Annotated in this window: 58 protein-coding genes (1 of these 58 only partly in view); 48 read left to right on the top strand and 10 right to left on the bottom strand. The window is 64.8% G+C overall.

Annotation, left to right across the window (positions count from 1 at the left end; genetic code table 11):
* The 36 genes from rplJ to NJD74_RS05125 all read left to right on the top strand — a co-directional run.
* A protein-coding gene (rplJ, locus tag NJD74_RS05300) for a 50S ribosomal protein L10 (protein ID WP_019186118.1) crosses the window boundary here: on the top strand, window positions 1-70 show its end. 464 nt of this gene lie to the left of the window's left edge; 70 of the gene's 534 nt are visible here — the last part of the coding sequence; its start codon lies off the left edge, out of view; the stop codon is at window positions 68-70.
* A 62-nt stretch (window positions 71-132) separates the two neighbouring features.
* The gene (gene rplL, locus NJD74_RS05295) at window positions 133-501 is read left to right on the top strand and encodes a 50S ribosomal protein L7/L12 (protein ID WP_019186119.1); all 369 of its coding nucleotides are present in this window, start codon (window positions 133-135) and stop codon (window positions 499-501) included.
* 296 nt (window positions 502-797) lie between these two features.
* On the top strand, window positions 798-4952 hold the full coding sequence (gene rpoB / locus NJD74_RS05290) for a DNA-directed RNA polymerase subunit beta (RefSeq protein ID WP_019186120.1): 4155 nt from the start codon (window positions 798-800) through the stop codon (window positions 4950-4952).
* Window positions 4953-5041: 89 nt separating this feature from the next.
* Window positions 5042-9289, top strand: a complete 4248-nt coding sequence (gene rpoC, locus NJD74_RS05285) for a DNA-directed RNA polymerase subunit beta' (RefSeq protein ID WP_088434181.1) — start codon at window positions 5042-5044, stop codon at window positions 9287-9289.
* 346 nt (window positions 9290-9635) lie between these two features.
* Entirely contained in the window at window positions 9636-10010 is a 375-nt protein-coding gene (gene rpsL, locus NJD74_RS05280) for a 30S ribosomal protein S12 (RefSeq protein WP_017356008.1), read from the top strand.
* Window positions 10011-10022: 12 nt separating this feature from the next.
* Window positions 10023-10490 carry a 30S ribosomal protein S7 gene (rpsG, locus tag NJD74_RS05275; RefSeq protein WP_019186122.1) on the top strand — a complete coding sequence of 156 codons (468 nt, stop codon included), beginning with the start codon at window positions 10023-10025 and terminating at the stop codon, window positions 10488-10490.
* Between the two features lie 136 nt (window positions 10491-10626).
* On the top strand, window positions 10627-12768 hold the full coding sequence (gene fusA / locus NJD74_RS05270; protein ID WP_019186123.1) for an elongation factor G: 2142 nt from the start codon (window positions 10627-10629) through the stop codon (window positions 12766-12768).
* Window positions 12769-12821: 53 nt separating this feature from the next.
* Window positions 12822-14012 (top strand): elongation factor Tu, encoded by a 1191-nt coding sequence (gene tuf, locus NJD74_RS05265; RefSeq protein WP_019186113.1) that lies wholly within the window; start codon window positions 12822-12824, stop codon window positions 14010-14012.
* A 333-nt stretch (window positions 14013-14345) separates the two neighbouring features.
* A complete protein-coding gene (rpsJ, locus tag NJD74_RS05260) occupies window positions 14346-14657 on the top strand; it encodes a 30S ribosomal protein S10 (RefSeq protein ID WP_010341589.1) in 312 nt (103 codons plus the stop codon).
* 11 nt (window positions 14658-14668) lie between these two features.
* A complete protein-coding gene (rplC, locus tag NJD74_RS05255) occupies window positions 14669-15319 on the top strand; it encodes a 50S ribosomal protein L3 (RefSeq protein WP_019186145.1) in 651 nt (216 codons plus the stop codon).
* Between the two features lie 12 nt (window positions 15320-15331).
* On the top strand, window positions 15332-15937 hold the full coding sequence (rplD, locus tag NJD74_RS05250; protein ID WP_019186146.1) for a 50S ribosomal protein L4: 606 nt from the start codon (window positions 15332-15334) through the stop codon (window positions 15935-15937).
* Window positions 15934-16233: a 50S ribosomal protein L23 gene (rplW, locus tag NJD74_RS05245; protein ID WP_019186147.1), complete on the top strand. Its 300-nt coding sequence runs from the start codon at window positions 15934-15936 to the stop codon at window positions 16231-16233. The genes rplD and rplW overlap by 4 nt, the downstream gene beginning before the upstream one ends.
* Before the next feature lie 10 nt (window positions 16234-16243).
* Window positions 16244-17071 carry a 50S ribosomal protein L2 gene (rplB, locus tag NJD74_RS05240; protein WP_017355408.1) on the top strand — a complete coding sequence of 276 codons (828 nt, stop codon included), beginning with the start codon at window positions 16244-16246 and terminating at the stop codon, window positions 17069-17071.
* 6 nt (window positions 17072-17077) lie between these two features.
* A complete protein-coding gene (rpsS, locus tag NJD74_RS05235) occupies window positions 17078-17347 on the top strand; it encodes a 30S ribosomal protein S19 (RefSeq protein ID WP_019186148.1) in 270 nt (89 codons plus the stop codon).
* Between the two features lie 12 nt (window positions 17348-17359).
* Window positions 17360-17695 (top strand): 50S ribosomal protein L22, encoded by a 336-nt coding sequence (gene rplV / locus NJD74_RS05230; protein WP_017355410.1) that lies wholly within the window; start codon window positions 17360-17362, stop codon window positions 17693-17695.
* A 17-nt stretch (window positions 17696-17712) separates the two neighbouring features.
* The gene (rpsC, locus tag NJD74_RS05225; RefSeq protein ID WP_019186149.1) at window positions 17713-18447 is read left to right on the top strand and encodes a 30S ribosomal protein S3; all 735 of its coding nucleotides are present in this window, start codon (window positions 17713-17715) and stop codon (window positions 18445-18447) included.
* A gap of 5 nt (window positions 18448-18452) precedes the next feature.
* A complete protein-coding gene (gene rplP, locus NJD74_RS05220; RefSeq protein ID WP_319623799.1) occupies window positions 18453-18866 on the top strand; it encodes a 50S ribosomal protein L16 in 414 nt (137 codons plus the stop codon).
* Window positions 18866-19051 (top strand): 50S ribosomal protein L29, encoded by a 186-nt coding sequence (gene rpmC, locus NJD74_RS05215; protein WP_019186151.1) that lies wholly within the window; start codon window positions 18866-18868, stop codon window positions 19049-19051. The genes rplP and rpmC overlap by 1 nt, the downstream gene beginning before the upstream one ends.
* 11 nt (window positions 19052-19062) lie before the next feature.
* A complete protein-coding gene (gene rpsQ / locus NJD74_RS05210) occupies window positions 19063-19332 on the top strand; it encodes a 30S ribosomal protein S17 (RefSeq protein WP_019186152.1) in 270 nt (89 codons plus the stop codon).
* Window positions 19333-19345: 13 nt separating this feature from the next.
* Window positions 19346-19714, top strand: coding sequence for a 50S ribosomal protein L14 (gene rplN / locus NJD74_RS05205; RefSeq protein ID WP_019186153.1), 369 nt, complete (start codon window positions 19346-19348; stop codon window positions 19712-19714).
* A 16-nt stretch (window positions 19715-19730) separates the two neighbouring features.
* Entirely contained in the window at window positions 19731-20048 is a 318-nt protein-coding gene (rplX, locus tag NJD74_RS05200) for a 50S ribosomal protein L24 (protein WP_017355416.1), read from the top strand.
* Window positions 20049-20059: 11 nt separating this feature from the next.
* The gene (gene rplE / locus NJD74_RS05195; RefSeq protein WP_019186154.1) at window positions 20060-20602 is read left to right on the top strand and encodes a 50S ribosomal protein L5; all 543 of its coding nucleotides are present in this window, start codon (window positions 20060-20062) and stop codon (window positions 20600-20602) included.
* Window positions 20603-20620: 18 nt separating this feature from the next.
* Window positions 20621-20926 carry a 30S ribosomal protein S14 gene (gene rpsN, locus NJD74_RS05190; protein ID WP_019186155.1) on the top strand — a complete coding sequence of 102 codons (306 nt, stop codon included), beginning with the start codon at window positions 20621-20623 and terminating at the stop codon, window positions 20924-20926.
* Between the two features lie 263 nt (window positions 20927-21189).
* The gene (rpsH, locus tag NJD74_RS05185) at window positions 21190-21588 is read left to right on the top strand and encodes a 30S ribosomal protein S8 (RefSeq protein ID WP_019186156.1); all 399 of its coding nucleotides are present in this window, start codon (window positions 21190-21192) and stop codon (window positions 21586-21588) included.
* A gap of 18 nt (window positions 21589-21606) precedes the next feature.
* The gene (gene rplF, locus NJD74_RS05180) at window positions 21607-22134 is read left to right on the top strand and encodes a 50S ribosomal protein L6 (protein ID WP_019186157.1); all 528 of its coding nucleotides are present in this window, start codon (window positions 21607-21609) and stop codon (window positions 22132-22134) included.
* A gap of 31 nt (window positions 22135-22165) precedes the next feature.
* Window positions 22166-22519 carry a 50S ribosomal protein L18 gene (gene rplR, locus NJD74_RS05175; protein WP_019186158.1) on the top strand — a complete coding sequence of 118 codons (354 nt, stop codon included), beginning with the start codon at window positions 22166-22168 and terminating at the stop codon, window positions 22517-22519.
* 158 nt (window positions 22520-22677) lie between these two features.
* Window positions 22678-23217, top strand: a complete 540-nt coding sequence (gene rpsE, locus NJD74_RS05170; RefSeq protein ID WP_019186159.1) for a 30S ribosomal protein S5 — start codon at window positions 22678-22680, stop codon at window positions 23215-23217.
* Window positions 23210-23401: a 50S ribosomal protein L30 gene (rpmD, locus tag NJD74_RS05165; protein WP_019186160.1), complete on the top strand. Its 192-nt coding sequence runs from the start codon at window positions 23210-23212 to the stop codon at window positions 23399-23401. Before rpsE ends, rpmD begins: the two co-directional genes overlap by 8 nt.
* A gap of 4 nt (window positions 23402-23405) precedes the next feature.
* A complete protein-coding gene (rplO, locus tag NJD74_RS05160; protein ID WP_019186161.1) occupies window positions 23406-23849 on the top strand; it encodes a 50S ribosomal protein L15 in 444 nt (147 codons plus the stop codon).
* Between the two features lie 3 nt (window positions 23850-23852).
* Complete coding sequence (gene secY, locus NJD74_RS05155) at window positions 23853-25208, top strand: preprotein translocase subunit SecY (RefSeq protein ID WP_019186162.1); 1356 nt, start codon at window positions 23853-23855, stop codon at window positions 25206-25208.
* Window positions 25209-25553: 345 nt separating this feature from the next.
* Complete coding sequence (gene rpsM / locus NJD74_RS05150) at window positions 25554-25910, top strand: 30S ribosomal protein S13 (protein WP_019186163.1); 357 nt, start codon at window positions 25554-25556, stop codon at window positions 25908-25910.
* 12 nt (window positions 25911-25922) lie between these two features.
* Window positions 25923-26312 (top strand): 30S ribosomal protein S11, encoded by a 390-nt coding sequence (rpsK, locus tag NJD74_RS05145; protein ID WP_017355427.1) that lies wholly within the window; start codon window positions 25923-25925, stop codon window positions 26310-26312.
* 14 nt (window positions 26313-26326) lie between these two features.
* Entirely contained in the window at window positions 26327-26956 is a 630-nt protein-coding gene (gene rpsD, locus NJD74_RS05140) for a 30S ribosomal protein S4 (RefSeq protein ID WP_019186164.1), read from the top strand.
* Window positions 26957-27010: 54 nt separating this feature from the next.
* Window positions 27011-28009 carry a DNA-directed RNA polymerase subunit alpha gene (rpoA, locus tag NJD74_RS05135; RefSeq protein ID WP_019186165.1) on the top strand — a complete coding sequence of 333 codons (999 nt, stop codon included), beginning with the start codon at window positions 27011-27013 and terminating at the stop codon, window positions 28007-28009.
* A gap of 201 nt (window positions 28010-28210) precedes the next feature.
* A complete protein-coding gene (rplQ, locus tag NJD74_RS05130; RefSeq protein WP_019186166.1) occupies window positions 28211-28597 on the top strand; it encodes a 50S ribosomal protein L17 in 387 nt (128 codons plus the stop codon).
* A gap of 381 nt (window positions 28598-28978) precedes the next feature.
* Window positions 28979-29488 carry a disulfide bond formation protein B gene (locus NJD74_RS05125; protein WP_102789530.1) on the top strand — a complete coding sequence of 170 codons (510 nt, stop codon included), beginning with the start codon at window positions 28979-28981 and terminating at the stop codon, window positions 29486-29488.
* Window positions 29489-29599: 111 nt separating this feature from the next.
* Here NJD74_RS05125 and NJD74_RS05120 read toward each other — a convergent pair whose 3' ends face one another.
* Window positions 29600-31726 (bottom strand): TonB-dependent receptor, encoded by a 2127-nt coding sequence (locus tag NJD74_RS05120; RefSeq protein ID WP_319623798.1) that lies wholly within the window; start codon window positions 31724-31726, stop codon window positions 29600-29602.
* Window positions 31727-31938: 212 nt separating this feature from the next.
* On the opposite strand from NJD74_RS05120, the gene NJD74_RS05115 reads away from it, so the two are divergent.
* Together NJD74_RS05115 and NJD74_RS05110 are read left to right on the top strand one after the other, a co-directional pair.
* On the top strand, window positions 31939-33330 hold the full coding sequence (locus tag NJD74_RS05115) for a 3-deoxy-7-phosphoheptulonate synthase class II (RefSeq protein ID WP_019186169.1): 1392 nt from the start codon (window positions 31939-31941) through the stop codon (window positions 33328-33330).
* A gap of 110 nt (window positions 33331-33440) precedes the next feature.
* The gene (locus NJD74_RS05110; RefSeq protein ID WP_102789543.1) at window positions 33441-34580 is read left to right on the top strand and encodes a mechanosensitive ion channel domain-containing protein; all 1140 of its coding nucleotides are present in this window, start codon (window positions 33441-33443) and stop codon (window positions 34578-34580) included.
* A 129-nt stretch (window positions 34581-34709) separates the two neighbouring features.
* Here NJD74_RS05110 and NJD74_RS05105 read toward each other — a convergent pair whose 3' ends face one another.
* The 3 genes from NJD74_RS05105 to typA are packed head-to-tail and all read right to left on the bottom strand — an operon-like array spanning window position 34710 to window position 38733.
* A complete protein-coding gene (locus NJD74_RS05105; RefSeq protein WP_026070243.1) occupies window positions 34710-36332 on the bottom strand; it encodes an amidase in 1623 nt (540 codons plus the stop codon).
* A 55-nt stretch (window positions 36333-36387) separates the two neighbouring features.
* On the bottom strand, window positions 36388-36873 hold the full coding sequence (locus NJD74_RS05100; RefSeq protein WP_019186172.1) for a DUF2127 domain-containing protein: 486 nt from the start codon (window positions 36871-36873) through the stop codon (window positions 36388-36390).
* A gap of 12 nt (window positions 36874-36885) precedes the next feature.
* Window positions 36886-38733 (bottom strand): translational GTPase TypA, encoded by a 1848-nt coding sequence (typA, locus tag NJD74_RS05095; protein WP_102789532.1) that lies wholly within the window; start codon window positions 38731-38733, stop codon window positions 36886-36888.
* 362 nt (window positions 38734-39095) lie between these two features.
* On the opposite strand from typA, the gene NJD74_RS05090 reads away from it, so the two are divergent.
* The 5 genes from NJD74_RS05090 to NJD74_RS05070 all read left to right on the top strand — a co-directional run bounded on the left by NJD74_RS05090 (window position 39096) and on the right by NJD74_RS05070 (window position 44800).
* Window positions 39096-39590 carry a peptidylprolyl isomerase gene (locus tag NJD74_RS05090; RefSeq protein WP_319623797.1) on the top strand — a complete coding sequence of 165 codons (495 nt, stop codon included), beginning with the start codon at window positions 39096-39098 and terminating at the stop codon, window positions 39588-39590.
* Window positions 39591-39653: 63 nt separating this feature from the next.
* Window positions 39654-40640 (top strand): malate dehydrogenase, encoded by a 987-nt coding sequence (locus NJD74_RS05085; protein WP_019186175.1) that lies wholly within the window; start codon window positions 39654-39656, stop codon window positions 40638-40640.
* Between the two features lie 348 nt (window positions 40641-40988).
* Entirely contained in the window at window positions 40989-42866 is a 1878-nt protein-coding gene (prpE, locus tag NJD74_RS05080; RefSeq protein ID WP_319623796.1) for a propionate--CoA ligase, read from the top strand.
* Between the two features lie 305 nt (window positions 42867-43171).
* Window positions 43172-43666, top strand: a complete 495-nt coding sequence (locus NJD74_RS05075) for a hypothetical protein (protein WP_319623795.1) — start codon at window positions 43172-43174, stop codon at window positions 43664-43666.
* A 72-nt stretch (window positions 43667-43738) separates the two neighbouring features.
* Window positions 43739-44800, top strand: coding sequence for a suppressor of fused domain protein (locus NJD74_RS05070; RefSeq protein WP_319623794.1), 1062 nt, complete (start codon window positions 43739-43741; stop codon window positions 44798-44800).
* A gap of 80 nt (window positions 44801-44880) precedes the next feature.
* Here the strand turns inward: NJD74_RS05070 and NJD74_RS05065 are convergent, their stop codons facing one another.
* The 5 genes from NJD74_RS05065 to NJD74_RS05045 form a co-directional block, all read right to left on the bottom strand.
* On the bottom strand, window positions 44881-45492 hold the full coding sequence (locus tag NJD74_RS05065) for a glutathione S-transferase N-terminal domain-containing protein (protein ID WP_319623793.1): 612 nt from the start codon (window positions 45490-45492) through the stop codon (window positions 44881-44883).
* 89 nt (window positions 45493-45581) lie between these two features.
* Complete coding sequence (locus NJD74_RS05060) at window positions 45582-46040, bottom strand: cell wall hydrolase (RefSeq protein WP_019185842.1); 459 nt, start codon at window positions 46038-46040, stop codon at window positions 45582-45584.
* Window positions 46041-46354: 314 nt separating this feature from the next.
* Entirely contained in the window at window positions 46355-48388 is a 2034-nt protein-coding gene (locus NJD74_RS05055) for an NADPH-dependent 2,4-dienoyl-CoA reductase (RefSeq protein WP_319623792.1), read from the bottom strand.
* A gap of 105 nt (window positions 48389-48493) precedes the next feature.
* Complete coding sequence (locus tag NJD74_RS05050) at window positions 48494-49105, bottom strand: membrane protein (RefSeq protein WP_019185840.1); 612 nt, start codon at window positions 49103-49105, stop codon at window positions 48494-48496.
* Between the two features lie 98 nt (window positions 49106-49203).
* Entirely contained in the window at window positions 49204-50229 is a 1026-nt protein-coding gene (locus NJD74_RS05045) for a zinc-binding alcohol dehydrogenase family protein (RefSeq protein ID WP_019185839.1), read from the bottom strand.
* Window positions 50230-50601: 372 nt separating this feature from the next.
* Here NJD74_RS05045 and NJD74_RS05040 point away from each other — a divergent pair, with 372 nt between their 5' ends.
* The 4 genes from NJD74_RS05040 to NJD74_RS05025 all read left to right on the top strand — a co-directional run bounded on the left by NJD74_RS05040 (window position 50602) and on the right by NJD74_RS05025 (window position 53700).
* Entirely contained in the window at window positions 50602-51693 is a 1092-nt protein-coding gene (locus NJD74_RS05040; RefSeq protein WP_019185837.1) for an OmpA family protein, read from the top strand.
* A gap of 190 nt (window positions 51694-51883) precedes the next feature.
* The gene (locus NJD74_RS05035; protein WP_019185836.1) at window positions 51884-52393 is read left to right on the top strand and encodes a hypothetical protein; all 510 of its coding nucleotides are present in this window, start codon (window positions 51884-51886) and stop codon (window positions 52391-52393) included.
* Window positions 52394-52412: 19 nt separating this feature from the next.
* Window positions 52413-53264, top strand: a complete 852-nt coding sequence (locus NJD74_RS05030; protein ID WP_070473739.1) for a pseudouridine synthase — start codon at window positions 52413-52415, stop codon at window positions 53262-53264.
* Window positions 53265-53355: 91 nt separating this feature from the next.
* Complete coding sequence (locus NJD74_RS05025; protein ID WP_123728467.1) at window positions 53356-53700, top strand: hypothetical protein; 345 nt, start codon at window positions 53356-53358, stop codon at window positions 53698-53700.
* Between the two features lie 244 nt (window positions 53701-53944).
* On the opposite strand, the gene kbl is transcribed toward NJD74_RS05025, so the two are convergent.
* The gene (gene kbl / locus NJD74_RS05020) at window positions 53945-55156 is read right to left on the bottom strand and encodes a glycine C-acetyltransferase (RefSeq protein ID WP_070473741.1); all 1212 of its coding nucleotides are present in this window, start codon (window positions 55154-55156) and stop codon (window positions 53945-53947) included.
* Window positions 55157-55349: 193 nt separating this feature from the next.
* On the opposite strand from kbl, the gene NJD74_RS05015 reads away from it, so the two are divergent.
* Window positions 55350-56051, top strand: coding sequence for a TorF family putative porin (locus NJD74_RS05015; RefSeq protein WP_319623791.1), 702 nt, complete (start codon window positions 55350-55352; stop codon window positions 56049-56051).
* The last annotated feature ends 96 nt before the right edge of the window (window positions 56052-56147 follow it).

Raw genomic sequence — 56147 nt, 5'->3', positions numbered from 1 at the left:
GGCCGTGGCCGACAAGCAGGATGGCGGTGAAACCGCTGACGCTGCCGAGCCGGTCGCCGAAACCGCCTGAGTCGACGTTTCCGTGGTTCCGAACGGAACCTCAACCCAGAAAATTATCCAAAGGTAATCAAAATGTCCCTTACCAACGAACAGATCGTCGACGCCATCGCCGAGAAGTCCCTGATGGAAGTGATGGAGCTGGTCAAGGCCATCGAAGAGAAGTTCGGCGTCTCCGCCGCTGCTCCGGTCGCCGCAGCTGCTGCTGCTGGCCCGGCTGCCGCTGTTGAAGAGCAGACCGAATTCGACGTCATCCTGAAGTCGGCCGGCGACAAGAAGGTCGAAGTCATCAAGGCTGTCCGCGCCATCACCGGCCTGGGCCTGAAGGAAGCGAAGGATCTGGCAGAAGCCGGCGGCATGATCAAGGAAGCCGCTTCGAAGGACGACGCTGCCAAGTTCAAGAAGGACCTGGAAGCTGCTGGCGCGACTGTCGAAGTCAAGTAAGCAGTTCCTTGCCTCGCCATCGAAACACGGCGATGCAGCCAAGGCTGGGGGCGTAAGCCCCCGGCCTTTGGTCGTTTCACGCAATACCCGAAGTACGAGCCCAACACGGGCTGCGGTCATCCCCCGTCACAGCGGCGCACAAGCGCGCGGGCAGGGGAGTGGATGCAGACGAGTTGGCAGTTGGAAGTAGCGGGAGAAGGCGTGCTGGTGCCGGCAATACCAGCGACTTCCAACTGACAATTTCAGTTTCCCCTCGGGTCGTGGACGCACGATCCGCACAGCCAAGGTGATACCTCATGACGTCTTATTCGTTCACCGAAAAGAAGCGTATCCGCAAGGATTTCGGCAAGCAGCGCTCGATCCTCGAAGTGCCGTTCCTGCTTGCCATCCAGGTCGATTCCTACCGTGAATTCCTGCAGGAAAACGTCGATCCGGCCAAGCGCACGGACCACGGCCTGCATGCGGCCCTGAAGTCGGTGTTCCCGATTTCCAGCTACAGCGGCAATGCCGCCCTGGAATACGTCGGCTACAAGCTCGGCGACCCGGTGTTCGACGAGCGCGAGTGCCGCCAGCGTGGCATGAGCTACGGCGCGCCGCTGCGCGTGACCGTGCGCCTGGTGATCTACGACCGCGAGTCGTCGACCAAGGCCATCAAGTACGTGAAGGAGCAGGAAGTCTATCTCGGCGAAATCCCGCTGATGACCGACAACGGCACCTTCATCGTGAACGGTACCGAGCGCGTGATCGTCTCGCAGCTGCACCGTTCGCCGGGCGTGTTCTTCGACCACGACCGTGGCAAGACCCACAGCTCGGGCAAGCTGCTGTACAGCGCCCGCATCATCCCGTACCGCGGCTCCTGGCTGGACTTCGAGTTCGACCCGAAGGACGCCCTGTTCACCCGTATCGATCGTCGCCGCAAGCTGCCGGTGTCGATCCTGCTGCGTGCGCTGGGTTACAGCAACGAAGAGATGCTGGCCGAGTTCTTCGAGATCAACACGTTCCACATCAACCCCGATGAAGGCGTGCAGCTGGAGCTGGTCTCCGAGCGCCTGCGTGGCGAGACCCTGAACTTCGACCTGGCCGACGGTGACAAGGTCATCGTGGAAGCGGGCAAGCGCATCACCGCGCGCCACGTCAAGCAGCTGGAAGCCTCGGGCATCGCTGCCCTGGCCGTGCCGGACGAGTACATGGTCGGCCGCATCCTGTCGCACGACGTGGTCGATGCGAACACCGGCGAACTGCTGGCCCAGGCCAACGACGAAATCACCGACGAGCAGCTGCAGGCCTTCCGCAAGGCCGGCGTGGATGCCGTGGGCACCCTGTGGGTGAACGATCTGGATCGTGGCCCGTACCTGTCCAACACCCTGCGCATCGATCCGACCAAGACCCAGCTCGAAGCCCTGGTCGAGATCTACCGCATGATGCGTCCGGGCGAGCCGCCGACCAAGGACGCCGCGCAGAACCTGTTCCACAACCTGTTCTTCACCTTCGAGCGCTACGACCTGTCCACGGTCGGCCGCATGAAGTTCAACCGTCGTGTCGGCCGCAAGGAAGTCACCGGCGAAGCCGTGCTGTACGACCGCAAGTACTTCGGTGAGCGCAACGACGAAGAGTCCAAGCGCCTGGTCGCCGAGCACGCCGACACCTCCGACATCCTGGACGTGATCAAGGTCCTGACCGAGATCCGCAACGGTCGCGGCGTGGTCGATGACATCGATCACCTGGGCAACCGTCGCGTGCGTTCGGTCGGTGAAATGGCCGAGAACGTGTTCCGCGTGGGCCTGGTCCGCGTCGAGCGCGCGGTCAAGGAGCGCCTGTCGATGGCCGAATCCGAAGGCCTGACCCCGCAGGAACTGATCAATGCCAAGCCGGTCGCTGCGGCCATCAAGGAGTTCTTCGGCTCCTCGCAGCTGTCCCAGTTCATGGATCAGAACAACCCGCTGTCGGAAGTGACGCACAAGCGTCGCGTCTCGGCCCTGGGCCCGGGCGGCCTGACCCGCGAACGCGCCGGCTTCGAAGTGCGCGACGTGCACCCGACCCATTACGGCCGCGTCTGCACCATCGAAACGCCGGAAGGCCCGAACATCGGCCTGATCAACTCGCTGGCCGTGTACGCCCGCACCAACCAGTACGGCTTCCTGGAAACCCCGTACCGCAAGGTTGCCGACGGCAAGGTCTCCGACGAGATCGAATTCCTGTCGGCCATCGAAGAAAACGAGTACGTCATCGCCCAGGCCAACGCCCTGACCGATGCCAAGAGCATGCTCACCGAGCAGTTCGTACCGTGCCGTTTCCAGGGTGAGTCGCTGCTCAAGCCGCCGGCGGAAGTCCACTTCATGGACGTCTCGCCGATGCAGACCGTGTCGATCGCTGCCGCGCTGGTTCCGTTCCTGGAGCACGATGACGCCAACCGTGCACTGATGGGCGCCAACATGCAGCGCCAGGCCGTGCCGACCCTGCGTGCGCAGAAGCCGCTGGTGGGTACCGGTATCGAACGCGCCGTGGCCCGTGACTCGGGTGTGACCGTGAACGCCCGTCGTGGCGGCGAGATCGTGCAGATCGACGCCGGCCGCATCGTGGTCAAGGTCAACGAAGTGGAGATCACCGACGCGACCGACGCCGGCGTGGATATCTACAACCTGATCAAGTACACCCGCTCCAACCAGAACACCTGCATCAACCAGCGTCCGCTGGTGGAAGTGGGCAACGTGGTGGCGCGTGGCGACGTGCTGGCTGACGGTCCGTCCACCGACATCGGTGAACTGGCCCTGGGCCAGAACATGCTGATCGCCTTCATGCCGTGGAACGGCTACAACTTCGAAGACTCCATCCTGCTCTCCGAGCGCGTGGTGGAAGAGGATCGCTACACCACGATCCACATCGAAGAGCTGACCTGCGTTGCGCGTGACACCAAGCTGGGGCCGGAGGAAATCTCCGCCGACATCCCGAACGTCTCCGAGCAGGCCCTGAACCGCCTGGACGAGAGCGGCGTGGTGTATATCGGTGCCGAAGTCCGCGCCGGCGACATCATGGTCGGCAAGGTCACCCCGAAGGGCGAAAGCCAGCTGACCCCGGAAGAGAAGCTGCTGCGCGCGATCTTCGGCGAGAAGGCCTCGGACGTGAAGGACAGCTCGCTGCGCGTGCCGCCGGGCATGGACGGCACCGTCATCGACGTGCAGGTCTTCACCCGCGACGGCATCGAGAAGGACAAGCGCGCCCGCCAGATCGAAGAGTCTGAAATCAAGCGCGTCAAGAAGGACTTCGACGACCAGTTCCGCATCCTGGAAGGCGCCATCTACGCCCGTCTGCGTTCGCAGATCGTGGGCAAGGTGGTCAACGGCGGTGCCAACCTGAAGAAGGGCGACACCGTTACCGACGCCTACCTGGACGGCCTGAAGAAGGCTGACTGGTTCGTGCTGCGCATGAAGGACGAGGACGCCTCCGAAGCCATCGAACGCGCCCAGAAGCAGATCCAGGCGCACGAGAAGGAATTCGAGCGTCGCTTCGCCGACAAGCGCGGCAAGATCACCGCGGGCGACGATCTGGCCCCGGGCGTGCTGAAGATGGTCAAGGTGTTCCTGGCCGTGAAGCGTCGCATCCAGCCGGGTGACAAGATGGCAGGCCGCCACGGCAACAAGGGTGTGGTCTCCAACGTGGTGCCGGTCGAAGACATGCCGTACATGGCCTCGGGCGAAACCGTGGACATCGTGCTGAACCCGCTGGGCGTGCCGTCGCGTATGAACATCGGCCAGATTCTGGAAGTGCATCTGGGCTGGGCCGCCAAGGGCCTGGGTCGCAAGATCCAGGGCATGCTGGAAGCCCAGGCCGCGATCAACGACCTGCGCAAGTTCCTGGACGACGTCTACAACCACGACAAGACCCAGCACGCCAACCACGTCGACCTGACCCAGTTCAGCGACGAGGAGCTGCTGCGCCTGGCCACCAACCTGACCGACGGCGTGCCGATGGCAACGCCGGTGTTCGACGGTGCGACGGAAGCCGAGATCAAGCACATGCTTGCCCTGGCCGACCTGCCGCTGAGCGGCCAGACCCAGCTGTATGACGGCCGCACCGGTGAGGCATTCGATCGCCACACCACCGTGGGCTACATGCACTACCTGAAGCTGAACCACCTGGTCGACGACAAGATGCACGCCCGTTCGACCGGCCCGTACTCGCTCGTCACCCAGCAGCCGCTGGGCGGCAAGGCGCAGTTCGGTGGCCAGCGCTTCGGTGAAATGGAAGTCTGGGCGCTGGAAGCCTACGGCGCGGCCTACACCCTGCAGGAAATGCTGACGGTGAAGTCCGATGACGTGCAGGGCCGCAACCAGATGTACAAGAACATCGTCGACGGTGAGCACGAGATGGTCGCGGGCATGCCGGAATCCTTCAACGTGCTCGTGAAGGAAATCCGCTCGCTGGCCATCAACATGGAACTGGACGGCAACTGATCGCGCAGGCGCGGCTGCCCCAGCAGCCGCGCCGCCACATCTGAACCGACAGCCCCATCGACAAGATTTCCTCCTTTCGGAGAAACACCATGAAAGACTTGCTCAACCTCTTCAACCAGCAGCGTCAGACGCTGGACTTCGACGCGATCAAGATCGCGCTGGCCTCGCCGGACCTGATCCGTTCGTGGTCCTTCGGCGAAGTGAAGAAGCCGGAAACCATCAACTACCGTACGTTCAAGCCGGAACGTGACGGCCTGTTCTGCGCCGCCATCTTCGGACCGGTCAAGGACTACGAGTGCCTGTGCGGCAAGTACAAGCGCATGAAGCACCGCGGCGTGGTCTGCGAAAAGTGCGGCACCGAAGTCACCCTGGCCAAGGTGCGCCGCGAGCGCATGGGTCACATCGACCTGGCCTCGCCGGTCGCGCACATCTGGTTCCTCAAGTCGCTGCCGTCGCGCATCGGCCTGATGCTGGACATGACCCTGCGTGACATCGAGCGCGTGCTGTACTTCGAAGCCTACGTGGTGACCGAGCCGGGCCTGACCGCCCTGGAGCGCCGCCAGCTGCTGACCGAAGAACAGTACCTGCAGGCCCGCCAGGAACACGGCGACGACTTCGATGCCGCCATGGGCGCCGAGGCCGTGTACGAACTGCTGCGCACCATCGACCTGCAGTCGGAAATGACCCGCCTGCGCGAAGAAATCGCCAGCACCGGTTCGGAAACCAAGCTCAAGCGACTGACCAAGCGCATCAAGCTGGTCGAGGCCTTCCTCGAGTCGGGCAACCGTCCGGAGTGGATGGTCATGACCGTGCTGCCGGTGCTGCCGCCGGACCTGCGTCCGCTGGTGCCGCTGGACGGTGGCCGCTTCGCGACCTCCGATCTGAACGATCTGTACCGCCGCGTCATCAACCGCAACAACCGCCTGCGCCGCCTGCTTGAGCTGAACGCGCCGGACATCATCGTGCGCAATGAAAAGCGCATGCTGCAGGAATCGGTCGATGCGCTGCTGGACAACGGCCGTCGCGGCCGTGCCATCACCGGCACCAACAAGCGCCCGCTCAAGTCGCTGGCCGACATGATCAAGGGCAAGCAGGGCCGCTTCCGCCAGAACCTGCTGGGCAAGCGCGTGGACTACTCGGGCCGTTCGGTCATCGTGGTCGGTCCGTACCTGCGCCTGCACCAGTGCGGCCTGCCGAAGAAGATGGCGCTTGAGCTGTTCAAGCCGTTCGTGTTCGCCAAGCTGCAGCGTCGTGGTCTGGCCACCACCATCAAGGCCGCCAAGAAGCTGGTCGAGCGCGAAGAAGCCGAAGTCTGGGACATCCTGGAAGAGGTCATCCGCGAGCATCCGGTGATGCTGAACCGTGCGCCGACCCTGCACCGTCTGGGTATCCAGGCCTTCGAGCCGGTCCTGATCGAAGGCAAGGCCATCCAGCTGCACCCGCTGGTCTGCACCGCGTTCAACGCCGACTTCGACGGTGACCAGATGGCCGTCCACGTGCCGCTCTCGCTGGAAGCCCAGCTGGAAGCGCGTGCGCTGATGATGTCCACCAACAACATCCTGTCGCCGGCCAACGGCGAGCCGATCATCGTGCCGTCGCAGGACGTCGTGCTGGGTCTGTACTACATGACCCGCTCGCTGGTGAACAAGAAGGGCGAGGGCATGGCCTTCGCCAACATCGCCGAAGTCAAGCGCGCCTACGACAACCGCGTGGTGGAACTGCACGCACGCGTCAAGGTCCGCATCACCGAAGTGGTGACCGACGAGGAAGGCAACAAGCAGAACAAGACCTCGATCGTGGACACCACGATCGGTCGCGCCCTGCTGGCTGAAATCCTGCCGGAAGGCCTGCCGTTCGCGCTGGCCAACACCGAGCTGACCAAGAAGAACATCAGCCGCCTGATCAACTCCAGCTACCGTCAGCTGGGCTTGAAGGACACGGTCGTGTTCGCCGATAAGCTGATGTACACCGGCTTCGCCTACGCAACCCGCGCGGGCGTGTCGATCGGCATCGACGACATGCTGATCCCGGACGAGAAGCGCGGCATCCTCACCGAGGCCGAAGCCGAAGTGCTGGAAATCCAGGAGCAGTACCAGTCGGGCCTGGTCACCGCCGGCGAGCGCTACAACAAGGTGGTCGACATCTGGTCGCGCACCAACGAACGCATCGCCAAGGCGATGATGGACACCATCGGTACCGAGAAGGTGGTCAATGCCGAAGGCGAGACCATCGACCAGAAGTCGATGAACTCGCTGTACATCATGGCCGACTCCGGTGCCCGTGGTTCGCAGGCGCAGATCCGTCAGCTGGCCGGTATGCGCGGCCTGATGGCGCGTCCGGATGGCTCGATCATCGAAACGCCCATCAAGGCGAACTTCCGTGAAGGCCTGAACGTGCAGGAGTACTTCAACTCCACCCACGGTGCCCGTAAGGGTCTGGCCGATACCGCGCTGAAGACGGCGAACTCGGGTTACCTGACCCGTCGTCTGGTCGACGTGGCGCAGGACGTGGTCATCACCGAGGTGGATTGCGGTACCACCGAAGGCCTGACCATGACCCCGATCGTGGAAGGCGGCGACGTCGTGGAGCCGTTGAAGGACCGCGTGCTGGGTCGTGTCGTGGCCGAGGACGTGTTCCTGCCGGGCAACGACGAAGATCCGATCGTGACCCGCAACACGCTGCTCGACGAGCAGTGGGTGGCCAAGCTGGAAGATGCGTCGGTGCAGTCGGTCAAGGTCCGTTCGACCATCAGCTGCGCCTCGCCATTCGGCGTCTGCGCACACTGCTACGGTCGCGATCTGGCCCGTGGCCACATCGTCAACATCGGTGAAGCGGTCGGCGTCATCGCCGCACAGTCGATCGGTGAGCCGGGTACCCAGCTGACCATGCGTACGTTCCACATCGGTGGTGCGGCATCGCGAGCTGCTGCGGTCGACAACATCACCGTCAAGACCACCGGTTCGGTGAAGTTCAACAACCTGAAGTCGGTCGAGCACGCCAGCGGTTCGCTGGTGGCGGTCTCGCGTTCGGGCGAAATGTCGGTGCTCGATGCCCACGGCCGTGAGCGTGAGCGTTACAAGCTGCCGTACGGCGCGACCATCACGTCCAAGGACGGCGATGCGGTCAAGGCTGGCCAGACCGTGGCCAACTGGGACCCGCATAACCACCCGATCGTGTCGGAAGTGGCTGGTTTCATCCGCTTCATCGACTTCATCGACGGCGTCACCGTCATCGAGAAGACCGACGAACTGACCGGCCTGGCATCGCGTGAAATCACCGATCCGAAGCGTCGTGGTTCGCAGGCGAAGGACCTGCGCCCGATCGTGCGCATCGTGGACAAGAACGGCAACGATCTGACCATCCCGAACACGGATCTGCCGGCGCAGTACCTGCTGCCGCCGCGCTCGATCGTCAACCTGCAGGACGGCGCCGCCGTCGGCGTGGGTGACGTGGTCGCCAAGATCCCGCAGGAAGCGTCCAAGACCCGCGACATCACCGGTGGTCTGCCGCGCGTGGCCGATCTGTTCGAAGCACGCAAGCCGAAGGATCCGGCGATCCTGGCCGAGCGTTCGGGCATCATCAGCTTCGGCAAGGACACCAAGGGCAAGCAGCGCCTGATCATCAAGGACACCGATGGTTCGGAACACGAAGAGCTGATCCCGAAGTACCGTCAGGTGATCGTGTTCGAAGGCGAGCACGTGACCAAGGGCGAAACCATCGTGGACGGCGAGCCGAGCCCGCAGGACATCCTGCGTCTGCTGGGTGTCGAACCGCTGGCGGCCTACCTGGTCAAGGAAATCCAGGACGTGTATCGCCTGCAGGGCGTGAAGATCAACGACAAGCACATCGAGGTGATCACCCGCCAGATGCTGCGCAAGGTCGAGATCACCGATCAGGGCACCAGCAAGTTCCTGAATGGCGAGCAGGCCGAGCGCCAGCGCGTCATCGAGGAAAATGCCCGCCTGGCCACCCGCAACGAGCTGCCGGCCCGTTTCGATCCGGTCCTGCTGGGTATCACCAAGGCATCGCTGGCGACCGAATCGTTCATCTCGGCGGCGTCGTTCCAGGAAACCACCCGCGTGCTGACCGAAGCGGCCGTTCGCGGCACCTCGGACAACCTGCGCGGCCTGAAGGAAAACGTCATCGTCGGCCGTCTGATCCCGGCCGGTACCGGCCTGGCGTACCACGCCAACCGTCGTCGCAACGCCTCCGGGCTGACCGACTCGGAAATGCAGACCCTGTCCGGCAGCGCGCCGGCCGTGGCTGAGGTGGCCCCGGTGGCCGCCGTGGCGGTGGAATCGACCGAAGCTGAACAGGCTCCGGGCAGCGACGAGTAATACGCAGGCCCGGCTTCGGCCGGGCCGGCGGCAGGGCAGGGCGTCGACTCCGGTCGATGGCCCTCCCGGCAAATCAGCAGGCATCGGCCACTGGTCGTACGCCTGCCGATGAGGTAGGATGCCCGCCGGTCTTTCAACGGACCGGCTTGACAACCTGAACGGGGGGCATGGAAAAGGCTCCCCTGTAACGGCCCGGGATCAGGGCTGGCTTGGCGCGTGCGCATTTGACTGCGTTTTCGCCGGGTTGCTACAATCGTCTGTCTCAGCAGGCCGGTCTTTCGCCTGCTCGCACATTTCCGCATTCATGGCCAGTCTTTTCATTGGCCTCTCTCAGAAGAACATACTGATGGCGACGATCAATCAGCTTGTCCGCAAGCCGCGGCAGGCAACCACTTATAAGAGTGCCTCCCCGGCCCTCGATAAGTGCCCCCAGCGCCGTGGCGTCTGCACGCGCGTGTACACCACCACTCCGAAGAAGCCGAACTCGGCGCTTCGCAAGGTTGCCAAGGTTCGCCTGACCAACCAGGAAGAAGTGATTAGCTACATCGGCGGCGAAGGCCACAACCTGCAGGAACACTCCGTGGTCCTGATCCGTGGCGGTCGCGTCAAGGATCTGCCGGGTGTGCGTTACCACACCGTGCGTGGCTCGCTGGACGCCTCCGGCGTTGCCAAGCGTCGCCAGGGCCGTTCCAAGTACGGCGCCAAGCGTCCGAAGAGCTAAGGGAAAGTACACATGTCTCGTAAAGGTAATACGCCGCAGCGCTCTGTCCTGCCGGATCCGAAGCACGGAAGTGAAACCATCGCTCGTTTCATCAACATGGTGATGCTGAGCGGCAAGAAGTCGGTCGCTGAAAAGATCGTCTACGGTGCCATGGACGTGATCGGCGAAAAGAACCCGAATTCCGTCGAGCTGGTTCAGAAGGCTCTGGAAAACGTGGCTCCGTCGGTCGAAGTCAAGTCCCGCCGCGTCGGTGGTGCCACCTACCAGGTGCCGGTCGAAGTGCGTTCCTCGCGCAAGATGGCACTGGCGATGCGTTGGCTGATCGACTCGGCGCGCAAGCGTGGTGAGAACACCATGCCGAAGAAGCTGGCTGCCGAACTGCTGGACGCCTCGGAAAATCGTGGTGGCGCCATCAAGAAGCGCGAAGAAACCCACCGCATGGCCGAAGCCAACAAGGCCTTCGCGCACTACCGCTGGTGAGTTTGACGGCCTTGCAAAACAGGCACGGCAGCACCATCTAGGTGCTGCCCCGCGGCACCTGGGGTGCCGCGCCAATCCGAAGGCCGCCGAAAGGCGGCGTTCGGCCATCCGAATTCCAAGAAATTGAGAGGCTCCCGTGGCCCGCACCACTCCCATCGAGCGTTACCGCAATTTCGGCATCATGGCCCACATCGATGCCGGCAAGACCACCACGTCCGAGCGCATCCTGTTCTACACCGGCAAGAGCCACAAGATCGGTGAAGTGCATGACGGCGCTGCCACCATGGACTGGATGGAGCAGGAGCAGGAGCGTGGCATCACGATCCAGTCCGCTGCCACCACCGCGTTCTGGAAGGGCATGGACAAGTCCCTGCCGGAGCACCGCTTCAACATCATCGACACCCCCGGGCACGTCGACTTCACCATCGAAGTGGAGCGCTCGCTGCGCGTGCTCGACGGTGCCGTCTTCGTGCTGTGCGCCGTCGGTGGCGTGCAGCCGCAGTCGGAAACCGTGTGGCGCCAGGCCAACCGTTACAAGGTGCCGCGCATCGCGTTCGTCAACAAGATGGACCGCACCGGCGCGAACTTCACCAAGGTCGTTGGCCAGCTGAAGGCCAAGCTGGGTGCTGTCGCCGTCCCGATGCAGCTGCCGATCGGCGCCGAAGACAACTTCAAGGGCGTGGTCGACCTCATCAAGATGAAGGCCATCCATTGGGATGAAGCCTCGCAGGGCATGAAGTTCGAGTACCTGGAGATCCCGGCGGACATGCAGGCGGAGGCCGAAGAGGCCCGCACCTACATGATCGAAGCTGCGGCTGAAGCCAGCGAAGAGCTGATGGAAAAGTACCTGGGCGGCGAAGAGCTGACCGAGGCCGAAATCGTCGAAGCCCTGCGCGTGCGCACCCTGGCCACCGACATCGTGCCGATGTACTGCGGCTCGGCGTTCAAGAACAAGGGCGTGCAGGCCATGCTGGACGGCGTGGTGCAGCTGCTGCCGTCGCCGATCGACGTGCCGGACGTGACCGGTACCGACGTCGACGATGAAACCGTTGCGCTGAGCCGCAAGTCCGATGACAAGGCGCCGTTCTCGGCCCTGGCCTTCAAGATCATCACCGACCCGTTCGTCGGCGCGCTGACCTTCTTCCGTGTCTACTCGGGCACGCTGAACGCCGGCGACCAGCTGCTGAACTCGGTGAAGGGCAAGAAGGAGCGCATCGGCCGCATCCTGCAGATGCACTCCAACGATCGCGAAGAAATCAAGGAAGTGCTGGCCGGTGACATCGCCGCGGCGGTGGGTCTGAAGGACACCACCACCGGCGACACCCTGTGCTCGCAGGACCACCCGATCATCCTGGAGCGCATGGTGTTCCCGGAGCCGGTGATCTCGATGGCCGTCGAACCGAAGACCAAGTCCGACCAGGAAAAGATGGGTCTGGCCCTGGGCCGTCTGGCGCAGGAAGATCCGTCGTTCCGCGTCAAGACCGACGAAGAATCCGGCCAGACCATCATCTCGGGCATGGGCGAGCTGCACCTGGACATCATCGTGGACCGCATGAAGCGCGAGTTCAACGTTGAAGCCAACGTCGGCAAGCCGCAGGTGGCCTACCGCGAAACCATCCAGGCCGCGGACGTCAAGTCGGACTACAAGCACGCCAAGCAGTCCGGTGGTAAGGGTCAGTACGGTCACGTCGTGATCGAGCTGTCGCCGATCACCGCCGAAGATCGTGCCGACCCGAAGATCGGGCCGCTGATCAAGGACGACTTCCTGTTCATCAACGACATCACCGGTGGCGTGATTCCGAAGGAATTCATTCCGTCGATCGAAAAGGGTCTGCGCGAAACCATCACCAGCGGTCCGCTGGCGGGCTTCCCGGTCGTGGACGTCAAGGTCAAGCTGGTGTTCGGCTCGTACCACGACGTCGACTCCTCGGAAATGGCGTTCAAGCTGGCCGCCTCGATGGCCTTCAAGCAGGGCTTCTCCAAGGCCAAGCCGGTCCTGCTGGAGCCGATCATGAAGGTCGAGATCGTGACCCCGAGCGATTACCAGGGTGACGTGATGGGCGACGTGAGCCGTCGTCGCGGCATGCTGCAGGGTTCGAGCGTGACCGGTGACGGTTCGGCTGAAATCATCAATGCGATGATTCCGCTGGGTGAAATGTTCGGCTACGCGACCTCGCTGCGTTCGCAGACCCAGGGTCGTGCAACGTTCACGATGGAATTCGACCATTACGAGCCGGCTCCGTCGAACATCGCCGAAGCCGTGGTCAAGAAGTCCTGAGCATAAGCTCAGGACTCCACCTCATTCTTTTCTGATATCCAAGGTATACAACAATGGCAAAGGGTAAGTTCGAGCGCACCAAGCCGCACGTCAACGTCGGCACCATCGGTCACGTCGATCACGGCAAGACCACGCTGACCGCTGCACTGACCAAGATCGGTGCCGAGCGCTTCGGTGGCGAATTCAAGGATTACTCCGCGATCGACGCCGCGCCGGAAGAAAAGGCACGTGGCATCACGATCTCGACCGCGCACGTCGAATACGAATCCACCGTTCGTCACTACGCCCACGTCGATTGCCCGGGCCATGCTGACTACGTCAAGAACATGATCACCGGTGCTGCCCAGATGGACGGCGCGATCCTGGTCTGCTCTGCTGCTGACGGCCCGATGCCGCAGACCCGCGAGCACATCCTGCTGTCGCGTCAGGTCGGCGTGCCGTACATCGTCGTCTTCCTGAACAAGGCAGACATGGTCGATGACGCCGAGCTGCTGGAACTGGTCGAAATGGAAGTCCGCGAGCTGCTGAGCAAGTACGACTTCCCGGGCGACGACACCCCGATCATCTCGGGTTCGGCCCGTCTGGCGCTGGAAGGCGACCAGAGCGAGATCGGCGTGCCGGCCGTGATCAAGCTGGTCGAAGCTCTCGACAGCTGGATCCCGACCCCGGAGCGTGACGTCGACAAGCCCTTCCTGATGCCGGTGGAAGACGTGTTCTCGATCTCGGGCCGCGGCACCGTGGTGACCGGTCGTATCGAGCGCGGCGTGATCAAGGTCGGCGAAGAAATCGAAATCGTCGGTATCCGTCCGGTCCAGAAGACCACCGTGACCGGCGTGGAAATGTTCCGCAAGCTGCTGGACCAGGGTCAGGCAGGTGACAACGCCGGTCTGCTGCTGCGCGGCACCAAGCGTGACGACGTCGAGCGTGGCCAGGTCCTGGCCAAGCCGGGCTCGATCAAGCCGCACACCAAGTTCGACGCCGAAGTCTACGTCCTGTCCAAGGACGAAGGCGGCCGCCACACCCCGTTCTTCAAGGGCTACCGTCCGCAGTTCTACTTCCGTACCACCGACATCACCGGCGCTTGCGAACTGCCGGAAGGTGTGGAAATGGTGATGCCGGGCGACAACGTGAAGATGGTTGTCACCCTGATCAACCCGGTGGCAATGGACGAAGGCCTGCGCTTCGCCATCCGTGAAGGCGGTCGTACCGTCGGCGCCGGCGTGGTCTCCAAGATCCTCGAGTAATCTGCTAGAATCTGCGCCCCGATGTTGCCTGGGTAGGGCATCGGGGCGTAATTAAATGGGAAAAGAGGCGCAGGACGCTCCTCGTGTTCCCCAGACCAGGAAGGGTCGCGCCATTCAGGCTTTGTCAACAGTGACCCTGTTGACTGCCAACTTGTATGCGCGCTATACTTTTTGTCTGGGCAGATCGGGAAACCGGTCTGCCTCGATTTTTGAGGTCTACGGAAAGATCTTGTCGCCGCGCAGGAATGTGCGGCGTCTGCATTCAGGATATTCATGGGACAAGGCAACCCAGAGGCCTTGTCCGTCGCTCTTTTAACGAAGGAACCCACCGTCATGGCGGACCAAAAGATCCGGATTCGGCTGAAGGCGTTCGATCATCGTTTGATCGACCGTTCGGCCAGCGAGATCGTAGAAACGGCAAAGCGGACCGGCGCGCAAGTGCGTGGCCCGATCCCCCTGCCGACCAAGATCGAGCGTTACACCATTCTCGTCTCCCCGCACGTCGACAAAGACGCGCGTGACCAGTACGAGACCCGCACGCACAAGCGCGTGCTCGATATCGTTGACCCGAACGACAAGACCGTGGACGCGCTGATGAAGCTCGAACTGGCTGCCGGCGTCGACGTTCAGATCAAGCTGACCTGAGGACTACGACCATGACGAAGAAATATTCGTTGGGCTTCGTGGGCCGCAAGGCTGGCATGAGCCGCGTGTTCACCGAAGATGGCCAGGCCATCCCGGTAACCCTGATTGAAGCCACCCCGAACCGCATCGCGCAGATCAAGACCGTCGAAGCTGACGGCTACAGCGCCGTCCAGGTGACCGTCGGCGCGCGTCGCGCTGCCCTGGTCAACAAGCCGGAAGCCGGTCACTTCGCCAAGGCGAAGGTCGACGCGGGCCGTGGCCTGTGGGAATTCCGCGTTGAAGACGCGCAGCTCGGCGATTTCGCCGTCGGCGGCGAAGTCAAGGCGGACATCTTTGAAGTTGGCCAGAAGGTCGACGTCCAGGGTGTTACCAAGGGTAAGGGCTTCCAGGGCACCATCAAGCGCTACAACTTCCGTATGGGCGATGCAACCCACGGTAACTCGCTGTCGCATCGCGCGCCGGGTTCCTTGGGCCAGCGCCAGACCCCGGGTCGCGTTTTCCCGGGTAAGAAGATGTCCGGCCACATGGGTTCGGTGCAGCAGAGCACCCAGAACCTGGAAGTGGTGAAGGTCGATGTCGAGCGTGGTCTGATCGCGATCCGTGGTGCCGTTCCGGGCGCAGCGGGTGGTGACGTGATCGTTCGTCCGGCTAGCAAGGCATAAGGAGAGATGACGATGGAACTCGTTATCACGGGTAGCAACAACAAGGTCTCGGTCTCCGATGCCGTGTTCGGTCGCGATTTCAGCGAAGATCTGGTTCACCAGGTCGTCGTTGCTTACCGCAACGCCGGTCGCGCCGGCACCAAGGCGCAGAAGACTCGCTCTGAAGTGGCTGGTACCACCAAGAAGTCGAAGAAGCAGAAGGGCGGCGGCGCGCGTCATGGCGCACTGACGGCTCCGATCTTCATCGGCGGCGGTGTCACCTTCGCGGCCAAGCCGCGCAGCTTCGAGCAGAAGGTCAACCGTAAGCAGTACCGTGCAGCCATGTGCGCGATCCTGTCCGAGCTGAACCGCCAGGGCCGTCTGACGATCGTGGAGTCCTTCGATGTCGAAGCGACCAACACCAAGTCGTTGATCGCCAAGCTGGCCGGCCTGGAAGTGGGCAAGCGTCCGCTGATCGTCACCGAAGATGCTTCCGAGCACCTGTACCTGTCGGCCCGCAACATTCCCTACGTGGAAGTGCGTGACGTGCAGGGCCTGGACCCGGTGTCGCTGGTCGGTGCCGACACGGTCGTCATCACCGCTGATGCGGTCAAGAAGGTCGAGGAGTGGCTGGCATGAGCAGCAACGAAAAAGTCTTCAGCGTGCTGCGCGCTCCGCGAGTCTCCGAAAAGACCGCGCGCCTGCAGGAACATTCCAACCAGTATGTCTTCGAAGTTTCGAACGAAGCCACCAAGGCCGATGTAAAGGCCGCGGTCGAGCAGCTGTTCGACGTCAAGGTCGAGTCGGTCAACGTGCTGAACGTGAAGGGCAAGAACAAGTCCTTCCGTAACCGCACCGGCCGCCGCGGCGATTGGCGCAAGGCGTACGTGCGTCTCGCCGATGGCCAGTCCATCGATGTAACGGCCAAGGCCTGAGGTCCATCCCATGCCATTGATGAAATTCAAACCCACTTCTCCCGGCCGCCGTTCGGCCGTGCGCGTGGTCACGCCCGATCTGCACAAGGGCGCGCCGCATGCCGCGCTGCTGGAGCCGCAGAGCAAGTCCGGTGGTCGTAACCACCACGGCCGCATCACCACCCGTCACGTGGGTGGTGGTCACAAGCAGCACTACCGTGTCATCGACTTCAAGCGCAACAAGGAAGGCATTCCGGCGCGCGTGGAACGCATCGAATACGATCCGAACCGCACCGCCCATATCGCCCTGCTGTGCTACGTCGACGGCGAACGCCGCTACATCATCGCACCGAAGGGCCTGAAGGCCGGTGACCAGGTGATCGCGGGTTCGGATGCGCCGATCAAGACCGGCAACACCCTGCCGCTGCGCAACATCCCGGTCGGTACCACTGTCCACGGCATCGAACTGAAGCCGGGCAAGGGTGCACAGATCGCGCGTGCCGCCGGCGCTGCCGTGCAGCTCGTCGCTCGTGAAGGCATCTACGCCACCCTGCGCCTGCGCTCGGGTGAAATGCGCAAGGTGCCGGTCGAGTGCCGCGCCACCATCGGTGAAGTCGGTAACGACGAACACAACCTGGAAAAGCTGGGCAAGGCTGGCGCCAAGCGCTGGCGTGGTGTCCGCCCGACCGTTCGTGGTGCTGCCATGAACCCGGTTGACCATCCGCACGGTGGTGGTGAGGCGAAGGCCGGCCAGGGCAACCCGCATCCGGTCACCCCGTGGGGTGTCCCGACCAAGGGTTACAAGACGCGCCATAACAAGCGCACCCAGCAATTCATCGTCCGCGATCGTAGGGGCTAATCGACCATGGCACGTTCACTCAAGAAGGGCCCGTTTGTCGATCACCACCTCATCAAGAAGGTGGAAGCCGCTGCGGGTAGCAAGAAGCCGATCAAGACCTGGTCGCGCCGTTCGATGATCCTGCCGGAAATGGTAGGCGTCACCATCGCCGTTCATAACGGTAAGAACCACGTTCCGGTGCTCGTCAACGAGAACATGGTCGGCCACAAGCTCGGCGAATTTGCCATCACCCGGACCTTCAAGGGTCACGGTGGTGACAAGAAGTCGGGCAAGTAAGGAGAGATGACAATGGAAGCGAAAGCAATCCTGCGCTCCGCGCGCATCTCTGCGCAGAAAGCCCGCCTGGTCGCTGACCAGGTGCGTGGCCTGCCGGCCGAGCGTGCGGTCAACCTGCTGAAGTTCTCGGACAAGAAGGCTGCCCACCTGATCAAGAAGGTGGTGGAGTCGGCTATTGCAAACGCCGAGAACAACCAGGGCGCCGACGTCGACGAGCTGAAGGTACAGACCATCATGGTAGATGAAGGTCCGACCCTGAAGCGTTTCATGGCGCGGGCGAAAGGCCGCGGCACCCGCATCCTCAAGCGCACCAGCCACATCACTGTGGTTGTGGGCGCCGGCAAGTAAGCGGAAAGGAAAACACCATGGGTCATAAAGTTCATCCGATTGGTATCCGCCTCGGCATTTCCAAGGACTGGAACTCCAAGTGGTACGCCAACAAGGCCGAGTTTGCTGGTTATCTGGCAGCCGACCTGAAGGTGCGGGACATGCTGCGCAAGAAGCTTGCGCAGGCCGGCATCAGCAAGATCCTGATCGAGCGTCCGGCAAAGACCGCTCGCGTGACGATCCACACCGCCCGTCCGGGCGTGGTGATCGGCAAGCGCGGTGAGGACATCGAGAAGCTGCGCAAGGAAGTGAGCGAAATGATGGGCGTCCCGGCGCACATCAACGTCACCGAAGTGCGTAAACCCGAGCTGGACGCACAGCTGGTTGCCGAGTCGATCGCGCAGCAGCTGGAGCGTCGCATCATGTTCCGCCGCGCGATGAAGCGCTCGGTCGGCAACGCGATGCGCCTCGGTGCCCTGGGCATCAAGGTCAACGTCGGTGGCCGCTTGAACGGCGCGGAAATCGCCCGTTCGGAGTGGTACCGCGAAGGCCGCGTGCCGCTGCATACGCTGCGTGCCGACATCGACTATGGCTTCGCTGAAGCCAAGACGACCTACGGCATCATCGGCATCAAGGTCTGGATCTACAAGGGCGAAGTCTTCGATTTCTCCCAGGTTGGCCAGGAAAAGCAGGACGACTCCCCGCGCAACGATCGTAACGATCGCGGCGACCGCGGTGACCGTCCGTCGCGCCCGGCTCGTGAAGCGAGGTAACGACAATGTTGCAACCCAAGCGAACCAAATACCGCAAGGTACACAAGGGCCGTAACGATGGTCTGAGCTGGAGCGGCAACGCCGTCAGCTTCGGCGAGTACGGCCTGAAGGCAACCGCTCATGGTCAGCTGACCGCGCGTCAGATCGAAGCGGCCCGCCGCTCGATCAGCCGCTACGTCAAGCGCGGCGGCAAGATGTGGATCCGAGTGTTCCCCGACAAGCCGATCACCAAGAAGCCCATCGAAGTCCGAATGGGTTCTGGTAAGGGCAACGTGGAGTACTGGGTAGCCCAGATCCAGCCCGGCCGCATGATCTATGAAATCGAAGGCGTCACAGAAGACGTGGCACGTGAGGCGTTCCGCCTGGCTGCCGCCAAGCTCTCCGTGACCACCACTTTCGTGACCCGGACGGTGCTCTGATGGATATCAAACAACTTCGCGAAAAGTCGGCTGACGACCTGAAGAGCCACCTGATCGACCTGCGTAAGGAGCAGTTCTCGCTCCGTATGCAGCAGGTCACTGGCCAGCTGCCGAAGACCCACGAAACCCGCCGGGTTCGTCGCGAGATCGCTCGCGTCAAGACCCTGCTCGGCAGCACCAAGTAAGGATGGCCGCGATGAGCGATAACAACGACAGCAAGACGCTGCGCACGGTCGAAGGCCGTGTCGTCAGCAACAAGATGGACAAGACGGTCACCGTGTTGGTGGAGCGCCTGGTCAAGCACGCCCTGTACGGCAAGTACATCAAGCGTTCGACCAAGCTGCACGCACACGACGCCGACAACACCTGCAACGAAGGTGATGTCGTGCGCGTGGCCGAGATTGCTCCGATGTCCAAGACCAAGAACTGGCGCGTGGTGGAAGTCATCACGCGTGCGGCTGAATAAGGAGATCTGAATCATGATCCAGATGCAGAGCTACCTCGACGCCGCGGACAACTCCGGTGCCAAGGAACTGATGTGCATCAAGGTGCTGGGTGGTTCCAAGCGCCGTTATGCCCACATCGGCGACATCATCAAGGTCACCGTGAAGGACGCAATCCCGCGCGGCAAAGTCAAGAAGGGTGAAGTGTATGACGCCGTCGTGGTGCGTACCCGCAAGGGTGTGCGTCGCGCCGATGGCTCGCTGATCCGTTTCGACGGCAACGCCGCGGTCCTGCTCAACAACAAGCAAGAGCCGATCGGCACCCGCATCTTCGGACCGGTGACCCGTGAACTTCGTTCCGAGAAGTTCATGAAGATCGTCTCGCTCGCTCCCGAAGTTCTGTGAGCGCCAGGAGATAATCATGGCTAACCGTATCAAGAAGGGCGACCAGGTCGTCGTCAACACCGGCAAGGACAAGGGCAAGCAGGGCGAAGTCGTCCGCGTCGACGGCGATCGTGTGATCGTCGCCAACGTGAACATCGTCAAGCGCCACACCAAGCCGAACCCGCAGGCAGGCGTTGCCGGCGGCGTGGTCGAGCGTGAAGCGTCGATCCATATCTCCAACGTGAATGTGCTGAACCCGGCTTCGGGCAAGGGCGAGCGCGTTGGCTTCAAGGTGCTGGAGGATGGACGCAAACTGCGTGTGTTCCGCTCCAGCGGTGAGGCGCTCGACGCCTGAGGAATGAGCTGATGAATTCCCGTCTCGAAAAGTTTTACAAGGAAGAAGTGGTGCCGGCGCTGATGAAGCAGTTCGGCTACACCAATCCGATGCAGGTTCCGAAGCTGGTCAAGGTCACCCTGAACATGGGTGTCGGCGAAGCAGCCACGAACAAGAAGATCCTGGAAAATGCCGTCGCCGATATGGCCAAGGTCTCCGGTCAGAAGCCGATCGTGACCAAGTCCCGCGTCTCGGTGGCATCGTTCAAGATCCGCGATGGTTGGCCGATCGGCTGCAAGACCACGCTGCGTCGTGAAAAGATGTACGAGTTCATGGACCGTCTGATCAACATCTCGTTGCCGCGCGTGCGCGACTTCCGTGGTGTCTCGGGTCGTTCCTTCGACGGTCGCGGCAACTTCAACATGGGTGTGAAGGAACAGATCATCTTCCCGGAAATCGACTTCGACGCTGTCGACGCGATCCGTGGCATGGATATCGCCATCACCACCACCGCCAAGACCGATGCGGAAGCGAAGGCGCTGCTCGCAGCGTTCAAGTTCCCGTTCCGTAACTGATACGTCGAGGAATCCGAAATGGCAAAGACCTCCATGGTCAACCGCGACCTCAAGCGTGCGAAGCTGGCCGTCAAGTACGCCGGCAAGCGTGAAGAGCTGAAGAAGATCATCTCCAGCACGACCGCGTCGTACGACGAAAAGGCCGAGGCCGTCATCAAGCTGCAGAAGCTGCCGCGCGACTCGTCGCCGAGCCGTCACCGCAACCGTTGCGAGCTCTCGGGCCGCCCGCGTGGCGTGTACAGCAAGTTCGGCCTGGGCCGTAACAAGCTGCGTGAAGCCACCATGCGTGGCGACGTGCCGGGCCTGCGCAAGGCCAGCTGGTAAGGGATTCGTCCCTTCCACTGCCGCGCGCCTTCACGGCACGGGGCAGGGGAGAGGGGTCGGTTTTCCGGCCCTGATCCCGGATTAAGGGAGCCCGACGCAAGTCGGGCTCTTTTTGCCGTATACTCCCGCGTCTTGCTCCGTCACGGGGGCTGGCGTAGAGCGGGCCGTTGGTCCGCTGAACAGGCAACAAGGGCCCTGGCCCATCCCAGGTAGACACAAGATTTTCGCGAAAGCGGATATCGGTGCACTCAAAGGTATCGACTATGAGCATGACTGATCCCATCGCCGATCTGCTGGTACGCATCAAGAATGCGGCCGCGGTTGGCAAGCAGACGGTGAAAGCACCGTCGTCCAAGATCAAGGTGGCAATCGCAGAGGTGTTGAAGGCCGAAGGCTACATCACCGATCTGCGCGTGACCAAGATCGAGAACAACAAGGCCGAGCTTGAAATCGTCCTGAAGTATTTCGAAGGCAAGCCGGTCATCGAGACCCTGAAGCGCTTCTCGCGTTCGGGTCTGCGCCAGTACCGTGGCAAGTCCGAGCTGCCGAAGGTCCTCAACGGCCTGGGTATCTCCATCATCTCCACCTCCAAGGGCATCATGACTGATGCGCAGGCGCGCCAGTTGGGCGTCGGCGGCGAAGTCCTGTGCTTCGTGGCCTAAGGCGAGAAGGAAACAACTATGTCCCGCGTAGCCAAGAAGCCAGTCAACCTGCCCAAGGGCGTTGAACTGAACATCCAGCCGGAATCCGTCAGCGTGAAGGGCCCGAAGGGCACCCTGTCGCTTGCCAAGGTTGCTGGCGTTGAAATCACTGTCGACAACGGCGTTGCCACCCTGGCCGCCAACGATGCCTCGCTGGTCGCCCTCACCGGCACCGTGCGCGCCATCCTGGCCAACATGGTCCACGGCGTGACCGAAGGCTTCGAGCGCAAGCTCGAGCTGGTCGGCGTCGGTTACCGTGCCGCCATGCAGGGCAAGGACCTGAACCTGTCGCTCGGGTTCTCGCATCCGGTCCTGTTCGTGGCGCCGGAAGGCATCACCATTTCGACCCCGACCCAGACCGAAGTGCTGGTCCAGGGCACCGACAAGCAGCGCGTTGGCGAAGTTGCCGCCAAGATCCGTGGCTTCCGTCCGCCGGAGCCCTACAAGGGCAAGGGTGTGAAGTACGCCGGCGAAGTCATCATTCGTAAGGAAGCCAAGAAGGCGTAACTCACGCCCTCAGCTTTCAAGGAAAAAGATCATGAACAAGAACATCGCTCGTCTGCGTCGTGCCAAGTCGACCCGTGCCCACATCCGTGTGCTCGGCGTGCCGCGTCTGTCGGTGCTGCGCACCGGTCAGCACCTGTACGCCCAGGTCTTCACCGCCGACGGCTCCAAGGTGCTGGCAGCTGCCAACACCACCCAGGCCGACGTCAAGGAAGGCCTGAAGAACGGCAAGAACAGCGACGCCGCCGCCAAGGTTGGCAAGCTGGTCGCCGAGCGCGCCAAGGCTGCGGGCATCGAGAAGGTCGCTTTCGACCGCTCGGGCTACCGCTACCACGGCCGCATCAAGGCACTGGCTGATGCAGCCCGCGAAGGCGGCCTGCAGTTCTAAGGGATAAGGAAGCGGGGCTGGTCCCCGCTTCCGCCTGCCTGCCGGCGCGGGTTGCGCCGGGCGACGTCCTTCTTCTGCAGGGGCGCTCGAATCACCGCTCCATCTCACAGCTATAAGCGGCCCTGAGCCGTACATACTCAATCAATCAAGGAATCAACATGGCAGAAGAACGTCAGCAGCGGGGTCGCGATCGCGATCGCCGCGAAGAGAAAGTCGACGACGGCATGATCGAAAAGCTGGTCGCGGTCAACCGCGTCAGCAAGACCGTCAAGGGCGGCCGCCAGTTCACCTTCACCGCACTTACCGTGGTCGGTGACGGCGCAGGCAAGGTCGGCTTCGGTTACGGCAAGGCGCGTGAAGTGCCGGTCGCGATCCAGAAGTCGATGGAACAGGCTCGCAAGAACCTGGCCACCGTCGATCTGAACAACGGCACCCTGTGGCACCCGGTGAAGTCCGGCCACGGCGCAGCCCGCGTGTTCATGATGCCGGCCTCCGAAGGTACCGGTGTGATTGCCGGTGGTGCCATGCGCGCCGTCCTGGAAGCCGTTGGCGTCAAGAACGTGCTGGCCAAGGCCGTCGGTTCTCGTAACCCGATCAACCTGGTTCGCGCCACGCTGAAGGGTCTGACCGAAATGCAGTCGCCGGTCCGCATCGCGGCCAAGCGCGGCAAGAAGGTGGAGGATCTCAACCATGGCTAATGAAACCGTCAAGACCGTCAAGGTCCGCCTGGTGGCTGGCCTGCGTGGCACCCAGTCGCGTCACCGCCTGTCGGTGCGTGCCCTGGGCCTGAACAAGCTCAACGATGTGCGTGAACTGAAGGACAGCCCGCAGGTTCGCGGCCTGATCAACAAGGTCCACTACCTCGTCAAGGTTGAGGAATAATCCAATGACCATGCATCTGAATGAATTGAGCCCGGCACCGGGCGCTCGTAAAGAGCGCACCCGCGTCGGTCGTGGTATCGGCTCCGGCCTGGGCAAGACCTGCGGCCGCGGCCACAAGGGTTCGTTCGCCCGTAAGGGTGGCGGCAAGATCAAGGCAGGCTTCGAAGGCGGCCAGACCCCCATGCAGCGTCGTCTGCCGAAGGTCGGTTTCCGTTCCAAGATCGCCAAGGACACCGCTGAAGTGCTGTCCTACCAGCTGGAACGCCTGGAAGCCGGCGAGATCGACTTTGCCGCGCTGCGCGCTGCCAAGCTGGTCCCGAGCACCGCCAAGCGTGCCAAGATCGTCATGAAGGGTGACCTGACCAAGGCCTTCACCCTGAAGGGCGTCGCTGCAACGGCCAGTGCCAAGGCCGCGATCGAAGCTGCCGGCGGCAGCGTACAGGAGTAAGACATGGCGCAAGCTGGCATTGGTAACCTCGGCGGCGGGCTCGGCAAGTTCACGGAACTCCGCCAGCGCCTGCTGTTCGTCATCGGGGCATTGATCGTCTACCGCATCGGCTGTTATGTGCCGGTGCCTGGCGTCAATCCCGATGCCATGCTTGCGCTCATGCAGGCGCAGGGCGGCGGCATCGTGGACATGTTCAACATGTTCTCGGGCGGCGCCCTGCACCGTTTCAGCATTTTCGCGCTGAACGTGATGCCGTACATCTCGGCATCCATCGTGATGCAGCTGGCGGTCCACATCTTCCCGGCATTGAAATCGATGCAGAAGGAAGGTGAATCGGGTCGTCGCAAGATCACCCAATATTCCCGCATCGGCGCCGTGTTGCTGGCGGTGGTGCAGGGCGGCAGCATCGCGCTGGCGCTGCAGAACCAGGTCTCCCCGGGCGGTGCCCCGGTCGTCTACGCACCGGGCATGGGCTTCGTGCTCACCGCCATCGTCGCGCTGACCGCCGGTACCATCTTCCTGATGTGGGTCGGTGAGCAGGTCACCGAGCGTGGCATCGGCAACGGTGTGTCGCTGATCATCTTCGCCGGCATCGTGGCCGGCCTGCCGGGCGCGGTCATCCACACCGTGGAAGCCTACCGCGACGGCAACATGAGCTTCATCGCCCTGCTGCTGATCGTGCTGGTGGTGCTGGCCTTCACCTACTTCGTGGTGTTCGTCGAGCGCGGCCAACGCCGCATCACGGTGAACTACGCACGTCGCCAGGGTGGCCGCAACGCGTACATGAACCAGACCTCGTTCCTGCCGCTGAAGCTGAACATGGCGGGCGTGATCCCGGCCATCTTCGCCTCGAGCATCCTGGCGTTCCCGACGACGCTGGCGATGTGGTCCGGCCAGGCCAGCTCGGCCACGTGGCTGCAGAAGGTCGCCAACGCCCTCGGGCCGGGCGAGCCGCTGCACATGATCGTGTTCGCTGCGCTGATCAGTGGCTTTGCGTTCTTCTACACCGCGCTGGTGTTCAACTCGCAGGAAACCGCCGACAACCTGAAGAAGTCGGGCGCGCTGATTCCGGGCATCCGTCCGGGCAAGGCCACCGCCGACTACGTGGATGCCGTGCTGACCCGCCTGACGGCTGCCGGTTCGCTGTACCTGGTGATCGTCTGCCTGCTGCCGGAAATCCTGCGCACCCAGCTGGGCGCCTCGTTCTACTTCGGCGGCACCTCGCTGCTGATCGTGGTGGTGGTGGTGATGGACTTCATCGCCCAGATCCAGGCGCACCTGATGTCTCACCAGTATGAGAGCCTGTTGAAGAAGGCCAACCTGAAGGGCGGCAACCGCGGCGGTTTTGCCCGCGGCTGATTGACCTGTTACACTAGTCTTCTTGTTGTGAAGGCCCTCCGGTTCCCGGACTGGCCTTCCAAATCGAAGGGCGGCCCCTGCAGCGGTTTCGGGTGGGGGTGTGATGTGGTGGTCCCGCGCGGGAGTAGCGCGGGCGGCGGCGGGGGCAACCTCTGCAGTCAACGACATCCGGCGCCGGAGCATGGGCACACTCCCCACGCCGGGTCCATGGAACCTCAAGGTTCCACGGGCTTCCCAGTAAACCGAGACCTTGATAGAATCGCTAGTTCACTTTTTTGATCCATCCTGCCGGATTGGCGCGCCCATGGTGCGCTGTCGGCCATCACTCAGCTGGAGAACCGCGTCATGGCGCGTATTGCAGGCGTCAACCTGCCAGCCCAGAAGCACGTCTGGGTCGGGTTGCAAAGCATTTACGGCATCGGCCGTACCCGTTCGAAGAAGGTCTGCGACGCCGCAGGCGTGACCTCGACCACCAAGATCCGCGATCTGTCGGAGCCGGAAATCGAGCGTCTGCGTCTCGAAGTCGGCAAGTACATCGTGGAAGGCGATCTGCGCCGTGAAATCGGTATCGCGATCAAGCGCCTGATGGACCTGGGCTGCTACCGCGGTCTGCGTCACCGTCGCGGTCTGCCGCTTCGTGGCCAGCGCACCCGTACCAACGCCCGCACCCGCAAGGGCCCGCGCAAGGCGATCAGGAAGTAAGGGACCTAAGAAATGGCTAAGCCCGTCGCTAAGACCAAGAAGAAGATCAAGCGCGTCGTCACTGACGGCGTCGCCCACGTCCATGCTTCTTTCAACAACACCATCGTGACCATCACCGACCGTCAGGGCAACGCTCTGTCGTGGGCGACCTCCGGTGGCGCTGGCTTCCGCGGTTCGCGTAAGTCCACCCCGTTCGCTGCCCAGGTGGCTGCCGAGAAGGCCGGCCGTGCCGCGCTCGACTACGGCGTCAAGTCCCTGGAAGTCCGCATCAAGGGCCCGGGTCCGGGTCGTGAGTCGGCCGTGCGCTCGCTGAACAACGTGGGCTACAAGATCACCAACATCATCGACGTGACGCCAATCCCGCACAACGGGTGCCGTCCGCCGAAGAAGCGTCGCGTCTAAAGGAGCGATAAGAAATGGCTCGTTATATCGGTCCTACCTGTAAGCTCGCCCGCCGCGAAGGCGCCGACCTTTCCCTCAAGAGCCCGGCCCGTGCGCTGGACTCCAAGTGCAAGCTGGAGCAGAAGCCCGGCCAGCACGGCGCCACTGCCCGTAAGGGCAAGCTGTCCGACTACGCTACCCAGCTGCGCGAAAAGCAGAAGGTCAAGCGTATCTACGGTCTGCTGGAGCGTCAGTTCCGCAACTACTACAAGAAGGCCTCGACCAAGAAGGGCAACACCGGCGAGAACCTGCTGCAGTTGCTGGAAACCCGTCTGGACAACGTCGTCTATCGCATGGGCTTCGCTGTGACCCGTCCGGCTGCCCGTCAGCTGGTCTCGCACCGCGGCGTCACCGTGAACGGCAAGTCGGTCAACCTGGCTTCGTACCAGGTCAAGGCTGGCGACGCCGTCGCTCTGTCCGAGAAGGCTGCCAAGCAGCTGCGCGTTCAGGAAGCCCTGACCGTGTCTGCCACGCATGACCTGCGTCCGTCGTGGGTTGAAGTTGATTCCGGCAAGTTCGCCGGCATCTTCAAGGCCGTGCCGGATCGTTCGGACCTGCCTGCGGATATCAACGAAGCGCTGATCGTCGAGTTGTATTCGAAGTAATTCACATTGGAGAACCTCCGGGTCACACCGGAGGTTCGCAGGAGAACCCGCAACATGACGGTTACCGCCAACCAGGTTCTGCGTCCTCGCGGTCCGCAGATCGAACGCCTTACCGATACCCGCGCCAAGGTCGTCATCGAACCCTTGGAGCGTGGTTACGGGCATACGCTGGGCAACGCCCTGCGTCGCGTGCTGCTGTCGTCCATCCCGGGCTTCGCCATCACGGAAGTCGAAATCGATGGCGTACTGCACGAGTACACCACGCTCGAAGGCTTGCAGGAGGACGTGCTGGAAGTCCTGCTCAACCTGAAGGACGTGGCCATCCGCATGCATACCGGTGACAACGCTACGTTGTCGCTGTCCAAGCAGGGTCCGGGTGTCGTGACCGCTGCTGATATCAAGCTGGACCACAACGTCGAAGTCCTCAACAACGACCATATCATTTGCCACCTGACCAAGGACACGGCAATCAATATGCGTCTGAAGATCGAGCGTGGTTTCGGCTACCAGCCGGCGGCCGCGCGTCGTCGTCCGGATGAAGAAACCCGTGCCATCGGCCGTCTGGTCCTGGACGCCTCGTTCTCGCCGGTCCGTCGCGTCGCCTATTCGGTGGAAGCGGCCCGCGTTGAACAGCGTACCGATCTGGACAAGCTGGTGCTGGACATCGAAACCAACGGCACGATCGATGCCGAGGAAGCCGTGCGCACTGCCGCCGACATCCTCAGCGATCAGCTGTCGGTCTTCGGTGACTTCACCCACCGCGACCGCGGTGCGGCCAAGCCGGCCAACAACGGCGTGGATCCGGTGCTGCTGCGCCCGATCGACGACCTGGAACTGACCGTGCGTTCGGCCAACTGCCTCAAGGCAGAGAGCATCTATTACATCGGCGATCTGATCCAGAAGACCGAAGTGGAGCTGCTCAAGACCCCGAACCTCGGCAAGAAGTCGCTGACCGAGATCAAGGAAGTCCTCGCACAGCGCGGCCTTTCGCTCGGCATGAAGCTGGAGAACTGGCCGCCGGCCGGTGTCGCCCAGCACGGCATGCTCGGCTGATCCAGCGCTACGCAAGATGCTTGACCCCGCACCTTCGGGTGCGGGGGCTTCACCGGCAACACCCCGCACCGACAGGTCGATAGCCTGCGGTGACGGCCAGCCAGGACGGCTGGCACCGGACCATCCGCAGTCCAAGCAGCAACGCCAGGATGGCGACAGCGATACCCAACCGATCCAACATTCACTTCAGGAATCACCGTCATGCGTCATATGAAGTCCGGTCGCAAGTTCAACCGCACCAGCGCCCATCGCGAAGCAATGTTCAAGAACATGGCCGCGTCGCTGTTCAAGCACGAGCTGATCAAGACCACCCTGCCGAAGGCCAAGGAACTGCGCCGCGTTGCCGAGCCGCTGATCACCCTGGCCAAGGTTGATTCGGTTGCCAACCGTCGTCTGGCGTTTGCTCGCCTGCGCGACAACGAAGCCGTCGGCAATCTGTTCACCACCCTGGGCCCGCGTTACGCGAACCGTCCGGGCGGCTACCTGCGTCTGCTGAAGTGTGGTTTCCGCGCTGGCGACAATGCGCCGATGGCCTACGTGGAGCTGGTCGATCGTCCGGCCGCTGTGGCTGAAGCCGTCGAAGAGTAATCTTCGAGCTGTACCTGTTATTCGGTGAAGAACCCGGCCTTGTGCCGGGTTTTTCCGTTTCTGCGGGGTTGATAAGGGCCAAGGCCAAGGCCACGGCCACGGCCACGGCAAGAGCATGGCGCTGCGGGCGAGGGTGGGGCGTCGGCGCGGGTGGGTTGGCGGGACACGCCGTAAATCCGTCCATGGAGGCTCATGTCGCGCCATCCATGGCGCTCATGGTCCCGACAACCCACCCGCGCCAACGCCTGCACACATGGTCGGTGCGCATGGGGTAAAGCGGGGGCTGTGCGCGGCGTAGGTAGAGCCGGCCGTTGGCCGGCTGCGTGGCGGCTGGTCGCGGCCCTGTTAATCTTGGCGCCTGGACTTTCACGAGTGTTGGCAATGAATCCATTGCGTTGGAGTTTCCGCGCCCAGTTCCTGCTGGGGTTCCTGGTCTGCGCGGTGCTGTTGGGGTATGCGATCTTCCTGCAGCTGAAGATGGGGCTGGAGCCGTGCCCGTTGTGCATCTTCCAGCGGATCGCGTTCGCGGCGCTGGGGCTGCTGTTCCTGATCGGGGCGCTGCACGGTCCGCGTGATCCGGCCGGGCGGAAGACGTATGGCGTGCTGGCCTTCATCGCGGCGGCTGTCGGTATCGGCATTGCCGGGCGCCATGTGTATGTGCAGTTGCTGCCGCAGGACATGGGCTCGAGCTGCGGGCCACCGTTGAGCTTCCTCAGCGAGACGATGGGGCCGTTCGAGGTGTTCCGCACGGTGCTGACCGGTACCGGCAACTGCGGCAACATCGATTGGCAGTTCCTGGGCCTGACGATGCCGATGTGGAGCCTGGTGTGGTTCGCGGCCTTGGCGCTGTGGGCGCTGGTGACGGCGTTCCGTGCGCGCCGCCGCCACTGAGGTCGCATCCGGCCGTCTCCGGCCTGGCACGCGTTGCGCGGCCAGGTCGGAGGCTGCGGTCAGGTCTGGATGTTCCCGGCCTGATCCGGTCGCAAGGCGTCAGGGTACCGCTCAGAAGTCCTGCTGCAGGCTGAGGTAGGCGCCACGGCGCGGGCCCCACTGCGGGGCGAAGACGCCGATCCCGCCGCCGTCGCGCAGCTGGTAGCTGCGGTCCAGGGCGTTGACCAGGGCCAGCTGCGCGTGCAGCGGGTGGCCGCTGTCGGCGTTGAAGTCGTGGCCGGCGCTCAGGTTGAGCTGGAGGTAGGCGGGGAGTTCGCCACCGTTGGGGACGCCGTCGGCGTCCGAGCGCAGGCCGCTACCGAAGACGTAGTCGGCGCCAAGACGATTGTGGCCGGCGAAGGCGTAGCTGATGCCGCCGGACGAGGTCAGTTTCTGGTCGTGGTCCAGGTGGATCCAGTTGTCCTGGACATAGGCCAGTGCTTCCGGATCCAGGTTGTACTGGCCGGTGATGACCTGCTTGCCCATGGCCTTGTTGTAGGCCGCGTTGACGTAGGCGCTGAGCGGGCCATTGCTGTAGTCGGCGCTGAATTCCACGCCGTGGATATGCCCGTGGCGATAGTTGAAGGTCGAGTAGATATAGGCGGCGCCGAACTGGCCTTCGTCCTGCAGCCGGTCGACCTTGCGGTCGTAAGCGTCCAGGCCGAGGGTGAGGTGTTCGCCCAGCTGCTGGGAGACGCCGATGTCGTAGTAGTCGCTGCGCTCGGACAGTGGCGTGGTGCTGCCTCCGGCCGGTTGCTGGTTGGTGGTGCCGTCGTAGAGCGCGATGTCACTGCTGGCCACCAGTTCGCTGGCCGGCGGGGTGAAGTAGCGCGAGTAGCCGGCGTGCACGGTGGTGCTGTCGGTGGCGTTCCAGACCACACCCACCCGCGGGCTGAGCTGGCCTTCGGTGCCACCGAAGGCCTTGTAGCGGTCGCCGCGCAGGCCGTAGTTCACGGTCCAGTCGTCGCCGAGGCGCCATTCGTCCTGCAGATAGACCGCGGTGGTGGTGGCGTTGAAGGCGCTCGCCTCCGGAATGCGCCGGGGCGTGGTGCTGGCCTGTTGGCCGTCGGCGTCGACCGGGAACACCCAGGTGTCGCTGCCGGCGCGGGCGCGTTCGGCGTTGACGTACAGGCCGTAGCGCAAGGTGTGGTTTTCGCCCAGCGGGGTGGAGAAATCGGCCTGCACGGTGTTGGCGCGGTTGCTGCGCTCCACCTGTGAGGCAACGCCGTTGAAGATGAGGTCGCCGGCGAGGTCCGGGTGGAAGGACAGGTCGCTGTACCGCCGCCCGGCCGAGACCTGGTAGGCGGTGCTGCCCAGCGCGCCCTGCAGCACCAGCATGCCGAAGCGGGTGGTCTCGCGCTGGGTTTCGTCCAGCGCGGCGGAGTCCGCAGTGACCGTGTCCAGGTAGCCGAACTGCGGGGTCTGGCCGGGGTTGACCGGGATCTGGAAGCGGTTGTTGGAGAACCCGGCGAACAGGCTCAGGCGGGTGGCGTCGTTGACCAGGTAGGTCAGGTCGGCGAACGCCTTGCCCTGGTGGGTGTCATCGTGGTCCGGCCGGCGCGAGGCGGTGGGGTTTTCCATGCCGACCTGGTCCTGGTCGTAGTTGCCGGTCAGGTACCAGCTCCAGCGGCCCTGGCTGCCCCACCACGAGGCGTTGGGGTTGACCTTGCCGTAGGAGCCGGCGGTGAGGCCGGCGCTGCCGCCATTGCCCAGCTCGGCGCCGCTGCGGGTGGTGATGTCGACCACGGCGGCGGTGCGCTCGCCAAACTGTGCCGGCAGGGCGCCATCCATCAGGCGGAGGCTCTTGATCGCGCGGGCGTCCAGCGTCTGGCCGAAGCCGGAGATCGATTCGGGCAGCAGGACGCCGTTGAGCCGGTACTGGAGGTTGGCATGGTCGCCGCGCACGTGGACGCCACCGTAGGAATCCTGGACCACCCCCGGCGCCTGCAGCAACACCTGGTTCAACGGGGTGGAGGCGCCCAGCGGCAGGTTCTGGATGTCTTCGGCAGTGATCTGGTACTGGCTGCTGCCGATATCCGGCGACAGCGCATTGCGCGCCTGGTCGAGTTTGGCGCTGACCGTGACCGCGTCCAGATCGGTGACGGCAGGGGCGGCGCTGGTGGCGGCGGCGGCGAGGGCGGGCAGGCCGGTCAGGGCCAGGGAAACAGTAATACCGGTAGCAAGCAGGGAGGGCTTCATGAGGATGGCTTGGCTGGGCGATGGAGGAGGGGCCGGCCTGGCAAGTGTTACTCCGTAACAAATCATGCGCCTGTCCGCGGCCGCTGGACCATGCGCGATCTGGCCGATCGCCGCGCCCGTTGACCGGTGTTCAGCCACGCAGGCCGGCCCAGCCCTTTGCGGCGGCGGCGCGCTCTGCGACCATGACCGGCCCCACACCCCGGAAGTCCGTGATGAGCCTGTCCGCCCCCCCCGTAGCCGATCCCGCCGCGACCGCCGTCGACGCTGCCTGGTCGCCGGAGAGCTGGCGTGGCAAGCCGGCGCTGCAGATGCCGACCTACCCGGACCCGCTGGCGCTGGATGCCTCGCTGCACGAGCTCAAGCGGCTGCCGCCGCTGGTGACCTCCTGGGAGATCCTGGCGCTCAAGCAGCAGCTGGCCGATGCCCAGGAAGGCAAGCGCTTCCTGCTGCAGGGCGGTGACTGCGCGGAGAACTTCAGCGACTGCGAATCCACCACCATCTCCAACCGGCTCAAGGTGCTGCTGCAGATGAGCCTGGTGCTGGTACACGGCATGCGCAAGCCGGTGATCCGGGTCGGGCGTTTCGCCGGGCAGTACGCCAAGCCGCGCTCGGCCGATACCGAAACCCGCGACGGCGTGACCCTGCCCAGCTACCGCGGCGACGTGATCAATGCGCCGGAATTCACCGAAGCTGCCCGTCTGCCGGACCCGCGCCGGATGCTGCAGGCGCATGCGCATTCGGCGATGACGATGAACTTCGTGCGGGCGCTGATCGATGGCGGCTTCGCCGATCTGCACCACCCCGAGTACTGGAACCTGGAGTGGGTGCGGCATTCGCCGCTGGCCACCGATTACCAGAAGATGGTGTCCTCGATCGGCGACGCGGTGCGCTTCATGGAAACGCTGTCCGGCACGCAGGTGTACAACCTCAACCGGATCGACTTCTACACCTCGCACGAAGCGCTGCTGCTGCCCTACGAGCAGGCGCTGACCCGGCAGGTGCCGCGCCAGCAGGGTTGGTTGAACCTGAGCACGCACTACCCGTGGATCGGCATGCGCACCGCGGCGCTGGATGGCGCGCACGTGGAATACCTGCGTGGCGTGCGCAATCCGATCGCGATCAAGGTCGGCCCGTCCGTGCAGCCGGACCAGCTGCTGCGCCTGATCGATGTGCTCAACCCCGATGACGAACCGGGCCGCCTGAGCTTCATCCACCGGATGGGCGCGGCTCAGATCGCCGAGAAGCTGCCGCCGCTGTTGAATGCGGTCAAGCGCGATGGCCGGCGCGTGCTGTGGGTGTGCGATGCGATGCATGGCAATACCGAGAGCACCAGCAATGGCTACAAGACGCGCCGTTTCGACAATGTGCGTGGCGAGGTCGAGATGTCCTTCGATCTGCATGCCGCGGCCGGCACGCGGTTGGGCGGCGTGCACCTGGAGCTGACCGGGGAGGACGTGACCGAATGCACCGGCGGCGCCCGCGAGCTGACCGAACGCGACCTGGAGCGTGCCTACCGCTCCTCCGTCGATCCGCGCCTGAACTACGAGCAGTCGCTGGAGATCGCGATGGCGATCGTGCGCAAGCAGGCGCATTACGCCGACTGACACGGGGGCGTGTCCTCGACACGCACCTTACATTCGTCTGATACCCCGGTCATGGTGGTACCGGTATCCTGTGGACTTCCTTGCGAAGAACACAGGAGCGTGCAGTGACCGTGGACTGGCAGCAGGCAGCGCTGTATCTATGGCCGATCTCGATCGCACTGGTGATCGGGATCACGGGCTGGTGGTTGCTGATGGCGTTGACGCGGCGCTTGAAAAACCGCGATTACCGCCGCGCCCGCATCGCGCGCGTGATCAGCCGTCCGCTGGCGTTCGCGCTGCCGCTGCTGCTGCTGATTCCCGCGCTGGAAGCCACGCCGCTGCACGGGCGTTGGCTGGACCAGTCACTGCGCCTGCTGCACATTGGCCTGACCGGCTGCTTCATCTGGCTGCTGGTGCGCGCGGTCGCTGCCGGCGAGCAGGCGATCCTGCGCGACCACCCGATGGAGGTGGCCGACAATCTCGAAGCGCGTCGCATCCAGACCCAGACCCGCGTGCTGAGCCGCGTGCTGATGGGCGCGATCATCCTGATCGGCGTCTCGCTGATCCTGCTGACCTTCCCGATGGTGCGCCAGATCGGCACCGCGCTGCTGGCCTCGGCCGGCATCATCGGCCTGGTCGCCGGTATCGCGGCCAAGCCGGTGTTCGGCAACCTGATCGCCGGCCTGCAGATCGCCTTGACCCAGCCGATCCGGCTGGACGATGTGGTGATCGTGGAAGGTGAGTGGGGCCGGGTGGAGGAGATCAACAGCAGCTACGTGGTGGTGCGGATCTGGGATGCGCGGCGGATGGTGGTGCCCCTGACGTGGTTCATCGAGCACCCGTTCCAGAACTGGACACGGCGCAGTGCGGACCTGCTCGGCACTGCCTTCCTGTGGCTGGATTACACCGCGCCGATCCCGGCGATCCGCGCTGAACTGGAGCGGATCTGCAAAGGCGAGGCACTGTGGGACGGCCAGGTCTGCGTAACCCAGGTGACCGAAACCAGCGAGCACACCCTGCAGGTGCGCCTGCTGGTGAGCGCGCGCAACTCCGGCGATGCATTTGATCTGCGCTGCATCGTGCGCGAGCGGATGCTCGATTTCCTGGCGCGCGAGCATCCGCAGGCGCTGCCGCGCACCCGTGCCGAGCTCAACCAGGAAGTGACGCCGACGCGCCGGCCGCGCTCGCAGCCGGCCGAGGATGTGCGCTCGCCCGGGGCCGAGGATGGTGAGCCGGCGATCCTGCCGGACCCGGGTGATGCATCCCGGTAGTGCCGGCCGCCGGCCGGCAAACGCATGGACCCTGTGCCGGGATTGCGTGGTTGCCGGCCAGCGGCCGGCACTACCGAGGTGGGGCGTACGTTATCGGGTAGGTACCGACCGTTGGTCGGTACACGCCCGTCAGGGCGCGACGGCGTTCGTCAGCAGACTGTCGGTCTGGAAGCGTGGTGGGCGGCGCGCCCGCGTGCGCTGCTCGTAGGCGTAGCCCAGTTCGATCAGGCGCGGCTCGCTCCACGCGGTGCCCATGAACAGCAGGCCCAGCGGCAGGCCGTTCACGTGCGCCATGGGCACGGTCAGGCTCGGGTAGCCGGCCACGGCGGCAGCGCTGTAGCTCTCGCCCGGGAAGTCATCGCCACTGCCCGGCCGGATCGGCCAGGCCACGCCGGTGGTCGGGGCCACCAGCGCATCCAGTTTCTGCTCGCGCAGCACCGCATCGATGCCCTCGGGGCCGGCCAGGCGGCGTGCGTCACTGCGCGCGCGGATGTACGCCGGGGTGCCCGGCCCGCCCATGGCGGCAGCGGTTTCCATCAGGTCCTGGTCGAACAGCGCCAGCTCCTTGCCCGCGTGCTGCCGGTTCCAGGCGATCACGTCCTCCAGGCTGCGCACCGGGGCCTGGTAGGTGGTGAAGTAGCGCTGCAGCCCGGCCTTGAACTCGTGCATCAGCACGATGCGTTCGGCGTCCTGCCACTGGCCCTGGGTCGGCAGCTGCACCGGCACCACGGTGGCGCCGGCGTCGCGCAGCACGGCCACGGCATGCTGCAGGGCCGGGGCGATGCCCGGCTTCTGCATCAGGTCGCCATACAGCACGCCGACCCGCGCGCCGCGCAGGCCATCGGCGTTCAGGCGGGAGGTGTAGTCGTAGACCGCGCGCCCGGGCATGGTCGCGGTGGCCGGGTCGGCCTCGTCGCGGCCGGCCATGGCGGTCAGCAGGGCCGCCGCATCGGCGACGCTGCGCGCCATCGGGCCGGCGGTGTCCTGGCTGAAGGAGATCGGGAGGATGCCTTCCCGGCTGACCAGGCCGACGGTCGGTTTCAGCCCGACCACGCCGTTGACGGCGGCCGGGCAGACGATGCTGCCATCGGTTTCCGTGCCGATCGCCGCCACCGCCAGATTGGCCGACACCGCCACCGCGCTGCCGCTGCTGGAGCCGCAGGGGCTGTGGCTGAGCCGATACGGGTTGCGGGTCTGTCCGCCACGCGCGCTCCAGCCAGAGACCGATTGGCTGGAGCGAAAGTTGGCCCATTCGCTCAGGTTGGTCTTGCCCAGGATCAGCGCGCCGGCCGCGCGCAGCCGCTTGACCAGGAACGCATCGTCGGGGCGGAAGCCTTCCAGTGCGAGCGAGCCGGCAGTGGTACTCATGGGGCTGGCGCCGATGTTGTCCTTGAGCAGCACCGGGATGCCGTGCAGCGGGCCGCGGAGCTGGCCCCGGCGGCGCTCGGCGTCCAGTTGGGCGGCCTCGCGCAGTGCGTCCGGATTGAGCTCGATGACCGCGCGCAGGCGCGGGCCGGCGCGGTCGAGGCGGGCGATGCGGTCCAGGTAGGCGCGGGCCAGGGTGACGCTGTCCAGCTCGCCGCTGGCCATGCGCGCCTGCAGATCGGCGATGTCGGCTTCGGCGTAGGCGAAGGGAATCGGCGCGCTGGTGGGCGGTGCCGCGGCAGGCGACTCACGGGCGTGCAGGGGCGCCGGGCCCGGGCTGCAGCCGGCCAGTGCGATGAGCATCAGTGATGTCAGTGTCAGGCGCATGCCTGTCCCCCCGAACCGGCCGACAGGCTAACCAGCACAGACGGCGCTTGGCAACTCAAGCCGCGTTGGCGGCCTTGCCATGGCGTTTGCGGATATCGCGGGCGAGCACGCCGACCACGATCAGATTGATCACCAGCACCGACCACGAGGCCCAGCCCGGGTGACGGAGAATGGCGTAGATATCGAACGGCAGGTAGATGCCGGCGGTGACGCAGCCCAGCCAGGAGGCCCAGGCTTTGGCGCGCCAGAGGCCCCAGGCCTCGAAAAGGTGCAGGACGCCATAGGCGACCATCGCAGCAGCCGCCAGATGCACGGCATCGGGGCTGATCATGTTGAGCAGCGAGGGCAGGGTGCCGTGATCCGGGTCCAGACTGAACCGGCGGATCAAGGCATTGACCGCATCGCGCAGGGGCTGCGGGCCGAGCATTTCCAGCCCGGTCGCAGCCAACAGCGCCAGAACCGCCTTGCTGGCTTCCAGCAAGGCGATCAGGTGAAGCCCCGGATGCTTGTGAGGATCCGGGTTGTAGGGCTTGTCGGTCACGACAGGGTCCTATCAGCCGCCGCGCGATGCCTTCTTGCGGTCGCTTTCGGTCAGGCCCTTCTTGCGCAGGCGGATTTCCTTCGGGGTGATCTCGACCAGCTCGTCGTCTTCGATGAAGTCCAGGGCCTGCTCCAGCGAGTACTTGATCGCCGGGGTCAGCTGGATCGCATCGTCCTTGCCCGAAGCGCGCATGTTGGTCAGCGGCTTGGTCTTGATCGCGTTGACGGTCAGGTCGTTGTCCTTGGAGTGGATGCCGACCAGCTGGCCTTCATACACGTTGTCGCCTTCAGCAGCGAACAGCTTGCCGCGTTCCTGCAGCGGGCCCAGGGAGTACGCCGGGGTGGCACCCGGAGCATTGGCGATCATCACGCCGTTCTGGCGCTTGGCGATCGAACCCTGTTCCTTCGGGCCGTAATGATCGAACACGTGGAACAGCAGGCCCGAACCCTGGGTCAGGGTCTTGAACTCGTTCTGGAAACCGATCAGGCCACGGGCCGGGATCTGGTATTCCAGGCGCACGCGGCCCTTGCCGTCCGGCTCCATGTTCTTCAGCTGGCCCTTGCGGGTACCCAGCTTTTCCATCACGCCGCCCTGGTGCTGCTCTTCGATGTCCACCACCAGCTGCTCGATCGGCTCCATGGCTTGGCCGTCGATCTGCTTGATGATCACTTCCGGGCGCGACACGGCCAGCTCGTAGCCTTCACGACGCATGTTCTCGATCAGCACCGACAGGTGCAGTTCGCCACGGCCGGAGACCAGGAACTTGTCGGCGTCTTCCAGCTGTTCCACCTTCAGGGCCACGTTGTGGACCTGCTCGCGGTCCAGGCGGTCCTTGATCTGGCGGCTGGTCAGGAACTTGCCACCGGACAGGTCCTTGTTGCCGGCGAACGGCGAGTTGTTGACCTGGAAGGTCATCGAGATCGTCGGCTCATCGACGGTCAGCGCCGGCAGCGCTTCCGGGGTGTCCGGGTGGCACAGGGTGTCGGAGATGGTCAGTTCCGGGATGCCCGAGATGGCGATGATGTCACCGGCCTCGGCGGTATCCTGCTCGATGCGCTCCAGGCCCAGGAAGCCCAGCACCTGCGCGACCTTGCCGTTGCGCTTCTTGCCTTCGCGATCGATGACCGCGACCTGCATGTTCTTCTTCAGGGTGCCGCGCTGCACGCGACCGATGCCGATCACGCCCACGAAGTTGTTGTAGTCCAGCTGGCTGATGCGCATCTGGAACGGACCGTCCGGGTCCACTTCCGGCTTCGGCGCGTGCTGCATGATCGCTTCGTACAGCGGGGTCATGTCGCCGTCGCGCACGGTGTCTTCCAGGCCGGCGTAGCCGTTCAGGGCCGAGGCGTAGACGATCGGGAAGTCCAGCTGCTCATTGGTGGCGCCGAGCTTGTCGAACAGGTCGAAGACCTGGTCGATCACCCAATCCGGACGCGAGCCCGGACGGTCGACCTTGTTGACCACGACGATCGGCTTGAAGCCCATCGCGAAGGCCTTCTGGGTCACGAAGCGGGTCTGCGGCATCGGGCCGTCCATCGCATCGACGAGGATCAGCACGGTGTCGACCATCGACAGCACGCGCTCCACTTCGCCGCCGAAGTCGGCGTGTCCCGGGGTGTCGACGATGTTGATCCGGTTCTTGATGCCGGTCTTCTTGTCTTCCCAGGTAATGGCCGTGTTCTTGGCCAGGATGGTGATGCCGCGTTCCTTTTCCTGGTCATTGCTGTCCATCACGCGCTCGGCGAGCACGGTGCGCTCGGAGAGGGTGCCGGACTGCTTGAGCAGCTGGTCGACGAGGGTGGTCTTACCGTGGTCGACGTGGGCGACGATGGCGATGTTGCGAAGATTTTCGATAGACATGCGAAAGGGGGCCAGTCGGCGCCGGATTTGGAAAAAGAAGTCCAACATTATACGGCCAAGATGACCAATCGCGAAAAGTGCGTCGCAAGCCTTGCCGGACGGGCATTCAGGTAGTGCCGGCCGCTGGCCGGCAACCCCGTGATCCCCGGCAGGTTTTGCCTGGCTGCTGGCCAACGGCCGGCACGACCGCCGTCCCTGAGGCATTCAGCCGCCGTCCCTGAGGCATTCAGCAAAGCGTGTCCGTGCCGGCGCGGAGGTACCTGGGCGCGTGGCGACGCGTTTGTCCAACAGGCGCCCGTTGGTCAGGGGGCGCGGTGTATCCTATGGGGCTAACGACAAACCCCCGTACCCCAAGGATTTGCATGTCCCTCATCGCCACTTTCGACACCACCCAGGGCCCGATCAAGGTCGAGCTGTTCGCCGACAAGGCCCCGCTGACGGTCGCCAACTTCGTGAACCTGGTCAAGCGCGGGTTCTATGACGGCCTGATCTTCCACCGCGTCATCCCCGACTTCATGATCCAGGGCGGCTGCCCGCAGGGTCGTGGCACCGGCGGCCCGGGCTACAAGTTCGAAGATGAAAAGAATGGCGTGAAGCATCAGGTCGGTTCGCTGTCGATGGCCAATGCCGGCCCGAACACCAACGGCAGCCAGTTCTTCATCACCCACATCAAGACCGATTGGCTGGACGGCAAGCACACCGTGTTCGGCCAGGTCCTGGACGGCCAGGCCATCGTGGACTCGGTCAAGCAGGGCGATGTGATCCATTCGATCACCCTGGAAGGCGACACCGACGCCGTGCTGGCCGCCCAGGCCGAGCGCGTGGCGGAGTGGAACAAGCTGATCCCCAGCGCCTGATCCGATCCCGACGGCCCCCTGTGAAGGGGGCCGTTTTTACGATTCTTAGCAGAGGAAATCCCCATGAAAGCACCTGTTCGTGTTGCCGTGACCGGCGCCGCCGGCCAGATCGGCTACGCCCTGCTGTTCCGCATCGCCTCCGGCGACATGCTGGGCAAGGACCAGCCGGTCATCCTGCAGCTGCTCGAGCTGCCGGTCGACAAGGCCCAGGCCGCCCTGCGCGGCGTGATGATGGAACTGGAAGACTGCGCGTTCCCGCTGCTGGCCGGCATGGTCGGTACCGACGACGCTGAAGTCGCCTTCAAGGACGCCGACATCGCCCTGCTGGTCGGCGCGCGTCCGCGCGGCCCGGGCATGGAGCGCAAGGATCTGCTGCTGGAAAACGCGAAGATCTTCACCGCCCAGGGCGCCGCACTGAACAAGGTCGCCAAGCGTGACGTGAAGGTGCTGGTGGTCGGCAACCCGGCCAACACCAACGCCTACATCGCCATGAAGTCGGCGCCGGACCTGAACCCGCGCAACTTCACCGCCATGCTGCGCCTGGACCACAACCGCGCGCTGAGCCAGCTGTCGACCAAGCTCGGCAAGCCGGTCGGTGGCATGGAAAAGCTGATCGTGTGGGGCAACCACAGCCCGACCATGTACCCGGACTACCGTTTCGCCACCGCCGATGGTGCCTCCATCGCCGAGGCGATCAACGACCAGGAATGGAACGCATCGACCTTCATCCCGACCGTGGGCAAGCGCGGCGCGGCGATCATCGAAGCGCGTGGCTCGTCCTCGGCAGCCTCGGCCGCCAATGCCGCCGTCGACCACATCCGTGACTGGGTGCTGGGCAGCAACGGCAAGTGGGTCACCATGGGCGTGCCGTCCGACGGCTCCTACGGCATTCCGGAAGGCGTGATCTTCGGCTTCGCGGTCACCACCGAGAACGGCGAGTACACCCTGGTCAAGGATCTGCCGGTCGACGACTTCAGCCAGAAGTACATCGACAAGACCCTGGCCGAGCTGGAAGAAGAGCGCGCCGGCGTCGCCCACCTGCTGGGCTGATCGCACGCCGCGACAGGTGCTGGCCGTTGGTCGGTGCCTGATGGAAGAAACGCCGGGCATTGCCCGGCGTTTTTTTTTGGTTCTTCGCCCATGGGCGGTGCAGGTAGAGGCGCGTGCTGAGTCTTTTCCTCCGCGGCGGTCGGTGGGTCGGGCGCTGGGCCCCCATACCCTTGTAGGCGAAATAAAGGAGGAGGGGGCGGCCGCAGGCCGACGCCGGGGGACATTCGCCGGAAAGGGTATGGGGGCCCAGCGCCCGACCCACCGATCGGCCCTACGACCAAGGTCGGACGGCCCGTGCCTCACCATCGGACTATGCTCGATCCCATGACTTTGTCTGGGAGGGCTGTCATGCGTTACGAAGATGTCTATCGACGTTCGGTCGATGAACCCGAGGCGTTCTGGGGCGAAGAGGCCCAGCGCATCTACTGGCACACGCCGCCGCAGCAGATCCTCGATTACAGCAACCCGCCGTTCCGGCGCTGGTTCGTCGGCGGGGAAACCAACCTCTGCTACAACGCGGTGGACCGCCATCTGGTCGATCGCCCCGACCAGCTCGCGCTGGTCGCGGTCTCCAGTGAAACCGGCGTCACCCGCGAGATCACCTACCGCGAGCTGCACCGCGAAGTAAATGCCTTCGCCGCCGTGCTGCTGCGGCTGGACGTGCAGCGCGGCGATCGCGTGGTGATCTACATGCCGAACATGGCCGAGGCAGTCTTCGCGATGCTGGCCTGCGCGCGCATCGGTGCCATCCACTCGGTGGTGTTCGGTGGCTTCGCCGCGCACAACCTGGCACTGCGCATCGACGACGCCGAACCCAAGCTGCTGATCGCCGCCGATGCCGGCAAGCGCGGTGGCAAAGTGATTCCCTACAAGGCGATGGTCGATGCCGCCTGCGCCGAAGCCGCTTCGCCGCCGCCGCACGTGCTGATCGTCTCGCGCGGGCTGGACCCGGCCGAGCCGAAGGTGCCCGGCCGCGACGTGGACTACGCCGCGTTGCGCGCCGAGGTGGGCGACCAGGATGTGCCGGTGGTGTGGCTGGAATCCAGCGAGCCCAGCTATCTGCTGTATACCTCCGGCACCACGGGCAAGCCCAAGGGCGTGCAGCGCGACGTCGGCGGCTACGCGGTGGCAATGGCGCAGTCGATGGAGACCGTGTTCGATTGCAAGCCCGGCCAGGTGATGTTCTCCACCTCGGATGTGGGCTGGGCGGTCGGGCACTCCTACAACGTGTACGGCCCGCTGATCGGCGGTTGCACCTCGCTGCTGTACGAAGGGCTGCCGACCAGTCCCGATCCGGGCATCTGGTGGGCGCTGTGCGAACAGTACGGCGTGCGCACGCTGTTCTCCTCGCCCACGGCGATCCGCGTGCTCAAGAAGCACGATGCGGACTTCATCCGCCGCCACGATCTGGCCTCGCTGAAGTACGTCTTCCTTGCCGGTGAACCGCTCGATGAACCCACCGCGCACTGGATCAACGACGCACTCGGCAAGCCGATCATCGACAACTACTGGCAGACCGAAACCGGCTGGCCTGCGTTGACCCTGCTTCCGGGCGTGGACATGAAGCCGGTCCGCTTCGGTTCGCCTGGTTTCCCGAATCTCGGCTACCGCATGAAGGTCATCGACGAGAACACCGGTGACACCGTCGCGCCGGGGCATAAGGGCGTACTGGTGATGATTCCGCCCCTGCCGCCGGGCTGCATGACCACCGTGTGGAAGGACGATGCGCGCTTCATCCAGAGCTATTTCAGCCACTTCAAGGAACTGCTCTACAGCTCGCTCGACTGGGCGATCCAGGACGAGGATGGCTACACCTTCATCCTTGGCCGCACCGATGACGTCATCAACGTGGCCGGGCACCGGCTGGGCACGCGTGAGATCGAAGAGTGCATCGCCGGGCATCCGCTGGTGGCCGAGGCTGCCGTGATCGGGGTCAAGGACGAACTCAAGGGCCAGGTACCGCTGGTGTTCGTCACCCTCAAGCAGGCCCTTCAAGGCGACGGCAGTGCCGTGGTGGCCGAGATGATGCAGCGGGTGAGTGGCACGCTGGGCGCGGTCGCACGGCCGGCGCACATCCATATCGTCAACGCGCTGCCCAAGACGCGCTCGGGCAAGCTGCTGCGGCGCTCGCTGCAGGCACTGGCCGAGGAACGTGACCCGGGCGATCTGTCGACCCTGGACGACCCGGCGGCCCTGGACGAGATCCGGCGCGCGCTGGGCAACTGACCGGCCGTCGTCCTGGCGTGCCCCACGCGTCCCCACGGCCCGCCTTCCCCCGAGGGCGGGCCTTCAACGCCTGCCGTGCCACCGCCCAGGACCATGCTGCAGCGCATCACCGGCAAGCGGAGCGCTCCGGTAAGCTGCGCAGGCGATCGTTGCAGGCCTCACCGGCCCGACGCCGCGCGCTGGGGACACGGCGCGCCACGCGCGGCCGGTGATGCGCATCGGCCTGGAAGATCGCAAGGGGGCGCGTACGCATCGGCGAATGGCCGGGTGCCACGCGCGGTGATGCACCACGTGAGGGGGAACACATGGCGTATATCCATGCCAAGACGGCCGCTGGCCGTCAGGAAATCGAGGACCGTGCACGGCGCCTGCCGCCGTCGCTGCGCTCCATTCTGCTGATGGTGGATGGTCAGCGCGATGACGCTGCGCTGACCGCTCTGTTGCCGGGCCTGCGTGCACCGGAGGACGCGCTCGCGCAGTTGTCCGCGCAGGGCCTGATCGAGATCGTCGGCGGCAGTGTCGCGCCGGTTGTTGCTGCGGCCCTGACCGCCGGACGCGAGCAGGATCCGGACCTGTACAAGCGACTGTACGACTGGATGAGCGAATCGGTGCGCAGGCATCTCGGTCTGAAGGGCTATTTCATGCAGTTGAAAGTGGAGCGCTGTACCGATGCCGGCAGCCTCGAGAAGCTGTGGCCGGACATGGCCGCCGCTATCAGCAAGGCGAAAAGCCCGGCGTTGGCCAACCGTTGGCTCGACGAAACGCGCGCGCTGGTGCAGGCCGATCCCGTGGTCGCCTGAGCCGAGGCCTCCACGGCAGTCAGCCAGCGCGGTGTTTAGAATGCGCGCTGATTCTGTGGCTGGAGAGCGGTGATGGTGGATGAGATCGAGGACGACGGCGCACCCGGGTGGGATGCCATCGATGCGGCGTTGAAGGCGGTGTATCCCACGCAGGCGCCGCAGCATTACGGCCCGGTGCTGCGCTCGCTGCTGGGCGGTGAGGACCCGTTGGACGGCATCAGCGCGTACTGGAACGATGTGCCGCTGCCGCACTGGCACTTCGTCAGCTACGGCTTCTCCGAACTGTATGAAAAAGAGAGCGATGATCCGGCCACCAGTGGCTACGGGTTCGAGCTGAGCTTCCGGGTGGCCGCCGAAGCGGGCAGCGAGCCACCAGCGTGGGCGATGAACTTCCTGCAGAACCTGGCGCGCTACGTGTTCGCCAACGGCAAGGTGTTCCAGCAGGGCCACTACCTCAACGCGGGCGGGCCGATCGCCGCCGATACCGATACGCTGCTGCGGCACGTCGCCTTCATGCGCGACCCGCAGCTGCCCCCGCGCGAGACGCCCAACGGTTCGCTGGAGTTCCTGCAGGTGATCGGGCTGACCGATGACGAGATGGAGGCGGTGAAGCGCTGGTCGACCACCGGCGTGCTCGAGACGCTGCTGCCCAGGATGCCGCTGTGGATCACCGACATCGCGCGTGGCTCGCTGCTGGGCGACCCGGCACTGGCTGCCGCCGTGGCAGAGGGGGCGGCACGCGAGGGCTCGCAGACGGCCTATCTGTTCCTGGAAAAGCTGGCCTGGTCGGTGCAGGGCGAGGGCGCTGGGCAGCAGTTGACCCTGACGCTGGGCGCGCGCCAGGTGGAATCGCTGCTCGCGCTGCTGCCAGCGCGGTTGCTGTTCGGGCAGCCGTTGACGCTGGTCGGCAAGGATCGGCAGATCACGCTGTCGCCAGCGGCGGTCAATGCGCTGGTGATCGACGCCGATGCGCTGGACTGCCAGTTGGCCCCGGCCACGGTGCAGGCGCTGGTTGCCACGGTCATGCCACGCCGCGGGACCTATGCGATCCCGGGCTGGCCGGCGCTGCAGGTAGTGGTGGAGCCGAGCGAGCTGCGCGATGCCGAGGGCACTGTGGTACGTACGTTCGGGTAGAGCCACGCCATGCGTGGCTCCTTGTCCGGCCGGACGCGTCTGTTCTGGCCGGACCGGCTGCAGCCACCCATGGGATGGCCCTACAGGAGGCCCTCGGCCTTCAGCACCGCCTGCACGCCGGTATCAGCCTCCATGCGCTGCTTGAAGGCGGCGAGGTTGTCCAGGCCGCTCAGGTCGATCTTCGCGCCCGCGGCCCAGCGCAGGGTGATGTAGAAGTAGGGGTCGGCGAAGCTGCGGAACCCGGCCAGCCAGGGGCGATCGGCCAGCTGCGCATCGGCGCGCTCGAACAGGCCACGCAGCCGCTTGCGGGCGGCGGCGCGGAGCGCGTCGTACTGGGTGTCGTCTCCGATGAAGGCGCCCGGCGCGAACAGCGGCTTGAACGCCGGGTGCAGGTCGGAGTTGACGAAGGACAGCCAGCGGGTGGCTTCGGCGCGCTGCTTGGGGCTTCCATCACCGGTCAGGCCGGCCTGCGGGTGGGTATCGGCGATATAGCCCATGATCGCCGCGTTCTGGGTCAGCACGAAATCGCCATCGACCACCACCGGGACCGAACCGGCCGGATTGATGGCCAGGAACGGCGGTGCCTTCAGGGTGTCCTTGTCGAGCAGTTCCACCTCGAACGGCTGGCCGGTCCACTGCAGGGCGATGTGGTCGGCGGTGGAGCAGGCTCCGGGCTTGCTGTACAGCTTCATGGGAACTCCGTTGCGGATGGGTGGAAGGTGAGCCGCCCACTATTCCAGAGCTGGCCCTTCATCCTCAACGGTATCGCCGTAACAGATCGTTACGACGCGCGCGGCTTGAGTTTCTGCACGCGGTAGAACGTGTGGTCGCCGATGGTGGCCACCTGGTAGGCGTTGCGCCAGCTCGGGTTGGCGATCGCCATGGCGGCGAAGTGGCTCGCGCCGGGCACGATCTCCTTGCGCTCACCGGCGGGCAGGGCCCAGTTGCGCTCGGCATCGAAGGCCACGGTCATCGCTTCCTGCCAGGCATCGGCGTTGCCGAGCTGGGTGCCGGGCGCGACGATGGTCGGGGCGAACTGCTTGCGCGCGGTCACCACCTGGCACATCGAGTCGCCCCATAGGCCGCTGTCCAGGCGGCGCAGGGCCACTTCCGCGACGGCTTGCTGGCCGCGCAGGGTCTGGTCACGCGCTTCGAGGTAGACGGTCGTGCTCAGGCACAACGAATCGGCGGCAGGCTGCGGCAACAACTGTGACAGCCAGAGAATCCAGGCCAGTTTCATAAATCTCCTTGCTCCGTGTGGGCCGCACCTGGCTGTTCCATCCGATCATGCGGACGGGGCGTGGGATACGACTTGGCGTCATGGGGAGGCGGCCATCGGGGCCGCCCGGGGGCGGACCCGAATAGACGTGGGGCCCGCGCGCTCACTCGAACTGGGTGGTGAGCGGGAAAGTTGGCGCACGATAGGGGGGGATTTCCCAATACATCCTGAACCCGAAAGCTTGACATTCAGGTTGGGAGGTGGGGCTGAATCGGCGGTTCAGCCCCGTATTCAGGTCCGCTCGGACCGGCATCAGACCCTGATCCAATCCCGGCTCAGAGTGCAGCGGCGAACCGGCTGCCCTGATTGATCGCGCGCTTGGCGTCGAGTTCGGCGGCGACATCGGCACCGCCGATCAACTGTGCGGTGATGCCGGCGGCCTGCAGCGCGGCGTGCAGATCACGGCGCGGTTCCTGCCCGGCGCAGACCACCACATGGCTCACCGGCAGCAGCTGTTCTTCGCCCTCCACGCGGATACGCAGGCCGCTGTCGTCCACGCCCAGGTACTCCACGCCGCCGAGCATGCTCACGCCCCTGGCCTTGAGCGTGGCCCGGTGGATCCAGCCGGTGGTCTTGCCCAGGCGGGCGCCGGGCTTGCCCGGGCTGCGCTGCAGCAGCCACACCTTGCGCGCGGGGGGCTCCGGCGCCGGCCTGGCCAGCGCGCCACGGCCCTCGAAGCTGGGGTCCACGCCCCATTCGGCCATCCAGCGTGCCGGGTCCAGCGCCGAGGAGGGGCCTGCGTGGACCAGGAACTCGCCGACATCGAAGCCGATCCCGCCGGCGCCGATGATCGCGACCTGCTCGCCCACCCGGACCCGGCCAAGCAGCACATCCAGGTAGCTGACCACCTTGGGATGGTCGGCGCCGGGGAAATCGACCCGGCGCGGGGTGATGCCGGTGGCGATGACCACCTCGTCGAAGTTGGCCAGCGCGGCCACGTCGGCCACGGTGTCCAGCCTCACATCGACACCGGTCTCGTCCAGCTTGTGGCGGAAGTAGCGCAGCGTCTCGTGGAATTCTTCCTTGCCCGGGATGCGCTTGGCGACGTTGAACTGCCCGCCGATCTCGCTGCCGGCATCGAACAGCGTGACCGCGTGGCCGCGCTCGGCAGCCACGGTCGCGCAGGCCAGCCCGGCCGGGCCGGCACCGACCACGGCAATCCGGCGCGGCGCGGTGGTCGGGCGGTAGACCAGCTCGGTCTCGTGCACGGCGCGCGGGTTGACCAGGCAGCTGGCCGTCTTGTTCTCGAACACGTGGTCCAGGCAGGCCTGGTTGCAGGCGATGCAGGTGTTGATCGCCTCCGGGCGGCCGGCGCGCGACTTGTTGGCCCACTGCGGGTCGGCCAGCAGCGGCCGCGCCAGCGAAACCATGTCGGCGCCGCCCGCGGCGAGGATGCGCTCGGCCACGTCGGGCATGTTGATGCGGTTGGTGGCGATCACCGGCACGCGCACATGCGGCTTGAGCTTGGCGGTGACCCCGGCGAAGGCGCCGCGCGGCACCGAGGTGGCGATGGTGGGGATGCGCGCCTCGTGCCAGCCGATGCCGGAGTTGATCAGGGTCGCGCCCGCCGCCTCGATGGCCTGGGCCTGCTGCACGATCTCGGCCCAGTTGCTGCCGTCGGGCACCAGATCCACCAGCGAGAGCCGGTAGATGATGATGAAGTCCGGCCCGCAGGCCTCGCGGATGCGGCGCACGATCTCCACCGCAAAGCGCATGCGCTGCGCCGCGTCGCCGCCCCAGCGGTCGTTGCGCTGGTTCGTGCGTGGCGCGATGAATTCGTTGATCAGATAGCCTTCCGAGCCCATCACCTCGACGCCGTCGTAGCCGGCCTCGCGGGCCAGCCGCGCGCTGCGTGCGTAATCGGCGATGTGCCGGTCCACGCTGCGCGCCGACAGCGCCCGCGGGGTGAACGGGTTGATCGGTGCCTTCAGCTTGGAAGGCGCCACCGACAGAGGGTGGTAGGCGTAGCGGCCGGCATGCAGCAGCTGCAGGCAGATCCTGCTGCCGTTGTCGTGCACGGCCCGGGTGACCTGGCGATGCGGTCGCACCTCCCACGGCCAGGAGAGCTTGCCGCCGAACGGCTTGAGCCAGCCGACCACGTTGGGGGCGAAGCCGCCGGTGACGATCAAGCCGACGCCGCCGGCCGCCCGCTCGGCGAAATACGCCGCCAGGCGCGGGAAATCGCGCGCGCGATCTTCCAGACCGGTGTGCATGGACCCCATCAGGACCCGGTTGCGCAGCTGGGTGAAACCCAGGTCGAGCGGGGCGAACAGATGCGGATAGGCGGCGGATTCAGCGGCTGGCGACATGTGGATACGCTTGCGTACGGAAGCCCGCAGGGTGCCGCGAAAGCCCCTGAAGAGCAAGCGCATGTGTCCTGCCACGCACCGACCGCCGGTCGGTGCGGAGGCCCGTTATGGGGTGACGGTTGCCGGGGCGGGCTTGCGGATGCCGAACAGCGGCAGCGTGATGCCGCACAGCGGGCCGATCAGCAGGGCGAAGGCGAGGGTGCCGACACCGACATTGCCGCCCAGCCACCAGCCGATCAGCAGCACGGTGCCTTCGATCGCGCTGCGCACGATCCAGATCGGCCAGCCGGTGCGGGCGTGCAGGCCGGTCATCAGACCATCGCGCGGGCCCGGGCCGAAGCGCGCGCCGATGTACAGGCCGGTGGCCAGCGCGACCAGCAGCAGGCCACACAGGAACATGGGAATCTGCCAGGCCAGGCCGTGCACCTCCGGCAGCAGCCACAGCCCGAACTGCGCGCTGGGGCCGATCAGCAGCACGTTGAGCACGGTGCCCAGGCCCGGCTTCTGCCGGATCGGCCACCACAGCAGCAGCACCAGCGCGCCGATCACATTGGTGGCCACGCCGAAGGAGAGCGGTGTCTGCAGCGCGATGCCCTGCGAAAGCACATCCCAGGGCGCCACGCCGATCGCGGCGCGGATCATCACCGCCGCACCGAAGCCATACAGGAACAGACCAAGCAGGAGTTGCAGCAGGCGCAGGGGCAGGGAAGTGGGCATGGCGATGTCACCGGAAGGGCCACTGACTGTAGGCGGCGCCGGGCCGCGCCGACAGATACAGATGACCGCGAATGTGCGCTGACACGTTGCCGCGCCGGTTACGCCCAGCCCGACAGCACCAGCTTGCCGATCACCCCGCCGCCTTCCAGCCGCCGGTGCGCCTCGCGCAGGTTCGCCGCATTGATCGTACCCAGGTGCGTGTGCGCGGTGGTGCGCAGCTCACCGGCGTCGATCAGGCTGGCGGCGCGGCCCAGGATGCAGTGCTGCTCGATCATGTCGGCGGTCTGGAAGCGCGAGCGCGCGAACATGAATTCCCAATGGATGCCAATGCACTTGGCTTTGTAGGGATCGCCGATCCGCAGGGGTCCACGGGGTTCGACGATCAGCCCCACATGCCCCTGCGGGGCCAGCAGTTCGCCCAGCGCGTCCCAGTAGTGGTCGGTGTCGGCCAGGTTCAGCGCGACCTGCACCTGCGTGATGCCCAGCGCCTGCAGCTGCGCCGCCAATGGCTGGCGATGATCGATCACGTGGTCGGCGCCCATCTGCAGGCACCACGCACGGCTCTGCTCGCGCGACGCGGTGGCGATCACGGTGAAGCCTGCATGGCGCGCGAGCTGGATCGCCATCGAACCGACGCCGCCGGCACCGCCGATGATCAACAGATGCTGGCCGCGATGGCGGCGATCTTCGAACTGCAGCGGCATGCGCTGGAACAGCAGCTCCCAGGCGGTCAGCGTGGTCAATGGCAACGCCGCGGCTTCGGCGAAATCCAGCGTGGTGGGTTTGCGCCCGACCAGGCGCTCATCCACCCACTGGTACTGCGCATTGCAACCGGGGCGGGTGACATCGCCTGCGTAATACACCTCATCGCCGGGCGCGAAAGCGCTGACTTCCGGGCCGACGGCTTCCACGACACCGGCCGCGTCGTAGCCCAGGATCCGCGGCGGGTTTTCGTGCTGCGCGCGCGGCGCGCGCTGTTTGGTATCCACGGGATTGACGGAAACAGCGTGTACCCGCACCAGCAGGTCGCGCCCCTGGGGCGCGCCGGGTGTCGCCACATTCACGTCCTGCAGCGCGGCGGGGTCTTCAATCGGCAGATACTGGGTCAATCCCACGGCTTTCATGTCGGCTCCGGAACGAGGGAATCCTCCCCATCATACGGATCACGCCGTCCCTGTTTTTGCGCTGAATCAAGGCGCCATCGCGATTTGAACCCTAACGTGAAAAATGTGTCGCGACGTCGCCTGAATTAGGCAAAACCCTTGTCATTGCTGGGTCTTGCGGAATTTCATCAACCTGTATAGGGTGCCACCAGCTGGACCCGGTAGAGGTCTGGCGGTCGTCTTCACATGTTACGTGACTGTTAACATCACCTTCACTCGCCTGAGCATAATGTTCGCGGCGGTGGCGTGCTGAATCGGCAGTCTGAAAACGATGCAGTAGTGCTGGCCCATGCCTCTACCGGTTTCATACCCCCGAAATAGGAGCTGTACTCAATGAACAAGAAGATCCTTACTGCCGCGCTGCTGGGCGGTCTGGCTTTCGCCCAGGCTGCATCGGCGCAGGATTTTGACGACCGCTGGTACCTGACCGGTTCGGCCGGCTTCAACTTCCAGGATAGCGACCGTCTGACCAACGACGCTCCGTTCGTTACCCTGGGCCTCGGTAAGTTCATCAGCCCCAACTGGTCGCTGGACGGCGAGCTGAACTACCAGAACCCGAACTTCGATGCCAACCAGGATCTGAACTGGAGCCAGTACGGCGCCTCGCTCGACCTGCGTCGCCACTTCATCCAGGAAGGCCGCGGCTGGAACCCGTACCTGCTGTTCGGTCTGGGCTACCAGAAGTCGGAAGAAGAGTACGCAGCGCTGAACACCAACGGTCCGCGTGAGCGCAAGGACGGCAACTTCGCCGCCAAGCTCGGCGTCGGTCTGCAGACCACCTTCGAAAAGCGCGTCGCCGTGCGTGCCGAAGTGGCCTACCGCGCTGACTTCGACGACCAGAGCGTTGCTGCTCCGAGCGAAGACTGGTTCGGCGACGTGCTGGCTTCGGTCGGCGTCGTGATCCCGCTGGGCCCGGCCCCGGTTGCTGCCGTGCCGGCTCCGGCTCCGGTTGCCCCGAGCTGCGCCGACCTGGATGACGATGGTGACGGCGTCAACAACTGCGACGACAAGTGCCCGAACTCGCAGCCTGGCCAGACCATCGGTCCGGACGGTTGCCCGGTCCCGGTGTCGATCGATCTGAAGGGCGTGAACTTCGACTTCGACAAGTCGAACCTGCGTCCGGACGCGGTTGCGATCCTGAGCGAAGCTTCGGAAATCCTGAAGCGTTACCCGGATCTGCGCGTTGAAGTGGCCGGTCACACCGATTCCAAGGGTACCGACGCTTACAACCAGAAGCTGTCCGAGCGTCGTGCTACCTCGGTGTACAACTACCTGACCCAGAACGGCGTTGACGCTTCGCGTCTGGTCGGTCCGATCGGTTACGGCGAGAGCCGCCCGATTGCGCCGAACACCAACCCGGATGGTTCGGATAACCCGGAAGGTCGCGCCAAGAACCGTCGTACCGAGCTGAACGTCCAGAACTAATCCTTCTGGCAGTACAGTCTCATCAGCAGGGCCCGGCATTGCCGGGCCCTGTTTTTTTTGCCTCTGGTTTGCCAGAAACAGAGAAATCAACAATAAATCCAACAAGTTGCCGTATTCATTGAAGGTGGCGCTTGAAAGACGTTGTGGCGCTGTTAAACTCGCCGCGTCGACCCCTTCCTGGATGCATCCCATGCAGCGTTTTGCACTGGCCGCCGCGCTTGGCCTGGCCCTGGTTCCCACCGCCCACGCTGCCGTGGACTGTTCGGCACCTGTCAGCGCATCACCGCTGCCGCTGCCAGCCACCGCGATCGCACCGGTGGCCGAAGAGCTGTACATCCGCAACGTGCAGCTGGGCATGCCTGCCGGCGTGCTGACCTCCAACTTCGACCAGGAACAGTCGCTGGACCGCGTGCTGCAGCGCCTGCGCATCGACGGCTGCCAGAACATCGCCAAGGCGATCCCCAGCGCACCGGTGATCAACCCGAACGATCCGGCCGCCTACAAGCCGCAGACCGAGTTCGACAACACGCCGTGGCGCTTTGACATGAGCCAGAACGGCAAGCGCATGACCGCCGAAGAGTTCGACGCCTGGATGAAGGCGCGCGGTGTGCGCGTGGTCAAGGCGCGCCCGGTACCGGCTGCCGTCCCGGCCGCCGCCACCGAAGCCCCGGCTGAGACCAAGCCGGTGGACAAGAAGTAAGCCGCCTGAGCGGAGCACGATGACGACACGCCGGCCACCCGCCGCGAACGCGTCCCGACCACGCCGCCCCGAGCGGCGTGCGAGCCCCGCAACAGGCAGCCGCAGCACCGCCTCCAGCGCCACCCCGACCGCACCGCGCCATGGCCTGGCGCGGGTACTGTCCAAAGCCGGGCTGTGCTCGCGCACGGAAGCCGCGCGCTGGATCGCCGAGGGCCGGGTCACGGTCGATGGCCGTGTCATCAACAACCCCGAATTTCCCATCATCGACGGCCGCCACCACGTGCGCGTCGATGGTCAGCCGCTGGACGCCCCCAAGCGCGTGTACCTGCTGTTGAACAAGCCGCGCGGCCTGGTCACCACCGCGCAGGACGAGCGCGGCCGCGACACCGTCTACCGCTGCTTCGACGATGCCGGGCTGCCGTGGATTGCGCCGGTCGGGCGCTTGGACAAGGCCAGCGAAGGCCTGTTGCTCTTCAGCAATGATCCGCAGTGGGCCGCGCGCCTGACCGATCCGGCCACCGGTCCGGACAAGACCTATCACGTCCAGATCGATGCCATCCCCGACGCCGCGCAGCTGCAGGCGTTGTGCGCCGGCATCGAGGACGAGGGCGAATGGCTGCGCGCGCGCCGCGCCACGCTGCTGCGCAGCGGAGACAAGACCGCCTGGCTGGAAATCGTGCTGGAGGAGGGCCGCAACCGGCATATCCGCCGGTTGCTGGCCGCCTTGGACATCACCGTGCTGCGCCTGGTACGCGTGGCGATCGGCCAGCTGCCGCTGGGCGAGCTGGGCAAAGGCGCCTGGCGCGAGCTCAGCCAACACGATCTGGATCTGCTTCATGCCGTGGCCGACAGCGCCGCGGCGACACCGTGACCTTGTGGCCTGCCGGCAGGTGGCAGGCCAGTCGACCCGGGCAATGGATGGCCTTCGAAGGGACGTTCCGTTCAACACCGGGAGTAAGACCATGCACGTCAGTACCCTCAACCGTTCCCTGTTTCGTGGCGCCTGCCTGCTGTTGCCGGCCGCGCTGCTGACCGCCTGCGGCGGACACAAACAGATCGCCAAGCAGGATCCGCCGGTGACCGACAAGGTGGTGGAGATCAAGATTCCCGAGCTCGATGGCCGCGGCAGCTACCGCTTCCTGATGAGCGATGGCGACAAGCGCATGAGCGCCGACGAGTTCGATGCCTGGATGAAGGCCAACGGTATCCGCGTGGCCAAGGGCAACGGCCAGGATGGCCCGGTCGCGGCACCGGTGGTGGTGGCCAGCAAGGAAGAGGCCAAGGACAAGAAGAAAAAGAAGAAGTAACCCGCCGCGCGCGTCGCCCCAACGGTAGAGCCGACCGTTGGTCGGCTCAGGCGCGCAAAGCCTGCCCCGCATCCGATGTCCACACCGGACGGTAGAGCCGACCGTTGGTCGGCTGAGGCACGCAAAGCGTGCCCCCATGCCGGAGGTTCATGACCTGCGACGAGAGGCAGCCGACCAACGGTCGGCTCTACCTCCGCAATGCGCGGGTGCTACGGCCGTGCCGACCGTTGGTCGGTTGCGGCCCTCAGCCCTTGATCACGCCCAGCTCGACGCCGATGCGGGTGAACGCATCGATGGCGCGGTCCAGGTGCGCACGCGTGTGCGCGGCGCTGATCTGGGTGCGGATGCGGGCCTGGCCCTTGGGCACCACCGGGAAGAAGAAGCCGATCGCGTAGATGCCTTCTTCCAGCAGGCGCTCGGCGAACTTCTGCGCGAGCGGCGCGTCGTACAGCATCACCGGGCTGATCGGGTGCACGCCCGGCTTCACGTCGAAGCCGGCAGCCGTCATCTTCTCGCGGAAGTAGGCGGTGTTCTCGGCCAGCGTGCTGCGCAGGTCGTCGGCGGCGGCCAGCATTTCAAAGGCCTTGATGCCGGCGGCGACCACGTGCGGCGGCAGCGAGTTGGAGAACAGGTACGGGCGCGAGCGCTGGCGCAGCAGCTCGATCACTTCGGCGCTGGCGCAGGTGAAACCGCCCAGTGCGCCGCCCATGGCCTTGCCCAGGGTGCCGGTGATGATGTCGATCTTCTCCAGCACGCCCTTGACCTCGGCCGAGCCGCGGCCGGTTGGGCCGAGGAAGCCGGTGGCATGGCATTCGTCGATGTGCACCAGCGCGTTGTACTTCTTCGCCAGTGCGGTGATCTCATCCAGCGGGGCGATGAAGCCGTCCATCGAGAACACGCCGTCGGTGGTGATCAGCTTGGTCTTGCAGCCGGCCGCATCGGCGGCCTGCAGCTGGGCTTCCAGATCGGCCATGTCGCAGTTGGCGTAGCGGAAGCGCTTGGCCTTGCACAGGCGCACGCCGTCGATGATCGAGGCGTGGTTGAGCGAATCGGAAATGATCGCATCGTGCTCGCCCAGCAGCGGCTCGAACAGGCCGCCGTTGGCATCGAAGCAGGCCGCGTACAGGATGGTGTCCTGCTTGCCGAAGAACCCGGCGATCTGCTTTTCCAGCTGCTTGTGCAGGTCCTGGGTGCCGCAGATGAAGCGCACCGAGGCCATGCCGAAGCCGTGGGTATCCAGCGCGTCCTTGGCCGCCTGGATCAGGTCCGGATGGTCGGCCAGGCCCAGGTAGTTGTTGGCGCAGAAGTTCAGCACGGTACGGCCGTCGTCCAGGGTGATCTCGGCCGACTGCGGGCTGGTGATGATGCGTTCGGACTTGAACAGGCCCTGGGCGCGGATCGCCTCGAGTTCTTCAACGTAGTGCTGGGTCAGCGAGGCGGTGGTGGCGTCGGTCATGGCAGGCAGTCTTCGGCACGGGAAACCCGGGATTTTACCTGTCGCAGGCGGCCGCCGGGTTGCACGTCCGGTCGATCGCGCCGGGTCAGGCGAGGAACCGTTGCAGACGTGATTGTTGCATCGCAATATCAATCAGGTTAAAAAACTGTAAACCGCACCGTTCCGCCCACCCCCACGTCTGGAGAGACCCCGCATGAACCACGCCACGCGCTGTACCGCCGCCGTTGTGCTCTGCGCCGCCCTGCTTGCCCCGTTTGCCGCCAGTGCCCAGGACGAGGCCGCCTCTCCCTTCAGCTGGAACGTGACCGGCGTGTCGGACTACGTGTTCCGCGGTGTCTCCCAGACCGATGAAGATCCGACGATCCAGGCCGGTTTCACCTATACCTCGCCGGTCGGCCTGTACGCCGGTGTCTGGGGCTCGGGCGTGGACTTTGGCGATGGCGGCGCGGATGCCGAGGTCGACTACCTGATCGGCTACGCCTTCGACGTGACCGACTCCGTCAACCTGGACCTGCTGCTGAACCGCTACACCTACCCGGGCTCCAGCGAACTGGCGTACAACGAGTTCATCACCAAGACCACCTTCGCCAAGCAGTACAGCCTGACCGTGACCTACACCAACGACGTGTTCAATTCGGGCACCGATGCGTGGTACTACGCCGTGGGTGGCGAGTGGGCGCTGCCGCAGGACTTCACGCTGAGCGCCAACGTCGGGCGCAGCACCTTCGAAGAAGGCATCTCCAAGGATTACACCGACTGGAACGTCGGCGTCAGCCGCCAGTTCGGCCTGTTCAATCTCGGCCTGGGCTACTACGGCACCGACGGCAACGGCCGCGACAACTCCGGCAAGCTGGCCGACAGCCGCGTGGTGTTCACGGTCGGCATCGGGCAGTAACCGGCGCCCGACACCGCCGACCACCTCGCGAACCAGAAAAGGCGCCCGGATGGGCGCCTTTTCACTGTGGGTCTCACACCGGAACCCCTGCTGGAG

The organism is Stenotrophomonas sp. RG-453 (genome assembly GCF_033843685.1).
Lineage (GTDB): Bacteria > Pseudomonadota > Gammaproteobacteria > Xanthomonadales > Xanthomonadaceae > Stenotrophomonas > Stenotrophomonas bentonitica_A.
This window is presented reverse-complemented; position numbering and strand designations above follow the sequence as displayed.

Bases quoted from the DNA above. Each gene is read 5' to 3' on its own strand.
- rplL (WP_019186119.1), top strand. From the start codon at position 133: ATGTCCCTTACCAACGAACAGATCGTCGACGCCATCGCCGAGAAGTCC.
- rpoB (WP_019186120.1), top strand. From the start codon at position 798: ATGACGTCTTATTCGTTCACCGAAAAGAAGCGTATCCGCAAGGATTTC.
- rpoC (WP_088434181.1), top strand. From the start codon at position 5,042: ATGAAAGACTTGCTCAACCTCTTCAACCAGCAGCGTCAGACGCTGGAC.
- rpsL (WP_017356008.1), top strand. From the start codon at position 9,636: ATGGCGACGATCAATCAGCTTGTCCGCAAGCCGCGGCAGGCAACCACT.
- rpsG (WP_019186122.1), top strand. From the start codon at position 10,023: ATGTCTCGTAAAGGTAATACGCCGCAGCGCTCTGTCCTGCCGGATCCG.
- tuf (WP_019186113.1), top strand. From the start codon at position 12,822: ATGGCAAAGGGTAAGTTCGAGCGCACCAAGCCGCACGTCAACGTCGGC.
- rpsJ (WP_010341589.1), top strand. From the start codon at position 14,346: ATGGCGGACCAAAAGATCCGGATTCGGCTGAAGGCGTTCGATCATCGT.
- rplC (WP_019186145.1), top strand. From the start codon at position 14,669: ATGACGAAGAAATATTCGTTGGGCTTCGTGGGCCGCAAGGCTGGCATG.
- rplD (WP_019186146.1), top strand. From the start codon at position 15,332: ATGGAACTCGTTATCACGGGTAGCAACAACAAGGTCTCGGTCTCCGAT.
- rplW (WP_019186147.1), top strand. From the start codon at position 15,934: ATGAGCAGCAACGAAAAAGTCTTCAGCGTGCTGCGCGCTCCGCGAGTC.
- rplB (WP_017355408.1), top strand. From the start codon at position 16,244: ATGCCATTGATGAAATTCAAACCCACTTCTCCCGGCCGCCGTTCGGCC.
- rpsS (WP_019186148.1), top strand. From the start codon at position 17,078: ATGGCACGTTCACTCAAGAAGGGCCCGTTTGTCGATCACCACCTCATC.
- rplV (WP_017355410.1), top strand. From the start codon at position 17,360: ATGGAAGCGAAAGCAATCCTGCGCTCCGCGCGCATCTCTGCGCAGAAA.
- rpsC (WP_019186149.1), top strand. From the start codon at position 17,713: ATGGGTCATAAAGTTCATCCGATTGGTATCCGCCTCGGCATTTCCAAG.
- rplP (WP_319623799.1), top strand. From the start codon at position 18,453: ATGTTGCAACCCAAGCGAACCAAATACCGCAAGGTACACAAGGGCCGT.
- rpmC (WP_019186151.1), top strand. From the start codon at position 18,866: ATGGATATCAAACAACTTCGCGAAAAGTCGGCTGACGACCTGAAGAGC.
- rpsQ (WP_019186152.1), top strand. From the start codon at position 19,063: ATGAGCGATAACAACGACAGCAAGACGCTGCGCACGGTCGAAGGCCGT.
- rplN (WP_019186153.1), top strand. From the start codon at position 19,346: ATGATCCAGATGCAGAGCTACCTCGACGCCGCGGACAACTCCGGTGCC.
- rplX (WP_017355416.1), top strand. From the start codon at position 19,731: ATGGCTAACCGTATCAAGAAGGGCGACCAGGTCGTCGTCAACACCGGC.
- rplE (WP_019186154.1), top strand. From the start codon at position 20,060: ATGAATTCCCGTCTCGAAAAGTTTTACAAGGAAGAAGTGGTGCCGGCG.
- rpsN (WP_019186155.1), top strand. From the start codon at position 20,621: ATGGCAAAGACCTCCATGGTCAACCGCGACCTCAAGCGTGCGAAGCTG.
- rpsH (WP_019186156.1), top strand. From the start codon at position 21,190: ATGAGCATGACTGATCCCATCGCCGATCTGCTGGTACGCATCAAGAAT.
- rplF (WP_019186157.1), top strand. From the start codon at position 21,607: ATGTCCCGCGTAGCCAAGAAGCCAGTCAACCTGCCCAAGGGCGTTGAA.
- rplR (WP_019186158.1), top strand. From the start codon at position 22,166: ATGAACAAGAACATCGCTCGTCTGCGTCGTGCCAAGTCGACCCGTGCC.
- rpsE (WP_019186159.1), top strand. From the start codon at position 22,678: ATGGCAGAAGAACGTCAGCAGCGGGGTCGCGATCGCGATCGCCGCGAA.
- rpmD (WP_019186160.1), top strand. From the start codon at position 23,210: ATGGCTAATGAAACCGTCAAGACCGTCAAGGTCCGCCTGGTGGCTGGC.
- rplO (WP_019186161.1), top strand. From the start codon at position 23,406: ATGACCATGCATCTGAATGAATTGAGCCCGGCACCGGGCGCTCGTAAA.
- secY (WP_019186162.1), top strand. From the start codon at position 23,853: ATGGCGCAAGCTGGCATTGGTAACCTCGGCGGCGGGCTCGGCAAGTTC.
- rpsM (WP_019186163.1), top strand. From the start codon at position 25,554: ATGGCGCGTATTGCAGGCGTCAACCTGCCAGCCCAGAAGCACGTCTGG.
- rpsK (WP_017355427.1), top strand. From the start codon at position 25,923: ATGGCTAAGCCCGTCGCTAAGACCAAGAAGAAGATCAAGCGCGTCGTC.
- rpsD (WP_019186164.1), top strand. From the start codon at position 26,327: ATGGCTCGTTATATCGGTCCTACCTGTAAGCTCGCCCGCCGCGAAGGC.
- rpoA (WP_019186165.1), top strand. From the start codon at position 27,011: ATGACGGTTACCGCCAACCAGGTTCTGCGTCCTCGCGGTCCGCAGATC.
- rplQ (WP_019186166.1), top strand. From the start codon at position 28,211: ATGCGTCATATGAAGTCCGGTCGCAAGTTCAACCGCACCAGCGCCCAT.
- NJD74_RS05125 (WP_102789530.1), top strand. From the start codon at position 28,979: ATGAATCCATTGCGTTGGAGTTTCCGCGCCCAGTTCCTGCTGGGGTTC.
- NJD74_RS05120 (WP_319623798.1), bottom strand. From the start codon at position 31,726: ATGAAGCCCTCCCTGCTTGCTACCGGTATTACTGTTTCCCTGGCCCTG.
- NJD74_RS05115 (WP_019186169.1), top strand. From the start codon at position 31,939: ATGAGCCTGTCCGCCCCCCCCGTAGCCGATCCCGCCGCGACCGCCGTC.
- NJD74_RS05105 (WP_026070243.1), bottom strand. From the start codon at position 36,332: ATGCGCCTGACACTGACATCACTGATGCTCATCGCACTGGCCGGCTGC.
- typA (WP_102789532.1), bottom strand. From the start codon at position 38,733: ATGTCTATCGAAAATCTTCGCAACATCGCCATCGTCGCCCACGTCGAC.
- NJD74_RS05090 (WP_319623797.1), top strand. From the start codon at position 39,096: ATGTCCCTCATCGCCACTTTCGACACCACCCAGGGCCCGATCAAGGTC.
- NJD74_RS05085 (WP_019186175.1), top strand. From the start codon at position 39,654: ATGAAAGCACCTGTTCGTGTTGCCGTGACCGGCGCCGCCGGCCAGATC.
- prpE (WP_319623796.1), top strand. From the start codon at position 40,989: ATGCGTTACGAAGATGTCTATCGACGTTCGGTCGATGAACCCGAGGCG.
- NJD74_RS05075 (WP_319623795.1), top strand. From the start codon at position 43,172: ATGGCGTATATCCATGCCAAGACGGCCGCTGGCCGTCAGGAAATCGAG.
- NJD74_RS05070 (WP_319623794.1), top strand. From the start codon at position 43,739: ATGGTGGATGAGATCGAGGACGACGGCGCACCCGGGTGGGATGCCATC.
- NJD74_RS05065 (WP_319623793.1), bottom strand. From the start codon at position 45,492: ATGAAGCTGTACAGCAAGCCCGGAGCCTGCTCCACCGCCGACCACATC.
- NJD74_RS05060 (WP_019185842.1), bottom strand. From the start codon at position 46,040: ATGAAACTGGCCTGGATTCTCTGGCTGTCACAGTTGTTGCCGCAGCCT.
- NJD74_RS05055 (WP_319623792.1), bottom strand. From the start codon at position 48,388: ATGTCGCCAGCCGCTGAATCCGCCGCCTATCCGCATCTGTTCGCCCCG.
- NJD74_RS05050 (WP_019185840.1), bottom strand. From the start codon at position 49,105: ATGCCCACTTCCCTGCCCCTGCGCCTGCTGCAACTCCTGCTTGGTCTG.
- NJD74_RS05045 (WP_019185839.1), bottom strand. From the start codon at position 50,229: ATGAAAGCCGTGGGATTGACCCAGTATCTGCCGATTGAAGACCCCGCC.
- NJD74_RS05040 (WP_019185837.1), top strand. From the start codon at position 50,602: ATGAACAAGAAGATCCTTACTGCCGCGCTGCTGGGCGGTCTGGCTTTC.
- NJD74_RS05035 (WP_019185836.1), top strand. From the start codon at position 51,884: ATGCAGCGTTTTGCACTGGCCGCCGCGCTTGGCCTGGCCCTGGTTCCC.
- NJD74_RS05030 (WP_070473739.1), top strand. From the start codon at position 52,413: ATGACGACACGCCGGCCACCCGCCGCGAACGCGTCCCGACCACGCCGC.
- NJD74_RS05025 (WP_123728467.1), top strand. From the start codon at position 53,356: ATGCACGTCAGTACCCTCAACCGTTCCCTGTTTCGTGGCGCCTGCCTG.
- kbl (WP_070473741.1), bottom strand. From the start codon at position 55,156: ATGACCGACGCCACCACCGCCTCGCTGACCCAGCACTACGTTGAAGAA.
- NJD74_RS05015 (WP_319623791.1), top strand. From the start codon at position 55,350: ATGAACCACGCCACGCGCTGTACCGCCGCCGTTGTGCTCTGCGCCGCC.